Source organism: Methanoregula sp. (assembly GCF_041663825.1).
Lineage (GTDB): Archaea > Halobacteriota > Methanomicrobia > Methanomicrobiales > Methanospirillaceae > Methanoregula.
In genome coordinates this window covers 1-57,671 of sequence record NZ_JBAYLY010000017.1, presented here as the reverse complement: position 1 = coordinate 57,671, position 57,671 = coordinate 1, and the positions used below count along the sequence as shown (strand labels likewise).

The 57,671-nt window shown below is 52.7% G+C and carries 51 protein-coding genes, 1 tRNA gene and 2 pseudogenes (1 of these 54 running past the window's edge); 31 read left to right on the top strand and 23 right to left on the bottom strand.

Translation table 11 applies throughout. The features are described from left to right. The 4 genes and pseudogenes from WCX19_RS09065 to WCX19_RS09050 all read left to right on the top strand — a co-directional run. Positions 1 to 1,587, top strand: partial view of a PAS domain S-box protein gene (locus WCX19_RS09065; RefSeq protein ID WP_373007323.1) — the 3' portion only. Its footprint begins 300 nt before the window's first position; 1,587 of the gene's 1,887 nt are visible here — the last part of the coding sequence; its start codon lies beyond the left edge, outside the window; the stop codon is at positions 1,585 to 1,587. Next, positions 1,584 to 2,558, top strand: coding sequence for a response regulator (locus WCX19_RS09060; RefSeq protein ID WP_373007321.1), 975 nt, complete (start codon positions 1,584 to 1,586; stop codon positions 2,556 to 2,558). Before WCX19_RS09065 ends, WCX19_RS09060 begins: the two co-directional genes overlap by 4 nt. Positions 2,559 to 3,308: 750 nt before the next feature. Further along, positions 3,309 to 4,073 (top strand): hypothetical protein, encoded by a 765-nt coding sequence (locus WCX19_RS09055; protein WP_373007319.1) that lies wholly within the window; start codon positions 3,309 to 3,311, stop codon positions 4,071 to 4,073. 271 nt (positions 4,074 to 4,344) lie between these two features. After that, a pseudogene (locus WCX19_RS09050) lies at positions 4,345 to 5,074 on the top strand (transcription initiation factor IIB); the annotation flags it as partial. A 169-nt stretch (positions 5,075 to 5,243) separates the two neighbouring features. On the opposite strand, the gene WCX19_RS09045 reads toward WCX19_RS09050, so the two are convergent. After that, positions 5,244 to 6,377, bottom strand: coding sequence for a hypothetical protein (locus tag WCX19_RS09045; protein ID WP_373007317.1), 1,134 nt, complete (start codon positions 6,375 to 6,377; stop codon positions 5,244 to 5,246). Positions 6,378 to 6,382: 5 nt separating this feature from the next. Further along, a complete protein-coding gene (locus WCX19_RS09040; RefSeq protein ID WP_373007315.1) occupies positions 6,383 to 7,573 on the bottom strand; it encodes a tubulin/FtsZ family protein in 1,191 nt (396 codons plus the stop codon). Between the two features lie 202 nt (positions 7,574 to 7,775). On the opposite strand from WCX19_RS09040, the gene WCX19_RS09035 reads away from it, so the two are divergent. The 14 genes from WCX19_RS09035 to WCX19_RS08970 all read left to right on the top strand — a co-directional run bounded on the left by WCX19_RS09035 (position 7,776) and on the right by WCX19_RS08970 (position 18,444). Beyond that, positions 7,776 to 9,002 carry an NAD(P)/FAD-dependent oxidoreductase gene (locus WCX19_RS09035; RefSeq protein WP_373007313.1) on the top strand — a complete coding sequence of 409 codons (1,227 nt, stop codon included), beginning with the start codon at positions 7,776 to 7,778 and terminating at the stop codon, positions 9,000 to 9,002. Further along, positions 9,003 to 9,719, top strand: a complete 717-nt coding sequence (locus WCX19_RS09030) for a glycosyltransferase (protein WP_373007311.1) — start codon at positions 9,003 to 9,005, stop codon at positions 9,717 to 9,719. Beyond that, positions 9,703 to 10,674 carry a lysylphosphatidylglycerol synthase transmembrane domain-containing protein gene (locus tag WCX19_RS09025; RefSeq protein WP_373007309.1) on the top strand — a complete coding sequence of 324 codons (972 nt, stop codon included), beginning with the start codon at positions 9,703 to 9,705 and terminating at the stop codon, positions 10,672 to 10,674. The genes WCX19_RS09030 and WCX19_RS09025 overlap by 17 nt, the downstream gene beginning before the upstream one ends. Further along, positions 10,664 to 12,664, top strand: coding sequence for a DUF2298 domain-containing protein (locus tag WCX19_RS09020; protein WP_373007333.1), 2,001 nt, complete (start codon positions 10,664 to 10,666; stop codon positions 12,662 to 12,664). Before WCX19_RS09025 ends, WCX19_RS09020 begins: the two co-directional genes overlap by 11 nt. Before the next feature lie 150 nt (positions 12,665 to 12,814). Further along, a complete protein-coding gene (gene rpl7ae, locus WCX19_RS09015; protein WP_292370270.1) occupies positions 12,815 to 13,183 on the top strand; it encodes a 50S ribosomal protein L7Ae in 369 nt (122 codons plus the stop codon). Positions 13,184 to 13,192: 9 nt separating this feature from the next. After that, on the top strand, positions 13,193 to 13,402 hold the full coding sequence (locus WCX19_RS09010) for a 30S ribosomal protein S28e (RefSeq protein ID WP_373007307.1): 210 nt from the start codon (positions 13,193 to 13,195) through the stop codon (positions 13,400 to 13,402). Between the two features lie 5 nt (positions 13,403 to 13,407). Beyond that, entirely contained in the window at positions 13,408 to 13,599 is a 192-nt protein-coding gene (locus WCX19_RS09005) for a 50S ribosomal protein L24e (protein WP_373007305.1), read from the top strand. A gap of 8 nt (positions 13,600 to 13,607) precedes the next feature. Continuing rightward, positions 13,608 to 14,060, top strand: a complete 453-nt coding sequence (gene ndk / locus WCX19_RS09000) for a nucleoside-diphosphate kinase (protein WP_373007303.1) — start codon at positions 13,608 to 13,610, stop codon at positions 14,058 to 14,060. A gap of 50 nt (positions 14,061 to 14,110) precedes the next feature. Beyond that, positions 14,111 to 14,761 (top strand): MarC family protein, encoded by a 651-nt coding sequence (locus tag WCX19_RS08995; RefSeq protein WP_373007301.1) that lies wholly within the window; start codon positions 14,111 to 14,113, stop codon positions 14,759 to 14,761. Further along, positions 14,761 to 14,967, top strand: coding sequence for a hypothetical protein (locus WCX19_RS08990; RefSeq protein WP_373007299.1), 207 nt, complete (start codon positions 14,761 to 14,763; stop codon positions 14,965 to 14,967). The genes WCX19_RS08995 and WCX19_RS08990 overlap by 1 nt, the downstream gene beginning before the upstream one ends. An 18-nt stretch (positions 14,968 to 14,985) precedes the next feature. Further along, on the top strand, positions 14,986 to 15,783 hold the full coding sequence (locus WCX19_RS08985; RefSeq protein WP_373007297.1) for a nitrilase-related carbon-nitrogen hydrolase: 798 nt from the start codon (positions 14,986 to 14,988) through the stop codon (positions 15,781 to 15,783). A 53-nt stretch (positions 15,784 to 15,836) separates the two neighbouring features. Further along, positions 15,837 to 17,042, top strand: a complete 1,206-nt coding sequence (gene thrC / locus WCX19_RS08980) for a threonine synthase (protein ID WP_373007295.1) — start codon at positions 15,837 to 15,839, stop codon at positions 17,040 to 17,042. Continuing rightward, the gene (locus tag WCX19_RS08975; protein ID WP_373007293.1) at positions 16,979 to 17,617 is read left to right on the top strand and encodes a DUF5803 family protein; all 639 of its coding nucleotides are present in this window, start codon (positions 16,979 to 16,981) and stop codon (positions 17,615 to 17,617) included. The genes thrC and WCX19_RS08975 overlap by 64 nt, the downstream gene beginning before the upstream one ends. A 551-nt stretch (positions 17,618 to 18,168) precedes the next feature. Further along, the gene (locus WCX19_RS08970) at positions 18,169 to 18,444 is read left to right on the top strand and encodes an acylphosphatase (protein ID WP_373007291.1); all 276 of its coding nucleotides are present in this window, start codon (positions 18,169 to 18,171) and stop codon (positions 18,442 to 18,444) included. Positions 18,445 to 18,578: 134 nt separating this feature from the next. Here WCX19_RS08970 and mch read toward each other — a convergent pair whose 3' ends face one another. Together mch and WCX19_RS08960 are read right to left on the bottom strand one after the other, a co-directional pair. After that, positions 18,579 to 19,523 (bottom strand): methenyltetrahydromethanopterin cyclohydrolase, encoded by a 945-nt coding sequence (gene mch, locus WCX19_RS08965; RefSeq protein ID WP_373007289.1) that lies wholly within the window; start codon positions 19,521 to 19,523, stop codon positions 18,579 to 18,581. A gap of 69 nt (positions 19,524 to 19,592) precedes the next feature. Beyond that, positions 19,593 to 20,717 carry an ORC1-type DNA replication protein gene (locus WCX19_RS08960; RefSeq protein ID WP_373007331.1) on the bottom strand — a complete coding sequence of 375 codons (1,125 nt, stop codon included), beginning with the start codon at positions 20,715 to 20,717 and terminating at the stop codon, positions 19,593 to 19,595. A 90-nt stretch (positions 20,718 to 20,807) separates the two neighbouring features. Here WCX19_RS08960 and WCX19_RS08955 point away from each other — a divergent pair, with 90 nt between their 5' ends. Continuing rightward, a complete protein-coding gene (locus WCX19_RS08955) occupies positions 20,808 to 21,302 on the top strand; it encodes a transposase (RefSeq protein WP_373007329.1) in 495 nt (164 codons plus the stop codon). A 32-nt stretch (positions 21,303 to 21,334) separates the two neighbouring features. Here WCX19_RS08955 and WCX19_RS08950 read toward each other — a convergent pair whose 3' ends face one another. From WCX19_RS08950 to WCX19_RS08940, 3 genes are all read right to left on the bottom strand, one after another. After that, positions 21,335 to 25,375: a TIGR03768 family metallophosphoesterase gene (locus WCX19_RS08950; protein WP_373007287.1), complete on the bottom strand. Its 4,041-nt coding sequence runs from the start codon at positions 25,373 to 25,375 to the stop codon at positions 21,335 to 21,337. Positions 25,376 to 25,840: 465 nt separating this feature from the next. Further along, positions 25,841 to 26,992: a cofactor-independent phosphoglycerate mutase gene (locus tag WCX19_RS08945; RefSeq protein WP_373007285.1), complete on the bottom strand. Its 1,152-nt coding sequence runs from the start codon at positions 26,990 to 26,992 to the stop codon at positions 25,841 to 25,843. A 12-nt stretch (positions 26,993 to 27,004) separates the two neighbouring features. Next, positions 27,005 to 27,937 carry an NAD-dependent epimerase/dehydratase family protein gene (locus WCX19_RS08940; RefSeq protein ID WP_373007283.1) on the bottom strand — a complete coding sequence of 311 codons (933 nt, stop codon included), beginning with the start codon at positions 27,935 to 27,937 and terminating at the stop codon, positions 27,005 to 27,007. A gap of 39 nt (positions 27,938 to 27,976) precedes the next feature. Between WCX19_RS08940 and WCX19_RS08935 the strand changes: the two genes are divergently transcribed. From WCX19_RS08935 to WCX19_RS08915, 5 genes are read left to right on the top strand one after another with little or no spacing between them, the layout of a single operon-like run. Beyond that, positions 27,977 to 28,855, top strand: a complete 879-nt coding sequence (locus WCX19_RS08935; protein ID WP_373007281.1) for a methanogenesis marker 12 protein — start codon at positions 27,977 to 27,979, stop codon at positions 28,853 to 28,855. A 44-nt stretch (positions 28,856 to 28,899) separates the two neighbouring features. Continuing rightward, positions 28,900 to 29,442 (top strand): pyruvate ferredoxin oxidoreductase subunit gamma, encoded by a 543-nt coding sequence (locus tag WCX19_RS08930; protein WP_373007279.1) that lies wholly within the window; start codon positions 28,900 to 28,902, stop codon positions 29,440 to 29,442. After that, entirely contained in the window at positions 29,442 to 29,702 is a 261-nt protein-coding gene (locus tag WCX19_RS08925; protein ID WP_373007277.1) for a 4Fe-4S binding protein, read from the top strand. The genes WCX19_RS08930 and WCX19_RS08925 overlap by 1 nt, the downstream gene beginning before the upstream one ends. After that, a complete protein-coding gene (porA, locus tag WCX19_RS08920; protein ID WP_373007275.1) occupies positions 29,703 to 30,857 on the top strand; it encodes a pyruvate synthase subunit PorA in 1,155 nt (384 codons plus the stop codon). A gap of 3 nt (positions 30,858 to 30,860) precedes the next feature. Beyond that, on the top strand, positions 30,861 to 31,757 hold the full coding sequence (locus WCX19_RS08915; protein WP_373007273.1) for a thiamine pyrophosphate-dependent enzyme: 897 nt from the start codon (positions 30,861 to 30,863) through the stop codon (positions 31,755 to 31,757). A gap of 84 nt (positions 31,758 to 31,841) precedes the next feature. Here WCX19_RS08915 and WCX19_RS08910 read toward each other — a convergent pair whose 3' ends face one another. After that, complete coding sequence (locus WCX19_RS08910) at positions 31,842 to 32,357, bottom strand: hypothetical protein (RefSeq protein WP_373007271.1); 516 nt, start codon at positions 32,355 to 32,357, stop codon at positions 31,842 to 31,844. 12 nt (positions 32,358 to 32,369) lie between these two features. Between WCX19_RS08910 and WCX19_RS08905 the strand changes: the two genes are divergently transcribed. Together WCX19_RS08905 and WCX19_RS08900 are read left to right on the top strand one after the other, a co-directional pair. Next, a tRNA-Val gene (locus WCX19_RS08905) sits at positions 32,370 to 32,441 on the top strand. Between the two features lie 474 nt (positions 32,442 to 32,915). Continuing rightward, positions 32,916 to 35,495 (top strand): glycosyltransferase family 39 protein, encoded by a 2,580-nt coding sequence (locus tag WCX19_RS08900; RefSeq protein WP_373007269.1) that lies wholly within the window; start codon positions 32,916 to 32,918, stop codon positions 35,493 to 35,495. A 385-nt stretch (positions 35,496 to 35,880) separates the two neighbouring features. Here WCX19_RS08900 and WCX19_RS08895 read toward each other — a convergent pair whose 3' ends face one another. Next, positions 35,881 to 36,720 (bottom strand): hypothetical protein, encoded by an 840-nt coding sequence (locus WCX19_RS08895; RefSeq protein ID WP_373007267.1) that lies wholly within the window; start codon positions 36,718 to 36,720, stop codon positions 35,881 to 35,883. Positions 36,721 to 36,954: 234 nt separating this feature from the next. After that, complete coding sequence (locus WCX19_RS08890) at positions 36,955 to 37,551, bottom strand: peptidylprolyl isomerase (RefSeq protein ID WP_373007265.1); 597 nt, start codon at positions 37,549 to 37,551, stop codon at positions 36,955 to 36,957. Positions 37,552 to 37,644: 93 nt separating this feature from the next. Here WCX19_RS08890 and WCX19_RS08885 point away from each other — a divergent pair, with 93 nt between their 5' ends. Together WCX19_RS08885 and nifB are read left to right on the top strand one after the other, a co-directional pair. Next, complete coding sequence (locus WCX19_RS08885; protein ID WP_373007263.1) at positions 37,645 to 38,751, top strand: hypothetical protein; 1,107 nt, start codon at positions 37,645 to 37,647, stop codon at positions 38,749 to 38,751. A gap of 105 nt (positions 38,752 to 38,856) precedes the next feature. Continuing rightward, complete coding sequence (gene nifB / locus WCX19_RS08880; protein WP_373007261.1) at positions 38,857 to 39,750, top strand: nitrogenase cofactor biosynthesis protein NifB; 894 nt, start codon at positions 38,857 to 38,859, stop codon at positions 39,748 to 39,750. A 180-nt stretch (positions 39,751 to 39,930) separates the two neighbouring features. On the opposite strand, the gene WCX19_RS08875 is transcribed toward nifB, so the two are convergent. Both WCX19_RS08875 and WCX19_RS08870 read right to left on the bottom strand, forming a co-directional pair. Further along, positions 39,931 to 40,419 carry a hypothetical protein gene (locus WCX19_RS08875; RefSeq protein ID WP_373007259.1) on the bottom strand — a complete coding sequence of 163 codons (489 nt, stop codon included), beginning with the start codon at positions 40,417 to 40,419 and terminating at the stop codon, positions 39,931 to 39,933. A gap of 37 nt (positions 40,420 to 40,456) precedes the next feature. Next, positions 40,457 to 40,786: a hypothetical protein gene (locus tag WCX19_RS08870; protein ID WP_373007258.1), complete on the bottom strand. Its 330-nt coding sequence runs from the start codon at positions 40,784 to 40,786 to the stop codon at positions 40,457 to 40,459. Between the two features lie 166 nt (positions 40,787 to 40,952). Between WCX19_RS08870 and WCX19_RS08865 the strand changes: the two genes are divergently transcribed. Continuing rightward, positions 40,953 to 41,804, top strand: a complete 852-nt coding sequence (locus WCX19_RS08865) for a DNA-3-methyladenine glycosylase (protein ID WP_373007256.1) — start codon at positions 40,953 to 40,955, stop codon at positions 41,802 to 41,804. A gap of 41 nt (positions 41,805 to 41,845) precedes the next feature. Here WCX19_RS08865 and WCX19_RS08860 read toward each other — a convergent pair whose 3' ends face one another. After that, positions 41,846 to 43,072, bottom strand: a complete 1,227-nt coding sequence (locus WCX19_RS08860; RefSeq protein WP_373007254.1) for an adenosylhomocysteinase — start codon at positions 43,070 to 43,072, stop codon at positions 41,846 to 41,848. A 152-nt stretch (positions 43,073 to 43,224) separates the two neighbouring features. On the opposite strand from WCX19_RS08860, the gene hisF reads away from it, so the two are divergent. Further along, positions 43,225 to 44,031 carry an imidazole glycerol phosphate synthase subunit HisF gene (gene hisF / locus WCX19_RS08855; RefSeq protein WP_373007252.1) on the top strand — a complete coding sequence of 269 codons (807 nt, stop codon included), beginning with the start codon at positions 43,225 to 43,227 and terminating at the stop codon, positions 44,029 to 44,031. Here hisF and pheT read toward each other — a convergent pair. The 10 genes from pheT to WCX19_RS08805 all read right to left on the bottom strand — a co-directional run bounded on the left by pheT (position 43,973) and on the right by WCX19_RS08805 (position 55,911). Continuing rightward, on the bottom strand, positions 43,973 to 45,628 hold the full coding sequence (gene pheT, locus WCX19_RS08850) for a phenylalanine--tRNA ligase subunit beta (protein WP_373007250.1): 1,656 nt from the start codon (positions 45,626 to 45,628) through the stop codon (positions 43,973 to 43,975). The two genes, hisF and pheT, sit on opposite strands and share 59 nt — an antisense overlap. 1 nt (position 45,629) lies before the next feature. Beyond that, positions 45,630 to 47,087, bottom strand: coding sequence for a phenylalanine--tRNA ligase subunit alpha (locus tag WCX19_RS08845; protein WP_373007248.1), 1,458 nt, complete (start codon positions 47,085 to 47,087; stop codon positions 45,630 to 45,632). Positions 47,088 to 47,093: 6 nt separating this feature from the next. Continuing rightward, on the bottom strand, positions 47,094 to 48,350 hold the full coding sequence (locus tag WCX19_RS08840; RefSeq protein ID WP_373007246.1) for a tryptophan--tRNA ligase: 1,257 nt from the start codon (positions 48,348 to 48,350) through the stop codon (positions 47,094 to 47,096). Positions 48,351 to 48,370: 20 nt separating this feature from the next. Further along, on the bottom strand, positions 48,371 to 49,354 hold the full coding sequence (gene endA / locus WCX19_RS08835; protein WP_373007244.1) for a tRNA-intron lyase: 984 nt from the start codon (positions 49,352 to 49,354) through the stop codon (positions 48,371 to 48,373). Between the two features lie 331 nt (positions 49,355 to 49,685). Beyond that, the gene (locus tag WCX19_RS08830) at positions 49,686 to 50,510 is read right to left on the bottom strand and encodes a deoxyribonuclease IV (protein WP_373007242.1); all 825 of its coding nucleotides are present in this window, start codon (positions 50,508 to 50,510) and stop codon (positions 49,686 to 49,688) included. Positions 50,511 to 50,637: 127 nt separating this feature from the next. Next, positions 50,638 to 51,519, bottom strand: a complete 882-nt coding sequence (locus tag WCX19_RS08825) for a hypothetical protein (RefSeq protein ID WP_373007240.1) — start codon at positions 51,517 to 51,519, stop codon at positions 50,638 to 50,640. A 445-nt stretch (positions 51,520 to 51,964) separates the two neighbouring features. After that, the gene (gene glmM, locus WCX19_RS08820; RefSeq protein WP_373007238.1) at positions 51,965 to 53,338 is read right to left on the bottom strand and encodes a phosphoglucosamine mutase; all 1,374 of its coding nucleotides are present in this window, start codon (positions 53,336 to 53,338) and stop codon (positions 51,965 to 51,967) included. Positions 53,339 to 53,368: 30 nt separating this feature from the next. Continuing rightward, complete coding sequence (mobB, locus tag WCX19_RS08815; protein WP_373007236.1) at positions 53,369 to 53,779, bottom strand: molybdopterin-guanine dinucleotide biosynthesis protein B; 411 nt, start codon at positions 53,777 to 53,779, stop codon at positions 53,369 to 53,371. 3 nt (positions 53,780 to 53,782) lie between these two features. Then, positions 53,783 to 54,598, bottom strand: coding sequence for a DUF5806 family protein (locus WCX19_RS08810; RefSeq protein ID WP_373007234.1), 816 nt, complete (start codon positions 54,596 to 54,598; stop codon positions 53,783 to 53,785). Positions 54,599 to 55,566: 968 nt separating this feature from the next. Further along, positions 55,567 to 55,911, bottom strand: a complete 345-nt coding sequence (locus tag WCX19_RS08805) for a helix-turn-helix domain-containing protein (RefSeq protein WP_373007232.1) — start codon at positions 55,909 to 55,911, stop codon at positions 55,567 to 55,569. A 128-nt stretch (positions 55,912 to 56,039) separates the two neighbouring features. Here WCX19_RS08805 and WCX19_RS08800 point away from each other — a divergent pair. After that, positions 56,040 to 57,046 (top strand): annotated as a pseudogene (locus WCX19_RS08800) (transposase). Positions 57,047 to 57,671 lie beyond the last annotated feature (625 nt).

Genomic DNA, 57,671 nt, shown 5'->3' with positions numbered 1-57,671 from the left:
GCAGACTTCTATCTCCAGAAATGTGGGGACTCAAGCGAGGAATTTGCCGAACTCTCGCACAAACTCAAGCAGGCTGCCTCCTGGAAAATGGCAGATGATGTGCTTAAGAAAAACGAGGAGACCTACCGGCATGTGATCGGACACTCAGATGAGGCAATTGTCGTTGTGCAGGATGGGATGCTGAAGATGGTCAATCATCGAGCAATCGAATTCACCGGATATTCAGAACAGGAACTTCTCTCAATGCAATTTCCTGTGCTTATACACCCTGACGACCGTCTCATGATGGTGGAGCGGTACCAGCAGTGGGTGAAGGGTGAGGAGTTACCCTATCGCTACACCTTCCGGTTGAGTCCAAAGGATAGAAGCACAAGGTGGGTTGAGCTCAACGTCGCCGCGATAGACTGGGATGGACATCCTGCCACACTGAATTTCTTAACCGATATCACCGAGCGCAAGCAAACTGAGTTGGCGCTGCGGGAGAGTGAGGAGAGGTACCGTTCTGTTGTTGAAGACCAGACTGAATTCATATGCCGGTTTACTCCTGATGGCATACTCACGTTTGTAAATAATGCGTACTGCCGGTATTTCAGCCTTGAAAGAGACCAATGCCTCGCTCATCCCCATTACATTGTATTGTCCCCCGAAGAGAGCAGTCGGGTAAAAAATCACCTTGCCTCGCTCACGCCACAGAATCCGGTTGCCACAATCGAACACCGGATCCTTATGCCCTCGGGAGAAGTCCGCTGGCAGCGATGGAGCGACCGGGCAATTTTCGACAAAGAGGGTCATGTAATTGAATACCAGTCTGTTGGAAGGGATATCACCGAACAAAAGAAAGCAGAAGAAAAGATCAAGACTCTCACCCGGGAACTTGAATCCCGTGTTTTGCAGCGCACAGCAGAACTTGAGAATGAGATTGTGCAACGGAAAGCCGCAGAAGCAGCGATTACGTCGACCCTGCATGAGAAAGAAGTCCTCCTCCGGGAGATCCACCACCGGGTGAAAAACAACCTCCAGATTATTACGAGTCTGATCCGGCTCCAGAGACAGCAGATCACGGATGTCAGTACAATCCATACCCTGCAGGACAGCGAAAGCCGCATCCGCTCGATGTCGCTCGTGCATGAGAAACTCTACAGTTCCGCAGATCTTGCCTTCATAGACTTTTCGGATTATATCGACATGCTTGCCACAAATCTCATGATCACGTATGCCACGGACACCAAACGGATTCACCTGAACATTGATATTAAAAATGTTTCTTTGGATATCAACAGGGCAATTCCCGTGGGACTGATTATGAATGAACTGTTGACAAATGCACTCAAACACGCATTTCCCAAAGGACAAAACGGGGAGATCGCCATCATTGGCAGACGCACCGCTGCCGGTATTACTCTATCAGTGCAGGACAATGGTGTGGGACTGCCGGATGGACTGGACTGGAAAAATTCTCCTACGCTCGGACTTCACCTTATTCTCACTTTAATCCAGCAGTTAGAGGGTAGCATTGAACTGAACCGCACCGGAGGTACCGGGTTTGAAATGACCATACCGTTAGCAAGGAAGGAGCCCTCTGAATGACAAAAACACAGGTTCTAATCGTTGAAGACGAGCTCATTGTAGCCGAAGACCTCAAAATGACGCTTTCCAATCTCGGCTATGATACGATTGGAATTGCTAATACAGGAACACTTGCCATTGAGATGGCCAGGTCTAGGCATCCTGATCTCATCTTAATGGACATTATGCTCGCAGGAAAACTCGATGGTATTATGACTGCCGAACAGATTAGCGAAAAGCAGGATATTCCGGTCATCTACCTCACCGCATATGCCAACGAGGCGTTTCTGCAGCGCGCAAAACTGACCGCCCCGTATGGCTATATTATCAAACCCTTCAATGATCGGGACATCTATTGTAATATCGAGATAGGGCTCTTCCGGCATAATATGGAAAAACAGATTAAAAAGCGTGACGCGATCCTCTTTGCCATTGGGTTGGGAGTCGAGTGGTTCCTACGACAGTTCTCAGAGAAACACCACATAGAGCGCAATGAGGGGGGGCGTAAAACGTCAGATGATTGTTTTTCGATCCTTGAGCAACTGGGAAATGCGATGGAGCTTAATCGTGTCGCACTGTTTAAGGTTTTTAAAAAGCCCCACGACATGTACACCCTCACGATGATGGATGAATGGTTTGTGGATACTGCGTTCCCACTCAAGGGCAACCTGGCAGTTACAGAATTGGATCACAGCAGGATTGGGCTGGACACTCGTTTTTTTGAGATTTCACAGGGAATACCGGTCACTCTTACGATATCGGATTTTGTCAGTAAGGACCGGGAATTTTTTAAACAATATAATTTCTCATCCCTTGCTGTCTTACCCATCCGGGTACAGGACATGCTGTACGGTCTGATACTCTTTATTGATAGCAGCGAGCGATCATGGTCCGATGAAGAGCTTGAGGCTATGAAGATCTCGGCAAATATTATCGGCGGTGCAATCGGTCTGACAGCCGCCCCTTTAGTGACGGACAGGAAGAGTAACTGATAGTATCGGCAAGTTCCTCTATGTCGATGACGATCCTTCCCCCCTCAATATCGGCAAGTTGATCCTGGAAGAATCCGGAGATTTCACAGTAACAACAGCACAAACGCACCCGAAGCGTCCCGATTGTTCGAACAGGAGAAGTTCGACGCGATCACTCTCGAAAACTTCCGGCACCGGGAACCGGAACGAACATTCATTTCCTCCCACGGTACTGATATGAAAATTCCCCCACAACTGGGGCTCCATAATGAACCTCTGTACTTCTCAAAATTCTCCTTTGCAAACACCAGAGTTTTTGATAGGACTTGCCGAAGCGATTCCTGGTCTATTGGGGGTACCCCCCTCCTGCCAACCCGGGGTAGCACCCTCCGCTCCCAAAAATGAGAGGTACCCTGACTCCCCGATCGATTTTTTAAAAGCATGATCTCCCACCCCGCTCTTGTGGCCCGGGGGTGGGGGGTACCCCCTCCTGCCATAAAGGGAGGGTGGCGGCTGCCAAAAAAGGGATACTCCCGCTCCCAGATCTGGCTCATACGAATTTTTGGTAGTTGTTCTTTCAACTTAAAAATAGAGAAGTACTGATCCTTATCGTTAAGATAATCTTGAATAAAGTCATTCACTGACATTGTTCTGATCTCCTTTGTTGGTTCATTAGAGATCAGGGCGTTCTCGATTTTACAGCAAATTGTTTACACGATCTCGGTATGTCAGCGAACAAACTGATAAATATTGCAAAATTAATATAGCGGTATGGATGACAAATATGGCACACTACTCATCGGTGGTATTATATTAGTTCTCATAAGTAATACAATTGCCATTTGGTCCATGGCGTCGATTGTATACGGGCAGGACTATATGCAGAAATCTTTTTCTTCGCTCAATAATTCCACTGCCCTAGTTTCAACGGAAAATAAGACGCCCGCCATGCAGGTAACTACCATTACGCCGGACGTGACCAACATACCGGAGCCCATAAAAACAATTACAATACCCGCCCCTGAAAAATCGGAAACGCCAAGCATTATTTCTATTGAGACACCGAAAATCGTTCAGACCCCCACCACAGTAGATATATATGAGTCATCGGCTACGAAATCCAGCATAACGAATTCTGACTACATTACCATCTATTCAATCGAAAACCAGATCATTAATAACCTGTCGCCCGATGTTTCTGTCAACCTGAAAAATCCCCCCCTCATCCTCGACTATACTGTTACGCCTTTGAATATTACCGAAATCGAGTTCGTAGAGTACAAAGTGATCGATACCATGCATTACGAGAACATAACCATCGACCGCCCGTACGAGGGCTGCTGGTTTGAAGTTACTGTTACTGATAAGAACACCGGAAAGATCGTCCTTGAAAAGGGATATGGGAGACAATACGGTTTAATCCCCACACAACACCTCCAGGTCCTCGAGAGCGGCAATTACTTTTTCGATTTTTCCGGACAATTCACAAGAGTTACACTTACTATGAAGGTGCCACGACAGGGGAATTTCGAGTAACTTTTTTTACTCTGTTGAATTTCTCAAAAGACTAAAACACAAATGTTGAGACCAATTTTTTGAGGATATAGAATATCATTTTAATTTTGATCTCCTTGGTTGCCCGCCAGACGAAAAAAACAGACGACCCGGCCTACCTTCAAATGGGTCTTCTTCAGGTTCAGGAATGTCAGGGAATTTTCTGCAGTGAATGGGGAGCAACGGATGACTAAAAACCGCTAATATGGCTGATAAATTATGGAAAATTCTTCATTTGCTTGGACCGGTGCAACCGATGACCTTCACGATCCATGACAAGGGTCTCTCAACCATGATTGACTGGCGCAACAGGGACTCGTTCGGCAGGGAGATCTCCTCCAAGAACCGGGCCCAGCTATATCGTCTCCGTAAGTGGCAACGTCGTATCCGTGTCAGCAACGCGACCGAGCGGAACCTTGCATTCGCACTCGCGGAACTGGACCGCATGGCCTCCGCACTGGGCCTGCCGCGGAACATCCGTGAGAGATCCGCTTTAGTCTACCGCAACGCAGTTGACAAGAACCTGATCCGCGGCCGGAGCATCGAAGGGGTTGCAGCAGCATTGTTGTATGCCGCCTGCCGGCAGTGCAGCCTGCCCCGAACTCTCGATGAGATTGCGGAAGTATCCCGTGTCTCAAGAAAAGAGATCGGGAGGACCTACCGGTTCGTCTCCCGTCAGCTTGGCTTAAAAATCCTCTCGACATCGCCCATCGATTATGTTCCGCGTTTCTGCTACGGCTCACGTTCAAAGGAGAAGTGCAGAGCCGTGCGGTCGAGATCCTCCGGAAGGCTGGGGAACGCAAGCTCACAAGCGGCAGGGGCCCGACCGGGGTTGCAGCGGCCGCAATTTATATGTCGTCAATCCTTGGTGGAGAACGGCGCACCCAGCGCGAAGTGGCAGAAGTTGCCGGTGTCCCGAAGTTACCCTCAGGAACAGGTACAAGGAACTGGCAGAGAAACTCGGTATTGAGATCATTCTCTGATCCCCAATTTTTATTTGAGCTGTTCTCACTCTTTTTTTGTAATAATTTTCTATAAATCGATCGAGGTGCTCATAACAAACCTGCCAAAAAAGTGTTTCTGGATTTTCTTTTTAGAAATTTTTAATATTTTGATCTTTCTAGTGATACCTGACATTTAAATATATAAACCTTAACCTAATTCATCCCAGCGGGCGCGTTTACGGTAAATGATGATACCGACAATAATTAAAACGACGGCTATTACCCCTACAATAATAAAGATAACACTGGAACTGAAAATTGAACCAATTGAGCCAAGCCCCGCAAAGGGATTCCATGTGGCTTGTATTGAGGCCTTGAACGTAAGCGCATCATTGTAGGATTCATTTCCTTTTGAGTAAGCATCACCAGCTTTTGCGCGGGCCTGTGCAAAGTTTCCATTGGTCAACGCATCGTTTGCTGCTGAGATATAACTCACCGCAACTTCCCTTTTCGTGATAATCTCCGACAAACGGGCATCAGTTGACGTACTTGTGTTGCCTTGGAAATAAGCAATCAGTGAATCTACATTATTAATAGGTCCCTGTGCTTCAGAGATATCTTTTTCAGCCCAAGCTTTGTCAAGGAGGGTCCCGCCATCAGAAATCGTGGATATCGCTGTATTGATGTTATTTAATGCGTCGCTGTATTGTGTCGAAGGTAAAGACTGGGCTGAAGTTATCTTGGCCTGGGCCTCGTTATATTTTGCTTCAGCCGCAGATGTATCTATGTCCAATGCCGCTTTTTCATCAATTTCAGTCCTGAACTGGCTGAGTTGTGATTTTGCATTTGCAATGGCGGTTGTAACATCATTGGTATTGACAACCATAACGCTCTGCGTGTATTTCGTATCACTCGCGTGACCATTTCCATCCACGTCACTAATCTGGATTAATGTCTGATTTTCGGTCTGCGTTACCGCGGGGGCAGTCCCTTCCAATGTTACTGTGACAGATACATCGTCAGCCGATTTATAGGTCAGTAAAAAACTGTTAATTGTTACCGTCTTTGTCCCGGCTTCAGTAAGTCCATTCGCAACACCGTTCACATTAATAATGTAAGACCATTTTGGTTTCTCCAATTGAGTATACATCTGGAGAGAGTTTGCTGATGTTGACCCACTTGGCATCTGTATCTTCCAAGATAGATCCACAGTAGTTCCCGGAGTCAGGGAACCACTCGGGCTGATCTGCATCGAGTTCACCGTATATGCCAAGGATGCTGCTGGTACTATAATTAAAAACAGGACCGCAATCCAAATCAATCGTGTCAATCCCTTCATCATCAACCTCACTCAAACAACGGTTCGATACCTTCCTCAAACATAGTTGATTTCTTCTCCTTGGATTTAATAACCTCTTCTTTTGTTTCCTTTGCAATGTCCAGGAGTTCCTTGATACGGGGGGCGTTGCCAACGGTTGCGAGCATCACAACCGCTGCGACATACTCGCTGTTTACCGGGTAGTCACCCCCTCTGACTTCAACACCGGCAATATTCTCTTCCACCCAGCTCTTGGCTTTTTCGACGCCTTTCCGGTCCATCTCGTCCGGGGGTCCTGCAATAAGAACCAGCGCACGCTCTGCAGTTGAATAATCACAGGGTAGCGTAAGACGGCCCAGCATGGCACGGCGGACAAGGCCAACTATCTTTGCCGACCTGTCTTCCCCCATGAGCACTTCCTCATTTGCCTCCTTTTTACCGCCAAATTTATCCTTGATGTTTTCCTTGAGGCCCCCGAAGATTCCCCGCTGCTGCTTGGTGCGTGTACTGAGCACTTCGCTGACGGCATAACCGACCGAAGTAATACCCCCCCCGCGAAGGGTGTTGATGATCTCACTTGAATCCACCACCATCTCACCGACACCCGCCCGACCTACTTCACCTGCGCGGAAGAGAATTGCGAATCTTCGGACAACTTCGTTGTTGAGGCGCGTAAACGCACTCTTGACACTTTCCCCCTCGTTTTTCCACGCACTATTATCAAAAATGAAGGTATTATCCGCTTCGTTTACCAAGGTCGTAAGACTGCGTGCTGCATTGTAGGAGTAGAGCCGTCCTTCTTCCGGTGCCGGAATAATTCCCAGTGCATACACCGGCTCCCGGTAGATCCGTTTCAGGTGACGGGCAAGCACCGGGGAACCCCCGGATCCGGTACCGCCTCCCAGTCCGGCGACGATCACGAATGCATCAATATCATGCGTTCCGCGAGTATCAACCGCATTAATAATACTATCAATTTCATCCGCAGTAACCCGGGCTCCGGTCACGTTATCGGTACCTACGCCATGACCTTTCACCAGCGTCTGCCCAATGAGGAGGCGATCTTTCATCTCAATGGTTTTAAGGCCCATCAGATCGGTCCGTGCGGTATTGACAGCAATCCCCCGGAAACTGTTGGTCCCGAGCTTCTTGTCCTGTTCAAGGAACATGTCGACAATTTTGCCCCCCGCCTGACCAAAACCAATGAAAAAGACTCGCATCTGGTTACACCCTCCAATGGGCTAACGGATATGTATTCTCTTTTAATTCTTTTAAGTTCTTTGTTTTAAGAAGTTTAAATTCGACAGTACAAAAACTTTCTTATAAATTCTCGTCTTGATCCGTCGCATATTTTCCAGAAGGGTTCCGGAGCCTTTTTCATTTGATTCCGAACAAATAATACCGGTATACCGGTAACGCACCATGAAAATTGGAATACTCGGGGGGGGATTGTGTGGGCTTGTTGCTGCCCATACGTTGTCCGGGGAGCACGAGGTTGGACTGTTCGAGAAGATGCCGTTTCTGGGAGGTTGCCTCTCATCATACCACATCGATGATTACTGGATCGAACGGTATTACCATCACTGTTTCTCTGATGATCAACAATTTCTTTCCCTCATCCACGAGCTTGGGTTGTGGGATCGATTTGAATGGCATTCAGGAAGCACCGGCTATTTTTCCCGGGATACAATATACCCCCTCACGACCCCTTCACAGATCCTGCGATGGCCAGAACTTTCGCTTATCGATAAAGCAAAACTTGCGTGGCTTGTGTTGAGGGCCAAAAAAATAGATATTCTTCCCTTGGATGACATCCCGGCCGAAACCTATATTCTCGAACATCTCGGCCCCTGGATATATTCATCGTTCTTTGAACCTCTGCTTCGGAGCAAGTTCGGGAAGAACCGGAGCAAGGTATCAGCCGCCTGGCTGATCAGCCGCATCGCTATCCGGTCAAACCGGGGCGTTTCCGGGGAGCACCTTGGATACCTGAACGGCGGGTTTCATCAGGTTATTGACGGGCTTGAAAAATCGATTATGAGTAAGGGAGGGAAAATTAACCTGCAAACCCCGGTCACATCCATCTCCAGAAAAGATGGCCGATGGGAGGTAAATGGAGAGTGCTTTGATACAATCCTGTCCACCCTCCCCCCACAGGAACTCGGGAACATTTCAGGCCTTATGATGCCGGAAATCCCGTACCAGGGGGCTGCCTGCATGACACTCGGTATCGAACGTGATGTCAGCGATGGGATATATTGGATCAACATGAAAGATGATGGGCCATACGGGGCAGTTGTGGCACATACGAATTTTGTCCCGTGGGAACGCTACGGCGAGCACATCGTCTACCTCGCTTCGTATTTCAGCGGTGCCGTTCCCGCACGGCTCGACCAGAAAATGCGGGAAGACTTCTGTACCCGGTTTGGCCTTCAGGAGCGGGAGATCCACTGGAGCCGGATGGCAGTCGATCCCTGGGCCGGGCCGGTCTACACAACCGGTTTCCGTTCCCTTATCCCGGCATACGAAAAACACGGTATCTATATCGCCGGTATGTTTTCTGAGGAGAACTACCCTGAGCGAAGTATGGAGGGCTCGATCAGAGCGGGCTACCGGATTGCCGGATGTATTCAGAAGAAGGAACACTAAATGGCCGTGTCAGATGTCACTGCAATTATTCCGGTTTTTAATGACCGGCCTGCACTCGAACGTGCGATACCCGTATCTCTTGAGATACTCGCTCAGATCACGGATGAATTCGAGATTATTGTGGCCGAGGACGGGAGTACTGACGGGAGCGCAACATTTGTGAGGGAGTATGAAAAGAATTCATCCAAGGTCCGGTTGCTGCATAGTGACGAACGCCTCGGACGCGGAACAGCGCTCAACCGGGCGATCCGTGAGGCACAGGGATCGATCGTCTGCTACTATGACGTCGATCTTGCTACCGATATGCATCACCTTCCCGAACTGATTGAGGCGATACGATCGGGTGCTGACATCGCAACCGGTTCCCGGCTTCTCCCGGAGAGCGATATACGACGTACGGAAGGCCGCGAGATCGCAAGCAGGTCATACAACATCCTTGTCCGTGCCATCCTCGGCAGCCGGCTTTTTGACCACCAGTGTGGTTTCAAGGCATTTAACAAGGCGAAAATTCTCCCGATCATCTCTACCATACGATCAAACCACTGGTTCTGGGATACCGAACTTTTAGTCCGGGCACAACGAAGAGGTTACACGGTCACGGAGTTTCCCGTCCGCTGGCGTGCAGGGAAAGGAACAACCGTCCGGTTAAAGGACGTATTTGGGATGGGATCATCTATCCTGCGTCTCTGGTGGCAGATCCATGTATCGAAAGATTAGTGCAATCCTGATCCCGACCCTGATCGCCGTCGGGATCATTGTGTATATGCTCTACCGGGTCTGGGATGACTTGCTCACCGCACTCCAGCACATTGTTCCTGCCTACCTGGGAATGGCACTTGTCATCTGCCTCGCTGCATGGTGGCTGCGCGGGTGGCGGTATCACCGGATTCTCTTAAACCTCAATTACCGGATCAAGGTTGCCGTGACTACTGCCTGTGTTTTTGTCAGCCAGACCGTCAACCTGATTGTTCCCGCCCGTCTTGGTGATTTTGTCAGGATCTTTATTCTCAAACATGATTACAAAACAACGTACTCGGAAGGCATCTCCTCGATCGTGGTCGAAAGGGTCTTTGATATCATCACGGTTGCACTGCTCGGAGCGGTCTCCCTCTTCTTTGTTCTCAATGTCCCTACCTGGTTCTATACTGTCATCATCATTCCCCTTGCAATCGGGTTCGCATTCTTTGTGTTCCTGATCTTTGTCGGAAAACTGACAACAAAAAACAAGTATATCGGGTATATCCTGACAATGCTCGATGAGATCCGGCGGGCTTCGCTCACCCTGCGTGCCATCGTGATCCTGAGTATCACTTCGATCGTGATCTGGATACTCGATGTTCTGGTCTGTTATTCGGTGGTCGGTATGTTCGAGCAGCAGATCCCCTTTGCAGTTGTCGTACTTGCCATAGTGATCGGGAACCTTGTCAAGGCAGTACCGATCACTCCGGGGGGGATCGGGACCTATGAACTGGCAGTTGCTGCAACATTTGAGATCGCAGGAGTCGCTCCTGCCGAAGCATTCCTGATCGCTGTGATCGATCATCTCATCAAAAACCTGGTCACCCTTGCCGGCGGTATCGTCTCCATCTACTATCTTGGAGACTGGGTGATCCCGACCATCAAATCAGCCCTCAGCGCAAAACTGAACGGGGGAAAGACCCCTGACCCCTGATTATCAGGCCCTGTCGGTTGCCGGCTGGCTGCTGGTTATAAGTTTTTTACAACTAGCGCTCTATCCCACCCTGAAAAAATGCCTGCGGCAGTACGCATTCCCTGCAGCATTTGCCGCATCGCTCCTCATTTTTACCATTCTCACGTGGTACTGCGGCCTTGCCCGTTTCCCGGTTCAGCTTGCGCTTGTACCATTTGTCCTGCTTTTTACGTATCACCTTTACCGGCGTGATTACGCATGGAGCGAACTCAAAAAAGAGTGGCGCTGGGAACTGGTATTCCTTATCTTTTTCTTCCTGATGCTCACGGTCAGGTTTGTCAACCCGACGATCTCCTATGCAGAGAAGTTTATGGATCACGGTTTTCTCGCATCCGTGATGTTAAGCCCGGTAGTACCGCCACTCGATCCCTGGTTCGCGGGGGGTACGCTGGATGTTTATTATTATCTGGGCTACTGGCTTTTTGGCTGCCTCGGCATAGTGAGCGGCGTGCCCTCGAATATTGCGTTCAACCTCTCCCTGCCGACAGTACTTGGTGTCGCGGCTGTAACCGTGTACGCAATTGGAACGCTCTTACTCGACCGGATCCGCTGGCTACCGCTCGTCATCTTCATCCTCCCCAACCCTTCATTTTTTTACCAGATCATTATCGGAAAAGGACTCAACTCAGTGCTTTGGGACAGCACCCGGACGATCACCAACACCATCAACGAGTATCCCCTTTTCTCTTTTACCTGGGGGGATCTCCATCCCCATGTCATCTCGATATTTAACCAGGTATTTTTGATTTTCCTGCTGCTCTACCTGTACAAACACTGGGAGTCACTCGAATCAAGAGATAAATGGATCGTGTGCTGCCTTGCCGCACTCAGCCTTGGCTCCATGCCCCTGATCAACACATGGGATGTACTCATCTACGCGCCGATTACTGTGATCTTTGCCGCGTTGATCATCATGCGGGGCAGGAAACAGGGTCTGGGGCTCTCTTCGTGGGGCCATCTGATTGCAATCCCGCCCCTTGCCATTCTCATTTACCTTCCTTTTTATCTGATGCTTAAAACGAGTACCGGGGGGATCACAATCGTAAAAACACCATCAGATCCCTTCCAGTTCCTGCTTGTGAACGGCTGGTTTATCGCCATCTTCCTATTGCTTCTCATAAAAGACATACGGGAGCGGCCGTACCTTTTGCTTGTCGCAGTACCGTTTATCCTTGCCGGGTACACGGCTGCTGCAATTGCTGCCGTTCCCCTCCTCTATTTCATTGTAAAAAAGGAGCACAGCCTCCCGAAAATACTTGCCATTTTAGGGCTTTTGCTCCTTATCATCGTAGAACTGTTCTACCTCAAGGACAATATGGGGGATACCTATTTCCGGATGAACACCGTCTTTAAGTGCTACCTGCCGGCGTGGATCATCCTTGGCATCAGTGCATTTGCGATGGCGGGCGCATGGCTCGCCCGACCCGGGCGCGTGCCGGTCATGCCAGCAAAAAAAAGCGCAGTCCTTGCAACGCTTGTAATTGGCATCCTGTTTGTCACGCCTTTTTTGGTTCCCCTCGATCTCAATTACGGGAGCCGGTCTCTTGACGGGCTTGCTTACCTCGATACAGCGCACCCGGGCGATGCGGGAGGTGTTGCATACCTCAGGAACCTGACCGGGAATGACCGCATAGTCGAGGCTGAAGGTGGCGACTACACTTATTATTCCCGGGTATCCTCGTTCACCGGCATCCCTGCGATCATCGGCCAGCCGTTCCACGAATTCATGTGGCGCGGGGATACAACCGGGTGGTACAGTACCCGGCTTGTCGATATCAGGTCAATCTATGAAAAGCCGGATCAGACTGTTGCCTTAATGAAAAAATACAATGCAACCCTTCTCTATGTCGGGGATCTGGAACGGGATACGTATACGGTAAATCTCCCGGCAAGTGGGCTTATAAGAGCATATTCTGACCGGGGCACTGACATCTACCGTCTTGCCGGGTGATGCGCACCGGCCTTGATATGAATGATGCCGGGCCGAGGGTATCGCCACTGTTCGCAAACCTTTATTTCTCCTCCTGATGAAATGATATGGCTGCATCACTGCTACTGATGAGTAATGAAGGGGCAAAAAGGCTCCTGAATGAGGTGAGTTATGGCAAAAGGATACGTAAAAACCGAGGCTCCAGAGGAGCTCCAGAACAAGGCGCTTGAAGCCCTTGAAGTTGCAAGAGACACCGGAAAAATCAAGAAGGGTTCAAACGAGGCAACAAAAGCCATCGAACGCAGCGCTGCGCTGCTTGTTTTAATCGGCGCTGACGTTGAACCCGCAGAGATTGTCATGCATCTGGCTCCACTCTGCGATGAGAAGAAGATCCCCTATATCTTCATCAACAAACAGAACGACATCGGTGCCGCCAGTGGCCTTGACGTCGGTTCTGCCGCCGCAGCGATTGTCAAGCCCGGCAAGGCAAAAGAAGTGATCGAGGATCTCGCCAAACAGCTGGTTGCCTTAAAGGCATAAGGAGCAATCATGGCAGACGACGCAACGCCCGCTGAAGTCATCGAGGTCGTCGGTTCCACCGGTATGCACGGGGAAGCGATGCAGGTCAAGTGCCGGATCCTTGATGGCAACAACAAGGGGCGTATAATCACCCGCAACACGGTCGGCCCTATCCGGGAAGGAGACGTTATTATGCTCCTTGAAACCGAACGCGAAGCAAAGAAAATGTCGAGGCGGTGAATCCCATGGTCGAACAGCACATCTGCAGTTTCTGCGGTTCACCGCTTGAGCCGGGCACCGGCAAGATGTTTATCAAAAAAGATGGTACGATCTACTATTTCTGCAGTGCCAAGTGCCAGAATAACCACAATCTGGGCAGGGTTCCCCGCCGGGTTGAGTGGACCGCTGCAGGGCAGAAGGGTGTAAAGAAGGAGTGAATTTAACCATGGATCGCACCTTTGTGATGGTCAAGCCGGATGGCGTCCAGCGTGGTCTTGTCGGGGATATCGTCTCCCGGCTTGAGGCAAAAGGTCTCAAACTCGTGGCAGCCCGGTTCGAGAAGCTGCCCGAAGCCCGGGTCACCGAACAGTACCGGGAACACCTTTCAAAGCCGTTCTTCCCCTCCATGAAGACCTATATCATGGGAGGCCCGTGCTTCCTGATGGTGTGGGAAGGCCGGAATGTGGTTGCGATCGTCCGCAAAGTAATCGGGGCGACGAATCCGCAGGAAGCGGCGCCCGGTACCATCCGGGGAGATTTCGGGATTGATATCGGCAGGAACGTGATCCACGCGTCCGATTCTCCCGAGAGTGCCGCCCGCGAGATTGGTATTCATTTCAAACCCGCAGATGTATTCGCATACACCAGGATCGACGAATCCGTGTTATACGAATACTAAGTTCTTTTTTTACCAATACTTCTATTACCCATAAGAACCGTTTCTTCTTCATGGCCGGCGACCTGATCAGTTTCTCCCTGCTGTGCCTCTCTTCCCTTATCATTATCGTCAACCCGCTGGGAGCGACGCTGACTTATATATCGCTCACTACAAACCTCGAAAAGCCGGTAAAAGTGCAGATCGTCCGGGATGCGTGTACGATTGCCCTTATAATCCTCGTCATTGTGGGCATCACAGGGACGGTAATCCTCCAGGTCTTCGGGATCTCACTCGAAGCATTCCGGATAGCCGGGGGCATCCTGCTCTTTGGGATAGGCATGGAAATGGTCTACGCAAAAACCTCCCGGACCAAGCTCACGGCGACTGAAAAATATGAATCTAAGGACAACGAGGATGTTGCCGTGATGCCACTTGCCATTCCCATGATCGCCGGCCCCGGGGCGATCACTACCACCATTGTCCTGACGAACGAAGCAAAGGACATGCCCCCTCTTGTGTGGTTTGTGATCTTTGCGTCTATCGGAATTGCAGTCGGGATCACCTATTTTATGATGCGGCACGCAGATTATATCATACTCAAAGTCGGCCAGCGACAATACCGGGTGATCAACCGGTTGCTGGGAATACTGCTTATGGCTATTGCCGTTCAGTTTGTAATTACGGGGATAAAAACCGCATTTCCGCTCATGGGAGGATTATAATGTCAGACTGGGACATTACAACGGTGGGTCTGATTCTTGTCGGGTGCAGTATCATAGCGGCAGGAATCATTATAGGTGCCATACTCCTTGGATTTTTCCATTCATTAACCCCGTTCCTGTTGCTCACTGCAATCGTGCTCGTCGTAATGGGCGCCGCCCTGATCCTGTATGTTGACCGTAAATCCCGGCAGGAACACGGATCCTGATTTTAAGGGAGTCGGTCGATGCGATGCTGCAGTGCCCAGATTGATGGGGTCTGGGAATCACCGGAACAGACGCTTGAAACAGCAGAACCGGTTTTTTCTGATGCTGCCCGGGCCGGGGCTGCATTAATCTCGTTTCCCGAGCAGTTTCCAACCGGCTGGGACCCTGCATCGAATAAAAACAGCGAGGATCTTGCTGGCCCGACGGTGACCGGACTCAGGAGACTGGCAAAGAAATATTCGATCAACGTCATCGGATCGTTTCGTGAAACATTCTCCCCAAAACCGAGGAACACATCAATTGCAATCGGGAACGACGGTGAAATCCTTGCAACCTACGCAAAGATCCACCTTTTTACGCCCGGTATGGAAGATCGTACATTTACTCCGGGTGTCAGTCTTGCAACATTCACGATTGAGGGGGTGCATTTCGGCCTTGCAATCTGCTATGACCTCCGATTCCCGGAGCTCTTCCGATTGTACCGACGAAAAGGAGTACACGCGGTCATTGTCCCATCAGCATGGCCAAAAAGCCGGCTACGGTACTGGGAACTATTTATCCAGTCCCGGGCGGCAGAGAACCAGATGTATGTCGCAGGGGTGAATACGACTGGCACAAATCCCGTCGACCAGTACTCAGGTGCGTCCATGACCGCCGATCCTCATGGGACGATCATTGCCCGGGCCGGTACGGGAAACGAACTCTTGTACTATGAAATTGATCCCCAGTTTGTCAAACAAACCCGCCGGGACTTTCCCGTGGAAAACGACCGAAAGGATGCGTTGTATATCTCCCTCATGAGTGAGCAGACAAAGTAACTGTCCCGCCTTTAACGCTCGCCTATATGTACCCGGAAAACCAATACTTGTCCATGTACCATCTCGTATGCGTTCACTGCGGTGCCACCTATCCCGCTGACGAGATCATCTATAACTGTAAAAAATGCGGCCACCTGCTGGCGGTAAAATATCCGCTCGATGAGATCACCGTAAAGCGGGCTACATGGGACGCCCGTCCGCTCTCGGTCTGGCGCTACAAGGAACTGCTCCCGGTGCATATCGAACCTGTCTCCCTCCACGAAGGCGGTACTCCACTCTACCACTTAAAGCGTCTCGGGGACGAGATGGGCCTCAAACATCTCTACGCCAAGCACGAAGGCATGAACCCTTCCGGTTCATTCAAGGACCGGGGGATGACAGTCGGTGTCTCGATGGCACTCCAGCTCAAGAAGAAGAGCGTCGCCTGCGCGAGCACGGGAAACACCTCGGCAAGCCTCGCGGTCTACGCGGCAAAGGCCGGGATCCCGGCAGTCGTACTCCTGCCGGCGGGACACGTAGCGGTCGGTAAGATCGCGCAGGCGCTGATGCACGGCGCAAAAGTCATCTCCATCCGGGGTAACTTCGACCGTGCTCTCGAAATGGTTCACGAGCTCTGTCTCACCCACGGGCTGTATCTCTTAAATTCGATCAACCCCTACCGGCTGGAAGGCCAGAAGACCATCGGGTTTGAGGCAGTCGACCAGCTGGGCTGCGTGCCCGACCGGTTTGTGCTCCCTGTGGGCAATGCCGGGAACATCTCCGCCGCCTACAAAGGACTGCTCGAACTTGAAGCCCTCGGATTTATTGACACTCTGCCAAAGATGACCGGTATCCAGGCAGCGGGATCGAGCCCGGTGGTCCGGGCAATCAAAGGCAACCTACCCGAGGTCGTGCCCGACCAGAACCCCGAGACCCTTGCATCGGCGATCCGGATCGGCGCGCCGGTGAACGCGGAGAAGGCGCTTGTGGCCATCCGCAAGACCGGAGGGACGGCTGAATCGGTAACTGATGATGAGATCCTTGCGATGCAGCGCGACCTTGCACGGAAAGAAGGTATTGGTGTCGAGCCTGCATCAGCCGCATCGGTGGCCGGCATCCGCAAACTCGTAGAGATGGGCGCTATCGACCGCGACGAAAAGATAGTCTGCGTTGTGACCGGCCATCTCTTAAAAGACCCGGACACGGTGATCAAACAATGCGAACCCCCAACCGAGATCGACGCCGATTTGCCATCATTGCTCTCTGCGCTGCACTTATAATTACGCTGGCCATCCCTTCAGCGGGAGCACTCAATGCCACGTATCAGGTGCTGCCCAACGGTACATCGTATACCGCATCGGTCGATCTCGCGGGTGCGTCAAAATACATGTTTGCCGATACGGGTATACTCGGCGAGAATGTACCAATTACTGTCACTAATGTGACCTTGATCGCTGAAAACGGCACTCCTGTAAACTTCAACTGGACAATCATGTGGAGTGCCCCCTCGGTGATTACATTCCCAAAAGGGAATTACACGGTCACGTATATTGCACCCCTGCACGACAATCATCTCCAGGGAAATTACCTCTCGCCGTACAGTGTGAACGTAACCATGCCCGGAGAGTATGACGTGCGAAACCCGCTCCTTGCCGGAATAAGTACGGGAGCGAATGTGACCCGGTTTCAGGACAATTCCACGCAGGTGACGTGGAATAAAACGATGTCGTTCGATCTCCGGTTCTACGACCAGAACCGGGAAGAACTGCTCTACATGTTCGCCGAGTTCATGGTTATCCTTGCGGTAATTCTGTTGATGCCGTTTTTGTTGATGAGAAAGCCGCCGCAGAACTAAACCCGTTCCGGTGACCCGGGTCTGTTTCTTTTTTAGTTCCAGTACTTCTCTAATTTTCCTTTGCAAACATCAGAATTTTTTAACAGGACTTACCGAAGCGATTCCTGGTCTATTGGGGGTATCGCCTCCTGCCAGCCCGGGGTGGCACCCCCCACTCCCAAAAAGGAGAGGTTCCCGACCCCCCGACCAATTTTTTAAAAGCATGATACCCCCACCCCCCTCTTGTGGCCCGGGGGTAGGGGGTGCCATCTTTGTTCAAATGGGGGGGTACCCTCTCCTGCCATAAAGGGAGGGGGTGGCTGTCAAAAAAGGATATTTCCGCTTCCAGATCTGGCTTATACGAATTATTGGTGGTTGTTCATTCAACTTGAAAATAGAGAAGTACTGAGTTCTGGGAATTCCGGCCTCAACCCGTCTGTCGGGACCGGCTGCGAGAGGGGGCAAGGGGAAATTCCGGCGTTTTCTCCTGCTCACAACGCCTCTGAAAATGGCTCCCGTCTCCCTGTACAAAACGGCAAGATTTAAAACGATGCAATCCCAGCTCAGGAACAATGATGAGGGCAACCCTAGTGGCAACCGGAAAGGTACAGGGTGTCGGGTACCGACAATTTGTCTCGGTCTGTGCCCACAATCACGGGTTGCATGGCACGGTACAGAACATGCCTGACGGTTCGGTGCAAATAATTGCGGAGGGGTCACTTGCGGCACTGGATGAGTTTGCCCGGCTTGTATGGGCTCACGGTGAGCCGGAAATTCTGGTTGATGGCATGCAGATCACGCAGGGTGAGGCTACAGGAGAGTTCAAGGGATTCTGGGTGAAGTGGTGACGGAGAAAACAGCGCCTGTTACCACTTCCCGAGCGGATCTCATGGGCGGCCGCGGGCTCCCCGTCGGGCAACTGCACCCCGAATGAGTCTCATGGTCTTGTAATAAAACCTGAATAAAAAACGTAAAAAAAAGATTACTGTAACCCGAACGATTTCAGGGTCACATCGTCGTTAACAGCACCGACGTGGTAGACGCTCCCGTCAGAGAGTTCGTTGATAATAACCTCGGCAGGAGAGAAGAGCGAAGTATCGATCTTGTAGAAGTCGTACCCTGCTTCCTTGAAGATGTCGTTGAACGGCTTGCCGTATCCCTTGGACTTGCTGCTCGGGATCTTCTCAAGGTAGTCCTTGATCTCGGGTGCGTTCATCGTAAGCTGGATCTGGCCGTGGTAGATGGTTGCGTCGTTTGTCACGCCCATCGCACGCTTCGCACCCCGTACCGGGGGGATCGGGGCAGTGCCGATGGCGGACATGATCTTCCGGGTGTCAAACCCAAGCTCGTTTAACTTGTAGATCGCGGTCTCCACGCAGCGTCCCGAGACCTGGATCGATCCGACAATCGAAGAGGTCGGCGCGACAACCGCACAGGTATTTGCCACATCGACATGGCATTCCTCGGCAATCTTCTCCATGACCTCGCCGTTTGGCAGGTGATCGGACTCAAGGCACATCACGGCGCAGTCGTAGTCATCCTCGTAATCAATCACTTCGTAGGTGTGCTTGGGCTTGAGCGAGAGCGCCCGGGCCGGGCCGCTACCCATCGCAAAGTAGTTCCCGACCTTGACCGTCCAGCCGGCCTTCTGGGCCCCGAGGCAGGCAATCGACGGGAAATCGGTATTGACGTCAATGAACGGCATCGGGAACCCCTTTATCTGTCCCATCCGGAAGTTGACCTCGCCAAGACCGCCCATGCAGATCTCGGTAAAGGCCCTCCCTGCCGCATACCCGCCTCTCGTACTTACACCACAATCAACAATGCGAGCGCCATTATCCAATTCATGGTAAACAGCGTTAAACTCCTCAGCCAGATCGGCGAGATTGTCGAATATTTCAAGTGCCAGTTCGTTAACACTTAACATAGAAAAACCCCTGTCTCATATGAAGTGGGTTCCCAAATAGATAAGATTTTTGAAAATATTTCATCGGCCTTATGAAAGGTATCCCAGCATCTTTTCCGGTTCGTACCGGAGGGTGATGACCCGGGTCCTGCCCTTTCCTTCCCGGTACTGGAGGTTGACAAGCCGCATCGCGTCCATCTTTTTGACAATCTCATAAAAACGGGTGTACCCGACCGGCACCTGTTCCTTTATTGTTTTGTATACCTCGCCAGCATTCATCCCGGCTCCCGCGATACTCGCCGTGGCAAGTCCCGTGAGGATCTTACGTTCCTCATCCTTGAGTGTCTTTATGGTGTATTGAAGGTGCAGATATTTTGAGACCTCGTACGCCCCGCAGATATCCTCACGGTCGATGCAGCGCCGGGCGGCACGCTCCGCGTTGAGGGCGGCCCGTTTCAGGAGGTCGATACCCACTCTCAGGTCGCCGCTTTTTAAGGTCTGCTCTACCACGAGGTCGAGCATCTCATCGCTGATGACGCTGTTGAAAAATCCCTGCATCACCCGCGCTTTCATAATCTCCTGAACTTCTGCGTTCCCGTACGGGGGGAAGTAGATCTCGGTGGGCCGGAAGACCGACGCAACCCGGGCGTCCACGGCACGGGAAAGATCGACATCGGGGTCGCTGATGATCACAATGACGCCAATACGGACACCCTCGTATGACTCATGGGCCCGCAAAAGCGTGTAGAGCACCTTGTTGAGCTCGTTCTCGTAGAGAAGGTAATTGGCATCGTCGAGTGCGACGAGCAGCACGCACTCCTCTTTTAAGAGAATGCGGGCGACCGCGTCAAAAACCTGCTTGAACGAGGTTCCCGAAGAAGGTGGCAGGTGGCCGGAGAGTTTCCTGTAGATCTGGGAGAGGATCGCAAACTTGGTATTGTCGATCTGGCAGTTGATGTGGACCGGCACCAGTTTTTTTGTTGTCTCTTCGACCTCTTGGAAGAGTTTCTTGATACTGGTGGTTTTCCCCGAGCCGGGCAGGCCCTTGCAGATCGTATTGAGCGGCCGGCCGCCCCGGAGCCCGGGCCGGATCTGGAACGCAAGTTCCCGCATCTGCGCGTCACGGAACTCGAACTGTTCGGGAACGTAATCGATCTCGAACACTTCTGGGTCGCGGAAGAGCGACTCGTCCCACATCAGCAGGTTCTTCTTCATCGTTACAGCATCAACGTTAAAATTGATAACCTCTCTGATGGACGGATAGCGGGTCACCGGGCATAAAACCCGTCAGAAGTTTTCGGAAAAATCGGTACGATCGGTGCGACAACGTTGTTGGCTGAAATTGGAGATGTCAACGATTTCTCCACACCGGATAAACTGGCTAAATGGGTGGGAATCACACCCCGAGTCTATCAATCCGCTAATAAACTCCACACCGGAGCAATTACAAAACAAGGGTCCAAGCATATCCGATGGATCCTTGTTGAGATCGCTCATTCCTGCATTCGAACAAAAAACACGGCTCTCCGAGTTTTCTTTGATCGCATTTTCTATCGCTCGGGTTACAAGAAAGCCATTGTTGCTTTAGCCAGAAAAATTCTCAAACTCGTCTGGCATTTACTTACCAACGACGAACTCTATCAAGAAAAAAATTCTCCACTCACTAATTCGTCTCGTCTACCTAAACCCTGTATGAATGATTCATTTTCTGTTTCGGCTGCTATCGAATTGTTGGTAAAAGCAGGCTTCCAGATTATTGAGAGAGATGATCACTCCGATAAAAGTGGACTGGGGACTTGATAGTTCCCAGATTTTCATGACAAAATTATTCCCTAGATTGGCGTTCCGTAGTTCTGTATTATCACCTGCATTTCCGGCGTCAGTTGTTTGACCAGTATTGCATTGCCTGAACCTTCAGGTGGGCTGAGCGGATTCGCGAATATCTCCTGGGCCGCGACACCATAAGACCGTGATTGGGCAGCAAGCGTCCCGTCCCGGACTGCCGGATCAACGTCCGTCGTAATGATTGAAACCGTGTTGTCGCTGTTGCGGACGATCTCAAACATGCGGAACTCTTGAGGAAGATCCCTTAATGACGAGGTTTCGACCTCCCAGAACCCGGATTCGGAATTGTTAACTGGATCGGTTGAATTGAAGGGGGTGATCTGATTTACATGCCGGTGTCCCGATATCCACAGGAGGAGATTCGGATAGGTATGGAGTTTTGCAATCAGCTGTGCTTCGGTTATTGGAGCAGTTGGATCCCAGCCCCCATCAGAGCCAGCCGGACTGACCCCTATCGGTATGTGCGCGGAGATGATCACGAGCTTGTTTTCAGCCTGACTCCTGTTAAGTTCGTTTACCAGCCAGTTGTAGCGTGCTGTGTCCAGCGTTGCATGCCCCATGCCGAGACTCTCGGGATTTGTGGTAGCAGTGTCGGCCTGCGTATCGTCAAGTACGATAACCCTGATGGGTATGTCAGACTTTGGTTCGAAAGAATAGCAGGCAAATCCCGTATCCACATTGGACTGGTTGAATCCATGTCCCACCGGGCTTGAAGTTGTATTGAGGAATTCGGCCATCCATTGCGACTCAGTAATTGAACGGCGGTTTGGATCGGCTGCGAGTACCTGTGGAGGACTGGTAAAGTCTCCGACTGGTCCTGCCCCTATAACATCCCCGTACCGGGTTCTGCCGTCGATTGAGCCCATATAATAACCTCGGCTATTCATGCCGAGAGGATTTGTGAATACATAACCCAGGTTGATGATATTCGTGCCTATCAGGGTATTACGGAAATAATCATTCGGTTGCAGGAAACCGGTATAGAAGTGATCGTGGTTGCCAAGCGTCTGGAACCACGGGATTGTTGAATTAAGCCCTGCTGCCTTGAACTCGTCCTGATAATCGTTGTAGGGTCCCGGGACTGGATCGTCCTTCACACCGGAATCCGGGTTGATCGGTTTGCCATCAAGGATATCGATGTACCACCGCAGCTCGTTGTACTGATCGCTGTTGTCTGTATCGCCAAGAGAGATACCGAAATCAAACGGTTTTTGTTGGTGAAGTGCATTTATCGTCTGGACGGCTGCGTCGAAATTCTGGGTTGTGAGCATCATAACCGGTGAATACGCCGAAGAGGCAGACGGTTCAGTGGTCTTGTAGCCCAAAAATATTGCAGAAACCGGACTTTCTTCATCGGTTATATGGATATCTGTTATGGTAAAGTAATTCAGAAGTCTTGCCTTAGCTACGACCGATGTATTGTTGTATCCGGGCCGCAGAATATCCTCTCTTCTCTCATAAGGCAACCCCGGGCCGAACTTCCAGACACCATATCCATACTCTGTATAGTTGGAAACCTGGTATGGATAGAGCACCGGTGAAGTTGAAGGAACAGGGACAATGGCAATTGTGCGGTCAACTGTTGTTAAAACCGTGGTATCTATAGGATAGCCGGCCAGTGTCCATCTGCCAGTTACCGGCTGGTCTCCGGTAGTGCCGAAAATATATGCCCGGTCAGTTATTGCTCCATCCCATACCCCGTTTCCATTGTAATCCAGATAGAACGTGTGCGCCGATGGGCGGTATACACCGATCTCGGATTTGCCGTTATTATTCCAGTCCCCGGATACCGGAATGTCTCCGGTAGTGCCGAAATTATATGCCCGGTCAGTTACCGCTCCATCCCATACCCCGTTTCCATTGTAATCCAGATAGAACGTGTGCGCCGATGGACGGTATACACCGATCTCGGATTTGCCGTCATTGTTCCAGTCCCCGGATACCGGAATGTCCCCGGTCGTACCGAAATTATATGCCCGGTCGATTACCGCTCCATCCCATACCCCGTTTCCATTGTAATCCAGATAGAAAGTGTGGGTCGATGGACGGTATACACCGATCTCGGATTTGCCGTCATTGTTCCAGTCCCCGGATGCCGGAATATCCCCGGTCGTGCCGAAATTATATGCCCGGTCGGTTACCGCTCCATCCCATACCCCGTTTCCATTGTAATCCAGATAGAACGTGTGAGTCGATGGACGGTATACGCCTATCTCGGATTTTTCGCCATTGTTCCAGTCCCCGGATACCGGAATATCACCGGTTAAACCGAAGTTATATTGTACCGCATCATTCCACACACCGTTTCCAATATAATCCAGATAGAATGTGTGAGTCGATGGACGGTATACGCCGATCTCACCTACCGACCCGGCACTGCCGCTGCTCACCGTGATATACCCCATCTTCCCGGCGGTATTGTTGCCATACGTCGTATTCGTTGCAGTCAGGGAAACCGTATAGGTACCGGCTGAAGTATAGGTATGCACCGGGTTCTGTTTGGTTGCATTCACGAGTGAACCATCCCCGAAGTTCCAGTCCCACTGTGTCGGGAAGCCGGTCGAGGTGTCAGTGAATTTCACGGTGAGAGGGATGTTGCCGGAGGTGGGTGTTCCCACGAAGTTGGCAACGGGTGCCGATGGCACAATAATATATCCTATCTTTCGCGTGGTGTTGTATCCGCCGGTATTGTATGCCTGCAGCGCCACCGAATAGATCCCTGGTGTTGTGTAGATATGCGACGGGTTCTGTGCTGTTGATCCAGCGGGCACGATGCGCCACACGTCGTTATTCAGGCCGCCGTCACCGCCCCCCGCGAGCACGATACTGCCATCTGGCATCGCGACACTGGAATGACCGTACCGTGGCGTCCACTCTGCACTCGCTGTCACCTGCGTCCATGTTGCACCGTTATCGGTCGACCTCCATATGTCATTCATATCTGTCACAAGGCCGTCAAAACCGCCCATCAGGACGATGCTGCCATCAGGCATCGCGACACTGGAATGACCGTACCGTGGCGCCCACTCTGCACTCGCATTCACCTGCGTCCATGTTGCGCCGTTATCTGTCGACCTCCATACGTCATTCTTAACGCCGGTGCTGTCCTCGCCTCCCGCCAGTACGATGGAGCCGTCCGGCATTACAACACTGCTCGGATACGATCGTGCCGACCACCCTGCACTCGCTGTCACCTGCGTCCATGTTGCGCCGTTATCTGTCGACCGCCACACATCATTCTTTAAACCGGCGCTGACAGCCCCGCCCATCAGGACGATACTGCAGTCCGGCATCACAACAGTGCTTTGATAGGATCGTGCCGACCACCCTGCACTCGCTGTCATCTTCGTCCAGGTTACGCCGTTATCTGTCGACCGCCACACGTCATTACTGATGGAACTGCCATCCGCGAATCCGCGCGAGACCGATGATTTCGGAGGCAGGAGCGATGTTCCCCGTGATCCCTGTGATGTGCCGATAAACCCGCCCATCACGAGAATACTGCCGTCTGCCAAAGCCACACCGCTGTGATCGTATCGCGGCGCCCACCCTGCACTCGCATTCATCAGCGTCCATGTCGCACCGTTATCTGTCGACTGCCATACATCGTTTCTTAAGCCGGTGACATTGTTAAACCCGCCCATCACGAAGATCCTGCCATCCGGCATCGCCACGCTGCTCTGACCAATTCTAAACGACCATCCGGCACTTGCATTCACCCGGGTCCATGCCTGCGTGTAGGTTTCGTCGCCGAAATACCATGCCCAGCCCGTGGGGGTGTTTGTGGAGGTATCAGTGAACCTGACGGTTAATGGTACTTTGCCAGAGGTTGGAGTGCCGGTAAAGCCAACAACCGGGGCTATTACCGTGGAAGGGGCCCTGATATTATTTGATCCCACCGATCCGTTCACCACAACGGTTCCGTTCTGCATATTGTCTGCCGATACCGGCAGAATTACAATAAGCATACATAACGCGACAATCACACAAATGTGAATAACTCCACCACTATCAGCGCATACCTTCATGAAAAACAACCCCCCCCCCAAAAATTTTTAAATTGTATCGACGTAGTGGTTGATAAATTGCACGGGTATATTTTTCTACATTAGCCACCTGATCCATTTACCGTACAAATCGCCAGCCAGATCGTGGGTCGTGCCCTTTAAGGAATCCCCACATGTCGGGGAGTTCTCTGCACCCGCGGAGTAGGGGCAGTCTATTCTGGACGTTCTTGGTATGACAGAAATACCGGTAATCAGCCGATAAATTCGTTTTCGGTGTAAAACGACTTGTTCTCCTGAACATGATAGGAGTATATCCGGTGGGGTATCTGAGACAAAATACAAGGGACAGGATTCGATAAACTTATGTGGTTGTATAATTAATTATATTAAATTATTTCGTGGCAAGTGATGAAAGTTACCCCCACTGAATCGGTGATGATGCAGGGGACTGATGCCGCATCATTCTTCTAAAACTTCTAAAAAAATTCAGGTGAATAAGAACGACAGGAAGTCGGTCGCCTCTTTTGTCCCGAACATTCCCGACCGGGCTTCTTTCTCGGAGAACTGCGTGAGATTATCCGTACCTTTCCCCGTCACCACGAACGGCACCGGTTCCCGGGAATGCGTCTTAATCCGTATAGGTGTCGGGTGATCGGGCAGGACGGCAACAACGCCGTCAAACTCTTTCCGTATGGCGCCCACCACGCGGTCAACGTTCTCGATCGCTCGTACCTTCTCCTCGATACTGCCTGCGTGTCCTGCCTCATCCGGGGCCTCGATGTGGACATAGACAAAGTCGAGGTGTTTGATCGCGTCGAGGGCATATTGCGCCTTTGCCATGTAATCCGTGTCAAAATATCCTGTGGCTCCGGGAACGGTGATGATCTCCATGCCGGCGCAGCGGGCGATGCCGTTTAAGAGATCCACTGCGGAGATCATCCCTCCTTTCAGGCCATATTTCTGGTTAAAGGAGGGAAACGCCGGGCGCCGGCCCCCGCTCCACGGCCAGATCTGCGTCGCCGGGGGTTTTCCCGTTTTTATCCGCGCCACGTTCACCGGGTGATCGCGGAACACTTCGCGGCTCTTTGCCATGCAGGAAAGAAGGAGTGACGCATCCCCGTTCCGGGGCAGGTACTCCGTGATGGGCTGACCTACGATGTCATGGGGCGCTGTCGAATCCGCCGCTGACCCGTGCGGGATTACAAGGAGATTACGGTAGCTGACCCCCGCCTTTACAGTGACCCCGGGCACATGGGGGGTAAGTGAGGTAAAGAGCGCTGCCCCTTCGGCACTGGTGATATGACCGGCAGAAAAATCTGCCATGATTTCATCTCTGACCGTCACGATATTGCACCGGTACGCGACATCGGTGGGGGCAAGGTCGATTCCCATGCTCATCGCTTCGAGCGGGCCCCGTCCTGTGTAGTACTTCTCGGGAGCATACCCGAGGATCGACATGTTCGCAATATCGCTGCCCGGTTCGAACCGGTCGGGAATCGTGTGAAGCATGCCGCACGCCCCTTCCTTTGCCATCCGGTCCATGTTTGGGGTCTGTGCATACTCAAGAGGGGTTTTTCCCCCCAGCTGCGGGATCGGCTCGTCTGCCATGCCGTCCCCGAGAATCAGGATACACTTCATAAAAAAATCCCCTTATTGCGATTTGAGGAGGTCGCGGACAGCCAGCCTCACGCTCTCTTGTGAACCCAGTTCGGGCTTCCAGCGCCTGCTTTTTATCCGTTCAATGGATAACTGCATCTTTGGCACATCCCCGACCCAGCCGCGCTCGCCACCGGTGAACCGGAACTTTACATCAGGCAGGTGCATCTCATCGGCTACGATCTCCGCGATACTCTTTACATCGATCCAGTCCTCGGAGCCGATATTGAAGATGTTGACCGTATCCCGGGTCCGGAGGGCAAAGAGCATGGCGGCAACGCATTCATGTACTTCGAGATAGGACTTCGCCTGTTTGCCGTCACCGAGAATCTCAAGCTCGGCCGGGTTCTCTTTGAGCTTCCGGATAAAATCCGTAATGACACCGTGGCCGCTGCGATCGCCCACGATATTGGCAAACCGGTAGATCCAGGCCTTCATGCCAAACGAATAGCAGTATGAGGAGATCAGTGCCTCGCAGGCAAGCTTGCTCGCTCCGTAGACGGAAATCGGCAGGAGCGGGGCATAATCCTCCGGGGTCGGGATAACTTTTGCATCGCCATAGACCGTGGACGTGGATGTGAAGACCAGTTCCGGAACATTATGCAGGCGCATCGCTTCGAGCACCCGGTACGTAGCCATGATATTGTTCTGCATTGTCGGGTCAGGATTGAGAGCGCTCTGGCGGACATCCGGGTCAGCGGCAAGGTGGAAAAGCCGGTCCGCCCCTTCGAGATGATCCTGCCAGCCATCGCCCAGCAGATCGGCCTGGATAAACCTGACCTTACAGCCATCAATATGCCGGGCGATCGTTTCGCGGCGCCCTGCACAGAGGGAGTCGATGACAAGCACTTCGTTGCCCTGCGCAACAAGCGTGTCAACCAGATGGGAGCCGATGAACCCGGCCCCGCCTGTCACCACATCAAACATCAATACCTATTATGTAACCCATGCTATAGGATTACTGCTATGTTCATCGGGATTGATCACGGCACAACCGCCATGCGGTTTGCATCTGACACGGGCCGTTTCAAACTGACGCGCGAGGAAGCGACGGGATTTACTACAGCAGACCTTGGCCGGCTCTGCCCGACCGATGAGATCGAAGGGATCGCGCTCTGTTATTCGATGGGTGACAATTTTTCAAAGATCACCGATATAAAAAAGATAAAAAACCGGGGTGTTGTCAGCCGGGAGGGGGCAGGCAAACACATCGGAGGTGGTACGAAGGTCTTTGACGAGATCAAAAAGAGCGGTATCCCCACCATCGTCATCCCCGGCCTGCACCGGGGTTCCCCGACCGATCCCCGGTTCAAGGCCTACTCCCACCAGTCCAGCCCCGAGAAGATCGGAATCGCCTACGCAGTCTGCCACGATCTCGGTGACGACGTCGTGGTCTCGGACGCGAGTTCCAACACGGTCACGCTCCTTGTCACGGGAGGAAAACTGGTCGGTGCCTTTGATGCCTGCATCTTTGCACCGGGCACCCGGCACGGAGCCCTCGATGTCGACGCCATCCGTAAGATTGATGCGGGGGAGTGCAGCGCAAACGAGGCCTTCCAGCAGGCCGGGGTGGATTACAATCTGCCCGACGACAATAACCTCCGCATGAGAACCGTCGCCATGTTTGCGGCCATGGAGTGCGCCGCGCTCCTGCTCTTAAATTCCCGCGCGCGGGTTGCACTTGCCGGGTCGCTTGCGCCCCTTATCGCACCGGATGTGGAATCGCTTCTGGGGCAGGATGTGGCTGTATATGATGAATGGTGCGCATCCCGGGGGCTGTCTGCAATTGCCCGCGACGTTTTTTCAGGTGCCCGTGATATCCTCGGAATCGATGTAGATCTCTAGATTTATATCGATTTATCATGTAAGATTACTGGGGGATTTTTCCTTTGAGAGAATTGCGCATCCACGGCAGGGGCGGCCAGGGATCGGTCACCGCTGCGGAACTGATTGCTATTGCTGCGTTTGAAGGCGGCGTTTTTTCACAGGCGTTTCCGGCATTTGGTGTCGAGAGGCGCGGTGCTCCGGTCCAGGCATTCGTGCGGTTTGACGACCGGAAGGTCAGACTCCGCAGCCAGGTCTACGAGCCGGACTATATCATCGTGCAGGACAGCACGCTCATCAAGGACGTGAATGTTTTTTCCGGTGTAAAGAAGGGCGGGATCGTCATTGTCAATACCGAGAAGGCACCGGACTACAAGGTCCCCGATGGCGTGAAACTGATCACCATCGATGCGACATCCATCGCGCTCAAGGTCATCGGCCTTCCCATCACCAACACTTCACTTATGGGTGCGTTCGCTGCGGCGACCGGCGAGATCAAGTTCGATGCGCTCAAGAATGCGCTTTACCACCGGTTCCCAAAAGAACTGGCAGAGAAGAATATCGAAGCGGCACGCCAAGCATTCGAGTCTGTTAAGGGGGCGGCATAATGGCGCTTGCTGTCGGGTGCCGTGCCCGCCCGGGAAAGGGACGGGATAACAAAACCGGTTCGTGGCGGGTCTTCAAGCCGATCTTCGATCACGAAAAGTGCTCCAAGTGCGGGACATGCCAGGTCATCTGCCCCGAGGGCTGTATCACGGAGGACAAGGAGGGCTTCTTCGATCCTGATTATGCATACTGCAAGGGATGCGGGCTGTGTGCAGAAGAGTGCCCAAAGGAAGCGATCGCAATGAAACAGGAGGAGAAGTAGATGCTTGAAATTACCGAAGGCTCGATGGCTGTCGCCGAGGCGGTCCGGCTCTGCCGTCCGCAGGTCGTTGCCGCGTACCCGATAACGCCCCAGACGCACATTGTCGAGGCGCTCGCCGAGATGGTGGCAAACGGGAAACTTGACGCGGACTACATCACGGTTGAAAGCGAGTTCTCCGCGCTCTCCGCCTGCCTCGGGGCAAGCGCAGCAGGATCCCGTACCTATTCCGCAACCACATCACAGGGGCTCGCCCTGATGTTCGAGGTCTGCTTCAACGTTGCCGGTATGCGCCTGCCCATCATAATGACGATCGCCAACCGTGCGCTCGGGGCACCGCTCTCCATCTGGAACGACCAGCAGGACTCGATCTCCCTGCGTGATTCCGGCTGGCTCCAGTTCTACGCCGAGGATAACCAGGAGGCAACCGATCTTCACTATATCGCCTACAAGGTGGCAGAAAATCCCGCTGTCCAGCTCCCCGCGTTTGTCTGCTTTGACGGGTTCATCCTCTCCCACACGTATGAGCCGGTGGATATGCTCACCCAATCCGATGTTGACAAGTACCTGCCGAAGTTTGCACCAACGGAGCGGCTCGACGCGGCCGACCCGGTCAGTTTCGGGATGTATGCAACCCCCGAGTATTACCTCGAATTCCGGTACGAGACCGATAAGGCGCTCAAGGATGCAAAAGCCGCAATCCATGCCGCCGGAAAAGAGTTCGGGAAGATGTTCGGCCGGGACTACAGCGCGATGGTCGAGGGCTACCAGCTTGACGATGCGGAGACCGTTATCGTCGCGATGGGTTCCATCTGCGGGACGGTCAAGGATACCATCGACGACCTGCGGAAAGAAGGAAAGAAAGTGGGCTTACTCAAGATCCGTGTCTTCCGCCCGTTCCCGTCGGAAGATGTGGCAAAAGCGCTCAAAGGCGCAAAGCATGTCGCGGTGCTCGACAAGAACATCTCGCTTGGTGCAAAGGGTGCCGTGGCACTTGAGGTAAAGGACGCCCTTTACGGTTCCTCCGTTCCGGTCTATGATTATATCATCGGCCTTGGGGGAAGGGACGTGCAGAAGAAGGATATCCGGGAAGTTGTCGCACTTGCCGAGAAGGGTAAAGGCGATCAGTTCATCGGCCTGCGTAAGGAGGTGCTCTAAATTATGGCAGAAAAAACCTGCGAACTCTTCGACTGCGGGCACCGGGCCTGCGGCGGATGCGGGGCAGCACTTGCGGCCCGGCTGATGCTCAAGGCAGCGGGCACGAATTGTATTGTGGTCTCATCGACGGGCTGCATGGAAGTCTTCTCCACGCCATACCCCGAGACCGCGTGGAAAGTCCCGTGGATCCACTCGCTCTTTGAGAACGCTTCGGCCGTCGCCTCCGGGATTGAGTCGTCGCTCAAGAAACAGGGCAGGAAAGAGAAGGTCATTGTTATCGCCGGCGACGGCGCAACGTTTGATATCGGGATGCTCTGCATCAGCGGCGCGTTCGAACGCGGCCACGATATCACCTACATCTGCTACGATAACGAGGCCTACATGAACACCGGCATCCAGCGGTCCGGTGCGACCCCGTACGATGCGAGCACGACCACAAGCCCGGCCGGTTCGCAGTCCTTTGGGAACAAGCGCCCGAAAAAGGACCTGCCGCAGATCCTCGCGGCCCACGGCGCACCGTACGTGGCAACAGCATCGATCGCCTACCCGAACGACCTGGTCCAGAAGGTGGAAAAGGCGATCAACACCGTAGGACCGACCTACGTGCAGCTCCATGCCCCCTGCTGTACCGGCTGGGGTTTCGAGAGCGACCAGACGATGGCCATTGCAAAACTGGCCATCGAGACCGGCCTCTGGGTGAACTACGAGATGGTGGATGGCGAGGTCACGAAGGCAAAAAAGGTTGTCAGGAAACCGGTCGAGGAGTACTTAAAGACCCAGAAACGATTCCGCCACCTCTTCAAGCCAAAGAGGCAGGACGCCGAGATTGCGGCGATCCAGGCGATTGCGGATAAGAATGCTGCAAAGTACGGCATCGATATCAAGCTCAAGAAGGAATAGTCTTTTTTTTCAGGTATTTTAGGAATAATTTTCCTAGAAGGATTATGCTAGAGATAGGGCATATCGAAAAGAGGGATCCCCAATTTAATCATTTCCGGTTATAAGATGAGCTGTTAAAAAAATCGATATCATTGATAACGCCATCAAGAATGACGATATTAGAAAAAAAGTGTAAGGAAGGGGTGACAAAACACCTTGAGGCTCACTTTCTTTAAAATAACTTAAATAAAGTGTAACGAGGCTAAACGCTGCACATAAAAAGGACACTGCAAGAGTATAGTTAGTAAGTCTTTTTATTTTCGCAAATTCTCGTTGTTTTATTGAAAGCGCGGCAAATGTAACACCTAAAAAGACAGTGGATATAACAATATAATTCGAGGATACAGCTCTTATTCCTTCTAACTCAAAATGAAACGGAAATACCATCAGACTAACAAGCACTATGCAAAAAAGAACGACGGTTATTAATAATAAACCCAATAGCGTAGGATCTTGGCTTGGTTGTTTTTGAGACACTATATTTTTTAATCTGCCTTTAATGCGACATGAACCTTGTGTAAAAGCCATTCCCGACACTTTTAATAGATTCCAGTCTGACATTAGTAGGTTATCGGGCTCGTGGTCTAGCGGTATGACGTCGCCCTTACACGGCGGAGGTCACCGGTTCGAATCCGGTCGGGCCCATATTTTCTGGCAGTTTGTTCAGATTTAACGAAATCTGATATTGTTACGTAACGATTCTTCCTCCTCCTCGCCACTGCTCGGAGTCGCTCGGGCGCCTCGTCGGGCCCTCGCAGGGCAAGGATTTTGACCGGGATTTTGGGATCCAGGTAAGTGCGTAGCGCAAAACCCGACGAGGCGTTTTGCGCGTCAGGCATCGTTACATCGGCCCCTAGTATATAGGCCCTGATGCGGGAAGGCATCGCAAGTTTGTATAGGGGAACAACTGCTCTCATCGGCACGATAATATTCAGATCGCTTCCATCACTTCTGGGCAGTCCGATCCCTGCCAAACCCCGTTCGTATCACTCCCCCGTGAATATAACCCCCGGAAGGTGAATGATATTCCCGTTTCGCATCAACAATAATTAAGTACCCATTTGTTCGATTAACCTGACATATATCCCGGGTAGAGGGGATGTACCGCTCAAAGGTGGGATGCATCTGATCGATCGTGAATTTTTGAAAAAATACTATGCAGAGATCTGCCTTGCAGGCATCGTTCTCCTGTCAGCGTTCTTAAACATCTGGAACCTCTGGAACCAGGGCGGGAACGCCTTTTATGCAGCCGCAGTCAAAAGCGCGCTCATCAACCCGTGGGCCGGCTTCTTTGGCTCCGTTGACCCGGCCGGGTTCATCACCGTCGACAAACCGCCCGTCGGGATCTGGGTCCAGGCGCTCTTTGCCGCGGTGCTGGGGTACCAGGAATGGATTTGTGTCCTTCCCGAGGCCCTCGCCGGGATCGGCTGCGTTGTCCTGATCTATTTCATCGTCTCCCGCCCGTTCGGGAAGACCGCCGGGCTTGTATCGGCGCTCGCCCTTGCCGTCACCCCGATCTTTGTTGCGATCTCCCGCAACGAGACCATGGACAGCCTGATGATCTTTGTCATCCTTCTCGCCGTCTGGGTAGTATTGAAGGCGGCACGGGAACGCTCGCTCCCGTATCTCCTTGCCGCAGCGGCGCTTGTCGGCCTCGCGTTCAACATCAAGATGATCCAGGCCTTCATCATCGTGCCGGCGATCTTTGTTGTCTATCTCTGGGGTGCAACGGGAGTGGACTGGAAGAAGCGGATCCTCCACCTCGTTCTTGCGGCCCTCGTCCTTGCGGCCGTTTCACTCTCCTGGGCGCTTGTCGTGGATGCGATCCCGGCGGATCAGCGCCCCTATATCGGCGGCAGCGGGGACAACACAGTTCTGGGCCTTATCATCAACTACAATGGCATCCACCGCCTCGGCATCGATGGAAGTGGCATGGGGAGCGGTATGGGTGGCGGTCCGGGCGGCTCGTCTGGTAGTTCTGACGCCGGGATGGCCGGTTTTGACCGAATGAACCGTTCGGTGGATTCCCAGGGCTCGGCCACGTCATCGTTTGCGGGACCCGGCGGCAGTGCCGGTAGTGTCGGCGGTATGACGGGCACCCCCCCGGGAATGTCAGGCAGTTCCGGCAATTCAGCCAGTGGGGGGCCTTCGGGCATGGACCGGATGAACAGCACGACGGGTGCGCCGGACCAGTCCACATCCTCGTTTGCAGGACCCGGTGGCAGTGCAGTTAGTACCGGCGGTATGTCGGGTACTCCCCCGGGCATGTCGGGCAGTTCCCAGGACGGGACATCAGGACCCGGTAATGGATTCCAGCAGGGCCCGTCAGGGATGCAGCAGTCGTCCTCGGGTATCCTGAGCATGTTCTCAGTCTCAGGCAACAGCGGCGGGGGCATGAACAGCGGAGGAAGCCCCGGACTCTTCCGCGTCTTCCGGGACGGCCTTGCCGGGGATATTGCCTGGCTATTGGTCTTCGCCCTCATCGGGGTCCTGGCATGGCTGCGGAAGCCAAAGACCCTCTCCCTTGAGGGTATCAATGAGGCAGGCTACACCAGCGAGCGGTGGCTCACTATCCTTGCATTCCTCCTCTGGCTGGTCCCCGGCCTCTTATACTTCAGCATCACCTCCGGGTTCTGGCACGACTACTATATCGCTACGATTGCTCCTCCCATCGCCGGTCTGGTCGGGATCGCAGCTGTTGGGCTGTACGAGCGGTATACCGAAGGCGGCCGGGCCGGCTGGCTCCTTGTGGCCGCAGTCCTCATCACCGATCTCCTCCAGGTCCTCTTCCTCTCCTACGATGCGGAGTGGGCAGGACCTCTCCTTCCCTTCGTTCTCATTGGGACGATCATCTGTGCTGCGCTCCTGGCAGCGATGCAGATCCGAAAAGAATCTCCTGTTACGATCCACCGGGCAAAGATCGTAACCGTGGCCCTAGCCATCCTCTTTATTGCGCCTTTGGTCTGGTCCTTTACCCCCATGCTGAACGGGAACGGCGGGACCATGCCGACAGCTGGCCCTTCGGGAGGCCGAAGCGGCGGGTCTGGCCAATCGAATGCCGTTGGCATGGCAGGCCCGGGAGCTGTCGGGTACGGTGCCATAATTAACAGTACTTCAACGGATACAACAGGCCAGAGCCAGCAGGGCCGGGACGGGTCCAGGATGAGCCGGGATACAACGCGCAGTCCTGACCGTTCGGCCATGTCAGGATCCGGTATGGGTAATGCTGCGACAGGTATGGGAGCCTCAGCCGGTCTTACCATGAACCAGAATACCGGGGATTCGGGACCGGGCAGTGGGTCATCCATGAACGGAGGAGCCGGCGGCATGGGTTCGGGCGATGTCTCTACAGCAAGCCTTGCAAAATTCCTGCTGGCCAACACCACCACAGAGACCTGGATCCTCGTGGTTCCGAATGCACAATCGGCAGCAGACCTGATCATCTACACGGGAAAACCCGTGATGTGCTTCGGGTTCATGGGGAGCGACGATGCCATCAGTTTAGCCAAACTCCAGCAGTACGTCCGTGACGGCAAGGTACGGTACTTTGAGACCGGCGGCAATGGTGGAGGGGGCATGGGCGGTGGCAATAGTATCTTCAGCTGGGCCAGTTCCGCCTGTACCCCTGTGACCGTGACGGATGACTCAGGTGGCGCTACAATCCTGTACGACTGCAAGGGTGCTGCGGGCTCTGCCTGATTTTGCGGGGAGTTCATCCGCTCTTCTTTTTTTATCTGCCAGTGACTGATCATCCGGCAGGTAATCTCTTTTTTTAGATCCTGACAAAGGAGTCCGGCCGGGAATTACAGAGCATCCTTAACACTCCCCTCTGCATGATTTTTTTCTCACCAAAAAAGAAAAAACCGGAATTTTTTTCGCCGCGAAAATTTTTACCGGCCCGGGCAATCCGGATTTTTTTCTTAAAAAATCGGAACTGCCGAAAATTTCACGTCGGAGAAAAATATCAGTAGTCAGATGTACATCCGATTATCGGATAATTATCCGATAATCGGCTGGCTAACTTACACCTCTTTTTAGCACCGAAATTATTTTTGCCGGATCGTTGCCGGCCCTTTCGCTTTTTCTAGAGCGATTCCAGTACGGTTTTGACCAGCGTGTTTGTGGCCGGGTCGGACCCAAACCGGAATGCCATCTCCCCCTTTTCAGTTATCCGGTAGAACTTCTCCTTACGGTTCGTGTCCAGGACATCTATTCCCGCAAGGCCATTTTTCACGAGTCCGGCCATAAAATCGGAAAACGTCTGCTGGCTCAGCTCATCTGCCGCCTTCCTTCCTTTCTTGTAGGTCGCGGCCGGGGGATCTTTTTTGGCCCGGGCCATTACGTAGAGCGGCCAGAGTTGATCGTAGAGATACTGCCGCTGGACGGGAACAAAGGCGGTGGTTTTCTTCTCGTTTTTGCCATGCCTGATGAGTAGCGCGAGGATTGTCTGGTAGTTGGGATTTGCGATGAGGCCCGTGGGGGACTGATCCGGGAGCGGGACGGCCCGCATGACCTTTTCATCGAATGCCGCCCGGACGCTGCCGCCCACCCACGGGGCAAGGGCAAAGAGCGCCATGCCAAGCGCCGGCGACCCGCCTGCACAATCGAAGGTGTAACGCGCCGTGGGATATTCCCGGTGAATCCGGGTGAGTGCGTCGCGGACGGAATCGTAGGCTGGAGGGAAAATAACCTCATCGTAAAACGGGATGCCAAGGGCAGTTGACGTGTTTTTCGATACGGAGATCGCGCTTCGTACCGCCTGCCGCGCCTTCTCGATACCGGGATCCGCGTGTTTGTGAAAGACGATACTGTCGGTAAAGACGTACGCCCTGGTGATAGCGGGATAATCCCGGAACGATGCGGTGTAGGTGGCGGGGAGGTTTTCACCTGCGGCAATGATGTGGATGTGCCCCTGATATGGCATAAATCAGGATAGGGAGTGGCAGGATAAATGGTTGCAGGCTTATCGGTTGTGTGCCCGGGGAACCCCGGATACCACCCGTCCCGATCTTCCGGCATTCCCCAGATGGGACACAGGTTACAGGGATGCCGTCATGCGCCGGGAGGGCCGAACGGAAATATCCAGAACATGAGCCGGGGATTCTGGAAAAAAAGTCTGGCCTTGTTGTTAAGGATAAGACTTAATTTAAAAAAAAGTTCAGGAGGTTGCCGTCGCAGTGCTGCCGGAACTTCCCTTCTTGATGGAGGTAACCTGAATATCAAAGGTAAGGTTCTGACCAACAAGTGGGCTATTAGCATCCACTGCTACTCCCGCATCGGTAACGTTGAGTACGACAACTGGGATTACACTTCCAGTAGTGCTACGGAAATAGGCTTTTTCACCAGGATATATTGGCTCGTTTGTCTGGAACAGACTTTTAGGGACAATTTCTACAAGATCCGGGTTATAAATATAAGCTTGGTCAGCGGGAATTGTCACCGTCTTTTTCTCATTCTGTTTCATCCCGCGCACCGCGGTATCAACACCGGGAAGCACTTGGCCGCTCCCGACTGTGAATGTAAGAGGGGAAGTGTTGACATTGGTTTGATAGACCGTCTTATTGTCGAACATAAGGGTATACGTAACATTCACCGTATCTCCCGCTTCAGCCACGGTAAACGGGTTGAATACCACAAGATAGGCCGCCGCGCAGATAACGACAATTGCAACGATGGCCACAACTCCCACCAGTTTGTACTGCCGCTTCTTTGCAGCTACTTTTTCCTTGCCTTTGAGTTTCTCTGATTTCTTCATAGTGCTCATATCTAGAATTTGCCGGTAAACAATATACCCTTGCCTTTCGATGTACAGTACAGACTTGACCGGACGAATACCGGGAGGAAGAGCGTGGAAAAAGAAGACACCACAGCACCATCAGGTGCGATATCGACCTTAAATAAGATAATCCGGGCGGAAATCACCGAGGAAAAGGAGCGCCAGCAGCGCCTGTACGCCTCGGGTACCTCGGGGAGGGTCACTCTCATTATCCTCGGCGTGGCCGTCCTTATCAATATCATCTACTTCTTCAGGAGCCCGGACTACCCGCTGATCCTCATCACGGCGAGTTTCTTCCTGTTTATGTTTTATTTTATCACCCTGCTCATCCCCCGCACCATAAAACGCTCCCAGACCCCGCAAAACGAGATCCGCCAATATGTTGCCGGCCTCAAAGAGACGGGATTTATCAGGAGCACCACCCGGTTTACCCGCATCTTTCTCAACGCATTCTTTATCAACTGCCGCCCGCTCTTTTACGGGTTCTCCCTTATCTTCACTCTCGACATCATCCTTGTCCTGGTACTGCATGGCAATGGGACACTCTCATCCTCCCACACCGGGATCGTGCTCTTCCAGTCCGCTGCCATCATCGTCTTTTATTTCCTGGTCTGGAAACTGGAGCCGTATTCAACGGAATTTTTCACTGATGTATCGGGGGTAAAAGACCACCTGATCAAAAGAAACATCCCGGGATCGGTCGTCTCGTTTCTCTTTCTCGTGGGAACAGCCCTTGCCCTCATCTGTATTATCTCGACCATCATCCTTCTTCCGGGGGTAACGGTAAACAACGTCCTCTCGGTCTCGGAGTTCGATGAGATTGGGCACCTTGTCATCGCAGTTGCGACAGCCCTTGTGCCGCTCTATTTTATCTTCAGGTATATCCACGGGATCACCAGCCGCGATCTCTTAATTAAATTCTCGCAGAACAAAGCCGAACGCCTTCTCCAGCAGGCAGAACTCACAAAAGGGACTGGTGCAGACGAATCGGCCCCGGGTGCCGTGAAGGTCTCGGAGGAGACCCTGTACAAAGCAACAGAACTCCTGCTGGAAGCCCAGATCTACCAGGTCGAGAAAAAGACCATATTCGGTACGTTCCCGGTGTATATCGTCAATCCTGACTTTTCAAGAGTATTTACCCGCAGGGACTTCTCTCGCAAAAAGGACGACACCGGATAACCCCTGCTGCACGAAAAATCCGATCGGATCCGGGGCCATTTCCGATACGACTACCCCGATTGTACTTTATTTATACCTGAAGAACGCATTTTAAAAGTAGAGCCTATGTCCGACGAACTACCGACCGCTGACGTCGCAGGGAAAAAAGTCCAGTGGGATCCTGCGCAGATGCGAAAAATACAGGAGCACCCCTGCTTTTCCGAGAAGGCGTGCCATTCATTCGGACGCTGTCACATCCCCGTCGCGCCGAAATGCAATATCCAGTGCAACTACTGTATCCGGGATTTTGACTGCGTTAACGAGAGCAGGCCCGGGGTGACCACCCAGGTGCTGAATCCTGAAGAAGCCATGGACATGGTAAAAAAAGTCGTCAAAAAATATGATTACATCAAGGTTGTCGGCATTGCAGGGCCCGGCGATCCGCTGGCAAACGAAGAGACCTTTGAGACGCTCAAAAGACTCCACGAGGAGTACCCGGGCGTCATCAAGTGTATCAGCACAAACGGTCTCCTCCTGCCGGACAAGATCGACCTGCTCCAGAAGTATGACGTCGGCAATATCACGGTCACGCTCAACGCGATCGACCCGGCAATCGGGGCAAAGATCTACCAGTTCGTCGATTACAAGGGCAAACGGTATACGGGAATCGAAGCGGCAAAACTTCTCCTCTCGCAGCAGTTAAAGGGTATTGAGATGGCCGTGGAACGGCATATGATCGTCAAGGTAAACACGGTCTATATCCCGGGCATCAACGAGGATCATATCGTGGATATCGCAAAGAAGGTCGGCGAGATGGGCGTCTATACCTTCAACCTCATCCCGCTGATCGCCCAGTACAAGTTCGCCGACATTATCCCACCCACACCCGAGATGAAAAAGAAGATGCAGGACGCCTGCTCGAAGTATGTCAAGCAGATGCGGCACTGCCAGCGCTGCCGTGCCGATGCCATCGGCAAACTTGGCCACGATGTGCAGTCGTGCATGTATAAACACGAATAATCACTCTTTTTAAAATCCGGATACGGTCGGGAGGCCGGAACATCTTAAAAAAAGTCACCGTGAGAGGACACGATTGACCGTATTTGTCCGGGCTTACGAGGGTACTCTGACAGGGTGCTCCCTTCAGGATGTCGTCTCAAAAAAGGTTTGGATTGGATAAACCACCGGAACCGCCATGTACTATCGGGTGAGCCCCAGCGTGGGATAAGCGGACTTCTGCGGGCTGACACTCTGGAGAATCCGGTCCAGTTCCCCAACCACAGTCTTGAGCGACGGGGGCATGGCGGTTTCCGCAGCAGTCACCGTCTTGCCATGATAACTGATCGTATACGTCATCAGGTCTGCACTGCTGTGAGGAGCCGAATAGTTGGTCTGGAGCTGCCAGAACTGGGTCTGGTTAAACAGCGCAGAAATGAGTGCAATATCGGTTTCATTCAGGGCTATCACGGCACTGGTGGACCGCCCGGAGACGACCGCCACCCCGTTATCAAAGATCACGAGACGGTCATTGACACCGGCGATACCCCCGGCCCGGTGATAATCGACAAATACCGCCGGGGGTGCCGTCTTGTTGTCGGCGGGGATCCCGGTACCGAGGCACCCGGCACCCGCCAGTACAAGAGCGAGGATTAAAACCGAAATGATCGGCAGAAATTTTATACGTATCACTCCGAAGGGTACCGTCATCTTCGCGGTTTATCTCAGGTTACAGCTGCAAGACATCCGCTTTTTTAGCTTTTGCCGCGGTTTTGCGCTCAGGGAGGACATCTTCGAGCGCTCCCATGAGACTGTTCATCTTATCGTTGTTAAAGATCGCCCGGAATGCCGCAAGCTCGGCGGCGTTCATGATCATGATTCCCTTCTTTTTCATGGGAAGGCCGTTCTCATTGAGGGGATTGATATCGATCGCAAGGGAGGCAGGGCGGTTTTTCATGGCAGGCAGCCGGATGATGGAGACGCCGGCAAGCGAGGTTGCTTTACGTTCCCAGTCGCCGCCTTCTTCGATAAATGTCTTGAGGGTTTCAGTTAATTCCATGAAAAGAACTGATAATTTATATATTAAAAGTCTATCCGTTCCTTTTTTGGCCTGCCTGAAAAAATGTTGCACGATATCCTTAACAGTAAACCTAGGAGTTCACGTCAGTCCCCGGGCCATATTCTAAAAAGTTCAAACGCAGATATCTGACAGGATAAAACAGATCATGCCTCGGATCATACTTCACCCGGACCAGCCGTTCTCCCTTGACCAGACACTCGGGTGCGGGCAGGTCTTCCGCTGGGATCGCGGGAGCGATGGCTGGTGGTGCGGGATTGTCGGGAACCGGGTGATCCGATGCCGACAGGAGGGCACGACCCTCGTGTTCGAAGGCGCGGATGAGGCATTTATCCGGCACTATTTCTCGCTTGACCTTGACCTTGAAAAAATCCTTGACGCAATCGACCGCGACCCGTTCATCCACGGGGCAATCGAACGGTGCAGGGGCCTGCGCCTCGTCCGGCAGCCCCCGTGGGAATGTCTCTGTTCCTATATCTGCGCGACAAATTCCAATATCCCGATGATCCGGCGCCGGATCGCGACCATCGCGCAGCAGTTCGGCGATGAGGTCAGGTGCGGAAAAATGGCGTACTTCTCGTTTCCCGATCCGGCAAAACTCTCCTGTTCCGGGGGGAACGCGGATCTTGCCATCTGCAAACTGGGCTACCGCACGCCCTACGTGTTCAACACCGCCTGCGATGTTGCGGCAAAAAAAGAGTGGGCTGAGGAGATCGCGGCACTGCCGTACGAGGATGCCCGCCGACAGATGATGAAGTTCTCCGGTATCGGGCCAAAGGCGGCGGACTGCGTCCTGCTCTTCGCGTTCCAGAAATACGAATCATTCCCGGTCGATGTCTGGATCCGGCGGATCATGCGGGATCATTACATCACGACGCTTTCAAACGATTCTGCGCTGACCGGCTGGGAGTACGACACGATACGGAGGTTCGCAAGGAAGCATTTCGGGGAATACTCCGGGTACGCGCAGGAATATCTCTACGCGGCCCGGGAAGGATAAAACAAGGATCTAAAAAAAGCGAGATCTGGAGACACGGGAATTTATGTCCCGATATCCCAGCTGCACTGGTATTTTTTCTGGGCGGCACTCAGCTCGTCGATGGAAAGGCCAAGCGATGCGAGCTTGAGACGGGCAACCTGCTCGTCGATCTCATTGGGGACTTCGTAGACTCCGCCCTTGAGGGATGAACCGTGTTCTGCGATGTACCGGGTGCAGAGCGCCTGGAGCGCGAAACTTAAGTCCATGACCTCGATGGGGTGACCCATACCCTTTGGTGTGGCAAGGTTCACAAGCCGGCCTTCGGCAAGCACGTGAACCGGTTTTCCCTTAAGGAAATAGGTGACAATCCCGTCGCGCTCGACGGTCGAGTCCGCGTGTTTTTCAAGCCACGCGACGTCGATCTCGACATTGAAGTGACCGGCGTTTGCAAGGATCGCTCCTGCCTTAAGTTTCCCGAACTGGTTCTTCCCGATCACGCTCGTGTTACCCGTTGTCGTGACAAAGATGTCGCCGATCTCTGCTGCCTGATCCATGGTCATGACATGGTAGCCGTCCATATGTGCCTCAAGGGCACGGCGCGGGTCGACTTCGGTGACAACGACTTTTGCGCCAAGACCATGTGCCTTCTTTGCCAGGCCACGCCCGCAGAACCCATACCCGGCCACGACGAAATACTTGCCGGCGATAAGCGCGTTCGTGGTGATCATGATCGATGAGAGCACGCTCTCCCCGGTCCCGTGCACGTTGTCAAAGAACCGCTTCATCGGGGTGTCGTTGACCGCGACGACCGGGAACTCGAGTTTCTTCTCGGCCGCCATCGCACGGAGCCGGTGGATACCGGTCGTAGTTTCTTCGCAGCCGCCGATCACTTTCTTTAAGAGTTCGCGCCTTTTTGTGTGCAGGTAGTGGATGAGATCCATCCCATCGTCGATGGTAATGGACGGTGCAGCGTCGAGCACCTGCTCGATTGCCGCGTAATACTCTTCGACCGTGCAGCCGCGTTTTGCAAAGCAGTGCACATTCTTGACATGGTTCAATGCTTCAGCCACATCGTCCTGCGTGGAGAGTGGGTTGCACCCGGTGATGTAGACCTTTGCCCCACCGGCGGCGAGCGTCTGGACGAGGTTTGCGGTCTTTGCCTCGACATGGAGGGCCATGCCAATCGTCATGCCCTTGAAGGGCTTATCCTTCTCGAACTGCTTTTTAATCGAGGCAAGCACCGGCATGTACTGTGCCGCCCAGTCAATTTTCAGTTTCCCGGTACTCATAAAAAACTCCTTTTTTGCACCCGCCCGTGGCAGGCGTCAGTTTGCTACGTACCCATTCATTAGGGCGACCAATGCACATAAACTTCCCCGCGTGGAGCGGCAGGAGTCAGTCAGATAGGTAAATAGCCTTTGCAGGAGAAAACAGGAATGAAATGGTGCTCACGCGACGGATCATCCCCTGCCTCGACTTAAAGGATGGCAGGGTCGTAAAAGGGACAAATTTCCTGGGGCTCCGGGACGCCGGCGACCCGGTGGAATTGGCCGAGCGCTACAACGAACAGGGAGCAGATGAGGTCGTATTTCTGGATATCACCGCCTCAAAAGAGAAACGCGGCATTATCATCGACCTGATCCAGCGTGCGGCAGACCGGCTCTTCCTGCCGCTCACAGTCGGGGGCGGCCTGAAGTCACTCGAAGATATCCAGCAGATCCTCCGGGCCGGCGCCGACAAGGTGAGCCTGAATACGAGCGCCGTGCACGACCCGACCCTGATCACGAAAGGCGCGGAGTCCTTCGGGACGCAATGCATCGTGGTCGCGATGGACGTCCGCCGGAACTTCACGGAAAATGCAGCCGCGATCCCGGTCACCCTCGCCGATGGCCGCACCTGCTGGTATGAGGTCGTGATCTACGGCGGGAGCAAGCCGACCGGCATCAACGCGGTGCGCTGGGCAAAAGAGGCAGAGGAGCGCGGCGCCGGGGAGATCCTCTTAACGAGCATGGAGACCGACGGGACGAAAAACGGGTTTGATCTCGCGATCACCCGGGCGATCTCGGAATCGGCAAATATCCCGGTGATCGCAAGCGGCGGTGTCGGGACACTCGAACATTTCTACGATGGGTTTACCAAAGGAAAAGCAGACGCCTGCCTTGCGGCAAGCGTCTTTCACTACGGCAAATTTACTGTCCGAGACGTAAAAGAGTATCTTTCGAAGCGGGATATCCCGGTACGGCTCTGAGATCGAGCTCGAACGCTGCGACCGGGTGTTCCAGTTCAAACGCGGTGAGAACGGCGGGATGAATCTCGCCGAACACGCCGACTTTTTTCCCGTTAACGATAATATCGGCTCTCCTGCCATCGATAAACGCATCGTCTTTTGATTCTTCCACCGTGTAACTGATGCCAAGTTCCCGGAGCATCGCATCCACATGGGCGTAGGCCTCCGAGAAATCCGCTGTCGGGTGGGTGCTCGCCGCTGCAAGCTGCTGCGTGGTCAGGAGATCTGCCACAACATCGCCGGTCGCAAAGATCCGCTGCGGCAGCTCGCGGTGCCGGTTGACCTGGAGCATCTCTAAAAGGAGCGGCAGGATATCGGTACGGACGACCGTGTACTCCTCGCTTATCGGGTGCATGAGGTGCAGCACATGCGGCGAGCGGGGGCGCCGTAGGTAATCGGAGAGCACCCGTTCATTGGTGAGCGTGAACGGCATCATCTCCAGGTACCCGATCCCCGAGAGGATCGTGCGTGCCTGGTCGGCGACTGTGTTTGCCATATGCTCCTTCCCGATAGAGAAGGTCGGAGGGATCTGGACGTCAAAGTTCTCGTACCCGTAGGCAATGGCGACATCCTCGAAGAGGTCCCAGTCGTGCATGATATCGGCCCGGAAACAGGGGACCTGCACTTTCACCCGGTCACTCCCGACCGGCTGGGCGCCAAACCGCATCTTTTCCAGGAGCGCTGCCATCTGCGGGGCGGTCAGTTCGAGACCGACAAGCTCGCAGCACTCACGGACGCTCACGGTGCGTTCCGTGGGAGCGAGGCTGGGAGTCGCGACGCCGTTTATCTCAACGCTCTCGATGGTCGCACCGGCTTCTGCCATCGCGGTGCAGATGATGTTTGCCGCGACATTGACCGCACGCTGGTCGGTACCGGTCACATCGAGGAGGATGTTCTTTGTCTTCGTCGTCACCCGGGTCCGCTCGCCGTTGATAATCGGCGGGAACGAGCAGACATGATCTTCGTCATCGGTGATCAGAGGGAAGAGCGGGAAATCCTTCACGATCTTCGCATAGTCCTTTCCCTTCGGGTGCTCGGTAAGGATGCCATCGAGCGTGAGTTCTTTGGTGAAATCGAGCGGAACAAACTTCCTGCTCCGTGGCGAGGCAGTGTAATGGAACGGGGGCGTTATCGTGTCGAGGTCGTGAATACCGATGGCGACCTTACTCCGACCCCGTCCGACCGCCCAGTGCAGCGCTTCCTGGAGCGTCATGACCGAGAGGATCGATTCGTCGTCAAAGGAGACATTCCGTATGATCGCAGAACCGAGGCAGGGCCGGATACCGGCGAGCTTCGGGTCGATGGTGAACTTTATCCCGGAAGGTTTTACCGAGTACTTCGGGAGACCGGTTTCGATCCCGAGAAATCCCCGCATCGCACGGGCAGCGCCTTCAACCGAGAAGAGATCGGGACGGTTGGGGAAGAACTCAACGTCCACGTGATCCTCCTCGATCCGTTCGATCTCGGAGCCGATCATAGGGATACGCTTGAGAATCGTCTCCTTGTCGGTCCCGGTGAGCCGTTCGAGATACTTGTAGGAAAGGCTGATGATTGCCATGTTACGCTTTCCTCCCGACTTTTACCGGGGCATGGACCGGGCTGTTCCTGATCCATTCGAGGTCGCTCTGGTATAACTGGCGGAGATCTTTGAGGCCGAGCCGGAACATCGCGACCCGGCTCACGCCAAGACCCCATGCGAGCACAGGATAGGTAACCCCCCACGGTGCGGTGACTTCCTGCCGGAAGACGCCGGCCCCGCCCATCTCGACCCAGCCAAGGCCGTCGACATAGATCTCAGGCTCGACCGAGGGCTCTGTGTACGGGAAGAACCCGGGCCGAAACCGCACGTCCTCAAAGCCCATCCGCTGGTAGAACTCCTTTAAGAACCCCAAGAGGTGGCGGAAGGTGACGCCCTTGTCCATCACGATCCCTTCGAGCTGCTCGAACTCGGGCGTATGGGTGGGGTCGATTGCTTCGCGGCGGTATACCCGGCCGATGCAGAACGCCTTGACCGGGGGCTCCGGGTGGTTGACGAGATACTGGATGGAAAGACTCGTCGTATGGGTCCGGAGCACGCACTGCTTTGCCTTATTGGGGTTCCACTTCCCACCCCAGCCGGTGGAAGAGGTTTCCCCGCCATGCTCGTGCATATCGCGGAGGAGTTCCCAGCCTTCGGGGAGCGGCGCTTCCTCCATGAGATAAAAGGTGTCCTGCATCTCACGGGCCGGGTGGTCCTGGGGCTGGAAGAGCGCGTCGAAGTTCCAGAACGCGCTCTGGACGATCCCGCCGTGCATCTCGGTAAAGCCCATCTCTAACAGGATCTGGCGCATCTCGTCAATGAGCCGCTGGTACGGGTGGGATTTTCCCGGGTAGACGGTCTTTGGCAGCTTGTGGATGTCGTACTTCCGCAGGCTCGCGTTCTTCCATGACCCGGAGAGGATCTGGTCATGGGTGAGGGTGCCGATCTCTTCTGTGAGGTTAAAACCATGTGCTGCGAGCGTTGCACCGGCGGGAGTGAGCGCAACCGTGTAACTGACGGCCTCGGTTTCGGTGAGCAGTTTGCGCTTGATAAGTTCCTTTGCCCGGGCACCGGCTGCCCTGGGATCTGCAAGCGCAGTTTCATCGTCAGTGGTGGATGCTCCCGGCGCTTTGGTCACGGTGCCATCACTAACGGTGATCAGCCCTTTTTTCCTGAGCTGGCCAAAGCCAATTTTGAACGCCGGAGATTTCTGGAGTTCTGCAAGAGAGATACCTGCGTCTCCTATTGCCCGGAGCAACTGCGTTTCAGGGAGACCCGCAGCCCGGTATGTGGTTCCTTCCTCCGTATATGCATATGATTTATTGACAATGCGTTCGAGCTTCACGAACCCGTTGTCCATCGCGAGGTGAGCCCACTGGACAACCGCCTCGGGGGTCGCATCCATCGCTGCTGCGACCTGCGGGACTTCAACAGACTTTGTTTCGGTCTTTGCAAGCGCGGCAAGCAGCCTCTTCTCGTTTAACGTCAGTTCCGCCATCTGCTCTCACACCTCGATTGTCTCTGCTGCCACGTCCATCTTCTCCTTGAAATCTGCGAGGAACGTCATCACCCGTTCCGCTGTCTCCTTCTTGCACTGCCCGCAGGTGATCTCTCCCGCCTTGCACTTCCGGTGGAGCTCCGCCAGTTGTGCATCGTCGGTCACCATGTGGAACATGTTGAGGAGATAGAGCGTGCACTTCTCCGGTTCGCCGCCGAGTCTCTTCTGCTCCTCAAGCGTCATCCTGCCGCCGGTGAGGGCGCTCATCACTTTCTTTCGTACCGCTGCCTCGGGCTCGTAGAACGAGATGAGGCTCTCCGGGATACTTGACGACATCTTGCCACCGGTCAATCCCGGGAGGAAAATATGGTAGGTCGAAGAGGGAGTATAGAACCCGTATCCTCCGCAGGCCCGCTCGATCTCACGCACCCGTGAACTCACATCGGCGCATTCGGCCCCCTTAATATCCACGTGGCCCTCGTATTTCTTCGCGTGGGGAAACGCCTTTTTCACCGCTTCAAGCGCTTCCTCGGGGGCGTTCTTCGAGCGCACGCTGATGAGCCCTTCACGTTCCTCGACCGTGAACATCCGGAACTGGTGGGCGATCCCCCGGGTGAGCCGGATATGGGGGTCCTGGTCGATCCCCACCGGCACAAGCGTCGGGGCCGGCTCCCGGTCGATCTGCGGATACAGGATATCGGCCACCTGCGTGATCACGCTGTCCGCGTGGGCGAGCGCTGTATCAGGGCCAAACCCGTAGATCGCCGATAGTTCGGAGAAATTGACTTTCGTCGCCGCTTCAAACGCAAGATCCTTGAGCCGCTCGTTCTTGCTCTGGAAGTAGGTCTGCCCTTCAAAACCGAGGGCAAAAAGGCAGGAGAGGTACTCTTTCCCGAACTCCCGGCACTTCTCCCAGGAGAGGCCCCTGACCGCGTGTGCTTCCCTGTCGGCAATCGTGATATACCCGTTTGCTCCCTGCTGCGTGTGCCAGACCACTTCCCGCATGAGCATCAGGTGCCCGAGATGCGGGTGACCGCTTGGCATAAACCCGGTCAGGAGATGAAACGGCGTGTGGTTCCTGATCGCACGGGCAATCGGGAGGTAATCCCGCTGGCCGACCACGATTCCCCGGCGCATGAAATACGGGATCACGGGGAGCTCTTTTAAGACCGGCGCTATCGGGTCGATGCCGAACTCGGCAAATGTCTTCTCGACGTCAAGGGAGGGGGTGCTTGACCAGGGATTGCACTGCGGTTCTGTCATGATGGAAACGCTCTCAATTATTATAACTTGATCCGCGCAAATTCGACGAACTGGATACCGGTAGTATGTACGCAGCCAAATAACATCTTCTTTTTGACGCTGTGCGCCATCCTGACCGACCGCGAGATCACGCTCATGGGCATGACCGCTTCTTTCTCAATTGCATGTACCAAAAGGTCGGAGTGGACGTTCTTCCCACAGTAGACACGGAAGTGGTGGCCGAACTTGTAGCCGGTCCGGGGGGTGAAATCGTGCCGGCGCAGTTCAGCATACACCTTGCTCTTTTCCGCGAGTTCCGGGTCGGAATCCGAAGCAAACGCAAAATATTCTTTGGGGGTGATTTTGGTGCCATCCTTTTCTGCATGGAGGATACCGGCATCCATCAGGTACAGGAGTTCGACGGGCGAGACCATGAGCCGTTCGTCATCGAGACGCTTCCCAAAGCCGGCCTTTTCGAGATCCGATTGGGGCGGCACCCGGACCATCGCGGACTTCCCGACAAGGATCGCTTCTGCCGGGGCGATTGCCGGGAGGGGGAGCGGGGAATCCTCCAGTTTCTGGAGCTTGATCTCGTAATAGGTCAGTTCTTCTTCGTCGTCAACCACGGCAAGGACATACTGCTTGCGCATGTTCCGTGAAGTGACCACTTCTTCAATTAACTTGGTAAAACGGATCGGGTCACGCTCCGAGAGGACGCGGACAAGGTAGAGCGACTCTCCCGTGCCCGGTTTTTCACCACGCCGGAAGACCCGGTAATCATGGGGCCCGGTCTGGACGACATATCCCCGCTCGCGCAGGTCGCGGTATACAAGGAAACTGCGCAGGAAATTGCGCTGGTCGGCACATTTTGCAAGGAGCGTATCGAAGGTATAACCCGGGACCTCGATCTTCTGGCGGTGGAGGAGATACAGGGCTTCCTGCGGCGCGAGCCGTATGTATTCTCCCTCGGGGCGCCCGTACCCGCTCTGGTCGTAGAGCGTCCTCCCGTCCCTCCCGGTCAGCACTGAAGTGCCGTCAAATGTCGCTTTCGTGCAGGAACTATTGGGAGTATACTATAATAAGGACGTGGGAGAATGGCGGGCCGCGCGAACCAGCTCACGGGGAAGAGTTGGCCCGGGTAAAATCCCGAAGAAATAAACGGTAATTCATAGGGATTCTACTTGTCCGGGACAATAGGTTTATGGCCCGGAAAAGCCAAAATTCCTCGCCACATTGTATTCTATACGTATGACCTTCGTGCACGTCCCCCGGATCAATACCCTTTCCGGAAGATGAAAGTGTTACGATAGAGATGCATTGGTCTCCCGTTTAGGGATCATACCCATACCTGTTTTTTTATGCCGCAAGTTCGCGCACTTTCCGGATATTGCCCCGGTCATCACGCCGTTCGTCAACAGGTGTTTCACAGACCAGCGGAAGGCGTGCAAAGACCGGGTTATGGAGGATGCGCCGGAACCCGTCTTCTCCGATGAACCCCATGCCGATATGTTCGTGCCGGTCAAGCCCGCTCCCGAGATCGCCCTTGGTGTCGTTGAGGTGGATCACTTTAAGCCGTGAAAGACCCACCTGTTCGTCGAACTGCGCGAGGGTTGCGGCGAGTCCCTCTTCGGTGCGCAGCTCGTAGCCGGCGGCGAACGCGTGGCAGGTATCAAAGCAGATGCCGATCCGTTCGGGCTGTGACAGCCCGGCAAGGATGGCTCCGATATGCTCGAAACTGCTGCCGACGCTGTTCTTTTCCCCGGCTGTGTTTTCAAGGAGCAGCATGGTCTTTGCATCGGAGGATTCGAGTGCCAGATTCACCGCTTTTATCACCCGGGCCCTGCCGCCGGCCATACCGTCCCCGAGGTGGTGGCCGAGATGGGTGACAAGGTACGGGATACCCAGACATCCGCACCGGTCAAGTTCTGCCGTAAGAGTCTGGACGGACTTCTCATAAATCTCGGGTTTTGGCGAGGCAAGATTCGGGAGGTAGGGCATGTGGTCAACCGGGAGAAGACCGGTGGTGGCGCACTTCTTTTTATAGAGGGCACCGTCGTCATCGGAGAGCGGCTTGTACCCCCAGCCCCGGGGGTTTCGGGTGAACTGCTGGAAGACATCGCAGCCGGCGTCCTTTGCCCGGTCGACAGCGAGATCGAGTGAACCAGCGATCGAGACATGCACGCCGACTCTTACCTGTGTGATGGTTGATCACCATCCGGAACGGGAATCATGTGTGTATCAGGTAAGCATTGCAGCGAACCGGTACATGGAGATTGTGATCGTACCGGTCGGTTACTAAAAAAGGAAGTTAGTTCCTGCGCCGGTGCATGGCAAAGGAAGCGATACCAACGCCGAGAATCCCGAGCGCGGCAAACGGCAGGGCTGCTTTCCGGGTTGTTGTGGCAGATGCCTGGACAGATGCACCCGCTCCTGCTGGAGAGGTGACTGTTGTTGTCCCGAATGTCGTTGTCACCTTCATCCCAATGGGGGGAACCACGTGGACAATATAATCAGAGACCGGCTGCACCCCTCCGATAAGACCGGCATACTTGGGACACGTATCCGACAATGCCTCACCTTTCACGAAACTGATATTAACGCTTGAGGCATCGTTCCTGCCGTTGAAAAAGAGCGACTGTCCGGGGAGGAGTGTTTTTTGTGCAACGGTCATCTTCCCGCTCGTGACCGTCACGTTCGAGGTTGTGGCCGTGCAGGTCGTCCCGGTGCAGGCAGAACAGTTTGGTGCTGTTATTTCGGTGACCGTGTAATCTCCGATGAGCACGGTCGGGAGGCTCCCGATATCGCCGATCTCATCGGTCGCATCGTCTGCACTGGCACCGGAGCCGTACAGTTTCGCAAGCGAAATCCAGGTCCCGCCCGTGCCGCCAAGGCTCACCGCGACTGCCTGATCTCCTTTGGCAAAGACAGAGAGCGCGGCCGGATCCGGGAGGGTACCGGTGAGCGTTGAGGCATTCAGCGGCGTCCACGAACAGACCGGGGCGGACGTGCCCGAGCCATAGTCGCAGCCGTACTGCGAAGGGCCTGACAGGGTGAGGGTATTATTCGCAGAAGATACATCCGCCACGGTTCCTCTGACCGTTACCTGCAGGATAACGGCGCTCGCCGGGATCGCACAGGCAAACAGGAAAAGCAGGGCGGCACACAGGGTTAGATACGGGACTTTTTTCATGGTTACCACATCATATCGATGAGTTGTAATGGCTTCATCGACCCGGCGTCTTAAAAATCCTGTACATTTCATTTCCCGTTTTGTAAAAACCAGTACGCCCTGTAGTTCTCTAATTTTGAAAACCCGTAATAGCCATTACCGGAACGGAGCGAGATAACACCGGAAGATCTGTATATAGGATGCAGGCACCCCCTATGCCCTCCTCGAAAATACTTTAGAGGACTTCGATTAGCTAACAAAAATGCAGGATTTACTAAAATATCTACGACGGAAAAATTATTTGCAGATCGTACAAAAAGAGAGTTTTTCGAAATCATCTTTATTCATTCTCTGTGGGGGGGATTGAGATGAATAAATCCTACGTTGGCGGGAGAAAAAAATGAAACCGTGACCGGGGAACTGCCAGCAAGATCCCGGTATCTTGAACCGGGAGGAATCAGGCCGGTCAGGATAATGTCTGGAGAATTTCGTATACTGAATTTTTCATTTCCTGATATAGGGCAGAACCCGCTTTTTTATCGTTGGCATCCACCATGATGCGTATGAGTGGTTCCGTGCCGGATGCCCGGATTAACGCCCATGTATTTTGCCGTTTAATTTTTAGGCCGTCAGTACAATCAATATTTTCCTGTGCATATCGTTTATTGAGCAGTTCAATGAGACGTGATCCGTGCGGTGTTGCAATTTTTTCTTTTATCATATGCCGCTCTGGTAACTGCGCGACAAGTAATGAGAGACGCTGGCCGGTCGTAGCGAGAAGTGAGACCATCGTGGCGGCGGTCATTCCCCCGTCGCGGCAGAACTGATGCTTCGGGAAGATCAGACCGCCATTTCCCTCTCCACCAAATACGACCAGTTTACCCCCGGCAATCAGTTCCCGCATGGTACGGGCGACATAGATGCTCCCGACCGGGGTATACTGGACAGTACATCCTTCCTTGTTGGCGATCAGTTCAACCACCTGGGATGTACTGACCGGTGTAACAATGGTGCCTTTCGCGTTCCTGCAGATATGCTGCGTGATTAAAGAAAATTCCTTGTTTTCTTCTATGAAGGATCCGTTCTCATCAATAAATACCGCACGGTCTGCATCACCATCATGGGCAACACCAAATGCCGCTTTGCTTGCAACAACCAGTGCTGCCAGTCCTTTTAGACCATCAGGGGATGGCTCCGGTAAGCGTCCGGGAAAGGTCCCGTCCATAATCCCGTTGATGGTGATAACCCGACATCCCAGTGCCTGCAGAATTGCCGGTGTTGTCTGGCAGGCCGGGCCGGACCCGGGATCAACGACAACCGTCATGCCATTCCCGGGTTTTTCCGGGAACTGGCCGGCAATCGACTGGATATATTCCTCGATAAGGTGTGGTGCTGCGATCTCAGTTCCGACCCGATCCCAGGGTTTAGTTGGAAGGGACTTGTCTGATAACTGTTCTTCGAGCCGGATGGTTTCTTCATCTCCCATCTCAGTACCATCAGGTTCGATAATTTTAACGCCATTATATTCGGGAGGATTGTGAGAGGCCGTGATCATTGCCCCCCCATCGTAGTGCTCTTTTACGATATACTGGAGGGCCGGTGTTGGGAGTATTCCGCAATCGACAACATCACATCCTGTGGCAAGAAGTCCTGCCTTGAGTGCATCGGCTAGAGTCGGACCGGAGGTCCGTGTGTCCATTCCCACTGCGATGTGCCCCGGTCTCATCGTGCCAAGCGCCTGGCCAATACGGAGCGCAAGTTCCGGAGTGATTTCTTTTCCAATAACTCCCCGGACGCCGTTTGTTCCAAACAGCCGTTTCTGCATTTTTTTTATTTTCATCTTTGTTAAGATCCTTCTGGTTTTTTTGGTTTAATAATCTTCGAACAGGAATAATGAGGAGATAACCTGCTCAACTGTTGGGTTCCGCAAGACACAGGTGTCACTGGGAAGATCCCCTATGATGATCTTCGCGAAATTTCGTTGTTTGAACCCTTCGAGTACGGCAAAATCTACGCCATCATTTTTGAAAAACCGGAGCATCTCGTCGAGATTGTCTGTATGAATAGCAATCACGGATTTATGGGAATCAATTCCTGCTGATATATCGGCCCCGTTTTCAAAAAATATTGTTGTATCTTTTCCCTCATCCAGCAGGTATTCGTGCTCTCCCAGATGTTTTATTACCCCGACACGTCCTCGTGATTTAAGCAACAGGATGAGGTTCTGGATAAATGTGGTCTTTCCGGTGTTTGCCCGCCCGGAAACCTGGATGATTTTCATAATTTATATCCCGTCCTCCTGGGTATTGTGTACTGTATCATCACGAGATGACTTATTTTCACTGGATCCGGGTGTATCTGTTAATGGAACGTCTATTGTGACCGGGGGGTGATCTTTTGTGATTTCCACATCTGGTGTATTTTCCTGCGTGATTTCATGAGAGGGCCATGTCTTATTTGATCCTGTCTCCAGCGGAATATCAGGATTGTTAACTAAGGGGGCTATTAGGTTTTCGTCGAGGAGGTGATTTGACTTAGGGGAAGGATGGTCTCCCGTGTCTTTTGTCTTTGCGTCTGCTTTCAGGACCGTTTCATCCTCTTCCCGTGTTCTGAGTATGGTCTTTGCAGACTCTCCCACGCTTCTCATCACACGGGTGATCCGGTCTTCGATATCGATCTCCTCATCAATGTCGAGAGTTGTCCCTTCGACTTCTAAGAGAAAACGTGAGATCTCGCTTGCCTCAAAAAGGAGATCGTCAAGTTCATCCGTGGTAAAAAACCCGCACATCGCCCCGTAGAAAAAGGTGGCACTTGCTTTTCGTACCTTTTTCTTGAATGAATGACGTGCCTGGTTTACAGCCTGTGGGGAGTACTGCTCTTCCATAAATGGGACAAGTTCCGGGAGATGCTTCCCTATGAAGGTCATCTCGGCGCCCCCGGATGTGCGGAAATCTGTGCATAACCGTGCAAGAGCCCATTCACGGGCTGTTATATAGGTGCGTTTACGCAGGAACTGGTTAACCTTCCGGTATGTCGCGCCGTCAACTTTTTTAAATTTTTTGTACTTATTGATCTCCTGTTGAATAATCGAGTCGTCCATCGTAGATCCTCCCGTGTTTTTTTCTGTCAATCCCCGATTAATGACGTTTCTCTCGTTCGGTTCATTATTAGATCCTCTCATATATAGCGATATGCGGTTTATACGGGGTTGAAACGAATAAATATTATTTTTTATTGTTAATGCTAAGGCAGGGAGAATTTACAAAAACATGTATGGTGCCGGTTCCTTCCTCTTCTGTGAATTCAACAAAAAATCACTAATACCCATTTATGATCCGGGTAATTTTGAAACAAAATTCGTAGCAATTGGTATTTTTTATTGAGGGAATGGGAGATACTTACGATCTTTTTGTTTTATCAGAACGTAAAAGCAGCCAGGTAATCGATCTCTCGGATTATAATACCTACATGATCTGTTCCCCTCTTACAAGTGCATTACCAAGGGACCCGATGAGAACGAGATCTATGATGAGAATGAGAACAGATCAAGTAAATATCTGAAACTAGGGTGATATTCCTGCGAAACCATAACTACCTGGAAATACGGGACGATATCGTCCCTTTTGATCGTCTCCGGTTAAAAGTTTCAATTGCCTTTTTGAAAAAAGAGATCTCAACTGGCTTTTGCTGTAATAATAACGGTCGATGGAATAATCGTTCAACCGCCGAAAATCATGGCTAAGATAAAATTACATGGCTTACGAGCCTGGCAATATCCAATTAAAAGAGGATAATAAGCCCAACTATTTAGATCCGGAACGATAAACGATTTAATCCGATAACAATTGCAGTTGGATAATTTTTTTGCAGCCCTAATCTATTTGTGGAAATCAACGGACGTAGAATATAGTATAATTCCGCGCATTCCCCTTTTATCAACATTCGGAAGAACATGCGCCCGATTCCGGTTCTGTACGGTCATTCTGTTTTAATTTTTCTTGTGGTTATGGCGATATAATTTTCTGGTACTGTTCCAGCCATCAATCCAGCCGAATTTTATCTATTTAATTAGGGTGCCCTGTTATCTTCCCCCATTATATCCCGGATGTACAGTTTCATCTTTGAACCTGGTGTTGTATTGGGTGCCATGGGAACAACGGTATCCTCCTGACGTATACTTTCAGTGATTCCCGTGTCTTCCCTGTTTATTACCTGCTTGGCATTTTTGGGTTGTATGTTGCTGTTCTGTACTAAGAATGTTTCCAGTGCCGAACGAGGGATGCGCCAAGCTCGATAGGAAATTTTTGTTCCTGCAAGTTTTCCGGTGCGGAGCCAGTGGTGCACAGTTTTCTGATGGACGCCAAGAATCTCTGCCACTTCTTTTGGTGTTAGAAACTGAGTATCCATGGTCATGGTATGTTACCAATAGTTCCCTTTACAAACATAAATAGTTCATTCCCGATACATCCTGTTAGTATCTAGGACTTACGCACTTGATTCCGACCGAAAGATCTAAGAACTAAGAAGACCCATTGAGGGTAATACAAACCCGGAATGGAGATCGAACGAGCGTGAATCCCCCGAAATGTACGAGCAACGATTTTGTCAACTTTCTCATATCGACGTATCAAACATGCACATGCTTGGAAGCATCTCGGTGCTTGCCAAACGAATCAGAACCAATCGCCCATGATTCCGTCAAGCGGTTATTAGAGAGGCAGCCTCACCACACGGAGGCGCTGTATAACGAAGCAAAACGGATGGTGGTGCATGACACAGGTGTACTGGTAATTGACGACAGCACCTTGGACAACCCCTATTCTCATTAGATCGACATGGTAACCCGGCACTGGAGTGGGAAGTACCACCGGGTCGTTCAGGGGATCAACCTGATATCGACGATCTGGACTGATGGAACAGCGATTGTCCTTGCTGATTTTCGGGTCTATTATCCTGAGAAAGATGGAAAGAACAAAACGACCCTTTTAGGGATATGATCCGGGCAGCTGATGAACGAAAGTTTCAACTAGATTGCGTTCTCTTTGATTCATGGTATTCGAGTATCGACAACCTGAAACTGATTCGGTCTCTGAAATGGCACGGGTGTACTCGCCTCAAATCCAACAGGTTGGTGGATCCGGATCATACATATAATCGTCAAATCTCGGAGATTGACATACCTCCTGAAGGTAGAGTTGTTCACCTGCGCCAATATGATTCCATCAAGGTTTTCAGAATTGTTCATTCGGATGGAGATGCTGAACACTGGGCAACTGATATCCTCGATTCATCAGAACCCGACAGAAAATCATTCAAAGATCTCGGGTGGAACATCGAAGTATACCACCGTGGCATCAAGCCGTGTTGCGGCATCGAGAGATGCCAGGGACGCAAAGAAATCGTTCAGCGAGGTCACATTTTTCTTTTATTGCTGGCTTTTCTTCGGCTGGAAACTCAGCGGTTGCATACGGGTATCAGTTGGTACGAATCGAAACGCTCGATTCATCGAATGGCAACTTCCCTCTTTATCGCTCAACTGGGTTTCTAATCTGATTCCTTTTTTCATGTGTTATGACGGGTGTTTCTCGATTAAGACCAATTCAACCGCGTAACTCATAAGTATCAATAAGTGGTATCGTTTGGGAAATTCCTCTTTTTGCAAAGTGGGATTACACTCTGTAATAGTGGGATGGAAAAGGTATGGATGTAAACCAGGGCTCTTCTTTTTGTAATCTCTATTTAGTATCCGAATTATTTTCGGTTTTTGCATACCGAGAAACATCTTGATGACCTCCTGCATTTTTTCTTTTCGTTATGTGGGGGTACTCAAGTCCCGCTCTCAAAATTATTATTCCATTTAAGATTTTCTTGCCGCTTCCCGTATGTATGATATCGACAGTGATCTCAATTGCAACTCCAAATTGTGCAGGGGAAGTTTGCAACTTCTTTATTGATACCCGTTATATCTTCAGGTAAAAATCGTCATTTAGTGTATAGCATCATACGGTTTATGATATATCGAAATTCTGGCTCTGTTGAAACCCTAAGTGTAGAGTGCCAGAGTTTCTGTCCTCATATAGTGACAGTATTTATGTCCGCTTTCAAGAGCACCGAACCGGTGCTTGCGGGTGAAAGCGACAATGGAAATCAGGACGAAATCGGTCGTATTCTAT

Coding starts and splice junctions, on each gene's coding strand:
- WCX19_RS09060 (WP_373007321.1), top strand. CDS start 1,584: ATGACAAAAACACAGGTTCTAATCGTTGAAGACGAGCTCATTGTAGCC.
- WCX19_RS09055 (WP_373007319.1), top strand. CDS start 3,309: ATGGATGACAAATATGGCACACTACTCATCGGTGGTATTATATTAGTT.
- WCX19_RS09045 (WP_373007317.1), bottom strand. CDS start 6,377: ATGATGAAGGGATTGACACGATTGATTTGGATTGCGGTCCTGTTTTTA.
- WCX19_RS09040 (WP_373007315.1), bottom strand. CDS start 7,573: ATGCGAGTCTTTTTCATTGGTTTTGGTCAGGCGGGGGGCAAAATTGTC.
- WCX19_RS09035 (WP_373007313.1), top strand. CDS start 7,776: ATGAAAATTGGAATACTCGGGGGGGGATTGTGTGGGCTTGTTGCTGCC.
- WCX19_RS09030 (WP_373007311.1), top strand. CDS start 9,003: ATGGCCGTGTCAGATGTCACTGCAATTATTCCGGTTTTTAATGACCGG.
- WCX19_RS09025 (WP_373007309.1), top strand. CDS start 9,703: ATGTATCGAAAGATTAGTGCAATCCTGATCCCGACCCTGATCGCCGTC.
- rpl7ae (WP_292370270.1), top strand. CDS start 12,815: ATGGCAAAAGGATACGTAAAAACCGAGGCTCCAGAGGAGCTCCAGAAC.
- WCX19_RS09010 (WP_373007307.1), top strand. CDS start 13,193: ATGGCAGACGACGCAACGCCCGCTGAAGTCATCGAGGTCGTCGGTTCC.
- WCX19_RS09005 (WP_373007305.1), top strand. CDS start 13,408: ATGGTCGAACAGCACATCTGCAGTTTCTGCGGTTCACCGCTTGAGCCG.
- ndk (WP_373007303.1), top strand. CDS start 13,608: ATGGATCGCACCTTTGTGATGGTCAAGCCGGATGGCGTCCAGCGTGGT.
- WCX19_RS08995 (WP_373007301.1), top strand. CDS start 14,111: ATGGCCGGCGACCTGATCAGTTTCTCCCTGCTGTGCCTCTCTTCCCTT.
- WCX19_RS08990 (WP_373007299.1), top strand. CDS start 14,761: ATGTCAGACTGGGACATTACAACGGTGGGTCTGATTCTTGTCGGGTGC.
- WCX19_RS08985 (WP_373007297.1), top strand. CDS start 14,986: ATGCGATGCTGCAGTGCCCAGATTGATGGGGTCTGGGAATCACCGGAA.
- thrC (WP_373007295.1), top strand. CDS start 15,837: ATGTACCATCTCGTATGCGTTCACTGCGGTGCCACCTATCCCGCTGAC.
- WCX19_RS08975 (WP_373007293.1), top strand. CDS start 16,979: ATGCGAACCCCCAACCGAGATCGACGCCGATTTGCCATCATTGCTCTC.
- WCX19_RS08970 (WP_373007291.1), top strand. CDS start 18,169: ATGATGAGGGCAACCCTAGTGGCAACCGGAAAGGTACAGGGTGTCGGG.
- mch (WP_373007289.1), bottom strand. CDS start 19,523: ATGTTAAGTGTTAACGAACTGGCACTTGAAATATTCGACAATCTCGCC.
- WCX19_RS08960 (WP_373007331.1), bottom strand. CDS start 20,717: ATGAAGAAGAACCTGCTGATGTGGGACGAGTCGCTCTTCCGCGACCCA.
- WCX19_RS08950 (WP_373007287.1), bottom strand. CDS start 25,375: ATGAAGGTATGCGCTGATAGTGGTGGAGTTATTCACATTTGTGTGATT.
- WCX19_RS08945 (WP_373007285.1), bottom strand. CDS start 26,992: ATGAAGTGTATCCTGATTCTCGGGGACGGCATGGCAGACGAGCCGATC.
- WCX19_RS08940 (WP_373007283.1), bottom strand. CDS start 27,937: ATGTTTGATGTGGTGACAGGCGGGGCCGGGTTCATCGGCTCCCATCTG.
- WCX19_RS08935 (WP_373007281.1), top strand. CDS start 27,977: ATGTTCATCGGGATTGATCACGGCACAACCGCCATGCGGTTTGCATCT.
- WCX19_RS08925 (WP_373007277.1), top strand. CDS start 29,442: ATGGCGCTTGCTGTCGGGTGCCGTGCCCGCCCGGGAAAGGGACGGGAT.
- porA (WP_373007275.1), top strand. CDS start 29,703: ATGCTTGAAATTACCGAAGGCTCGATGGCTGTCGCCGAGGCGGTCCGG.
- WCX19_RS08915 (WP_373007273.1), top strand. CDS start 30,861: ATGGCAGAAAAAACCTGCGAACTCTTCGACTGCGGGCACCGGGCCTGC.
- WCX19_RS08910 (WP_373007271.1), bottom strand. CDS start 32,357: ATGTCAGACTGGAATCTATTAAAAGTGTCGGGAATGGCTTTTACACAA.
- WCX19_RS08900 (WP_373007269.1), top strand. CDS start 32,916: ATGCATCTGATCGATCGTGAATTTTTGAAAAAATACTATGCAGAGATC.
- WCX19_RS08895 (WP_373007267.1), bottom strand. CDS start 36,720: ATGCCATATCAGGGGCACATCCACATCATTGCCGCAGGTGAAAACCTC.
- WCX19_RS08890 (WP_373007265.1), bottom strand. CDS start 37,551: ATGAAGAAATCAGAGAAACTCAAAGGCAAGGAAAAAGTAGCTGCAAAG.
- nifB (WP_373007261.1), top strand. CDS start 38,857: ATGTCCGACGAACTACCGACCGCTGACGTCGCAGGGAAAAAAGTCCAG.
- WCX19_RS08870 (WP_373007258.1), bottom strand. CDS start 40,786: ATGGAATTAACTGAAACCCTCAAGACATTTATCGAAGAAGGCGGCGAC.
- WCX19_RS08865 (WP_373007256.1), top strand. CDS start 40,953: ATGCCTCGGATCATACTTCACCCGGACCAGCCGTTCTCCCTTGACCAG.
- WCX19_RS08860 (WP_373007254.1), bottom strand. CDS start 43,072: ATGAGTACCGGGAAACTGAAAATTGACTGGGCGGCACAGTACATGCCG.
- hisF (WP_373007252.1), top strand. CDS start 43,225: ATGGTGCTCACGCGACGGATCATCCCCTGCCTCGACTTAAAGGATGGC.
- pheT (WP_373007250.1), bottom strand. CDS start 45,628: ATGGCAATCATCAGCCTTTCCTACAAGTATCTCGAACGGCTCACCGGG.
- WCX19_RS08845 (WP_373007248.1), bottom strand. CDS start 47,087: ATGGCGGAACTGACGTTAAACGAGAAGAGGCTGCTTGCCGCGCTTGCA.
- WCX19_RS08840 (WP_373007246.1), bottom strand. CDS start 48,350: ATGACAGAACCGCAGTGCAATCCCTGGTCAAGCACCCCCTCCCTTGAC.
- WCX19_RS08825 (WP_373007240.1), bottom strand. CDS start 51,519: ATGAAAAAAGTCCCGTATCTAACCCTGTGTGCCGCCCTGCTTTTCCTG.
- glmM (WP_373007238.1), bottom strand. CDS start 53,338: ATGAAAATAAAAAAAATGCAGAAACGGCTGTTTGGAACAAACGGCGTC.
- mobB (WP_373007236.1), bottom strand. CDS start 53,779: ATGAAAATCATCCAGGTTTCCGGGCGGGCAAACACCGGAAAGACCACA.
- WCX19_RS08810 (WP_373007234.1), bottom strand. CDS start 54,598: ATGGACGACTCGATTATTCAACAGGAGATCAATAAGTACAAAAAATTT.
- WCX19_RS08805 (WP_373007232.1), bottom strand. CDS start 55,911: ATGACCATGGATACTCAGTTTCTAACACCAAAAGAAGTGGCAGAGATT.